This is a genomic window from Streptomyces sp. NPDC032721 (assembly GCF_055579625.1).
On the sequence record NZ_JBVIMX010000011.1, the window covers coordinates 168,393 to 216,652 of the forward strand.

Sequence of the window (48,260 nt, forward strand, 5' to 3'; positions counted from 1 at the left end):
ATCCGCGCCTGCCCCGCCGCCTCCCGCATCGGCCCGTTCCACGCGGCCACCCCGGACATCGCCGCCGCCCTGCTGACGGCCCTGGCCGACAAGGCGCCGACCACCCCGATCTCCCTGGACGTACCGGACATCAACCCCGCCGCGATCCACCTCGCGGAACAACTGGGCCTGACCCCGGGCTTCGAGACGTCCCGCATGTACACGACCCCGACGCCCCCGGACTTCGACCGTACGGGCGTCTACGCGATCACCACACTGGAACTCGGCTGACCACGCCCGCCCGTCACACCTCACGCCTCCCGCACGAGCCCCCGCACATCGGGCCACTCGGCCTCCGGCCCCTCACCACAGGAATGGATCTCCAGCCCGGACAGATATCCGTCCCGGGTGAAGACGAGCACCCCGGCCGCGTCATCGGACTCCGGCCAGAAGGCGGAGGCCACCGGACTGTCGTGCCCGGGAGCCGCCGCCACGGCCTCCCGGTCGACGGCCAGATCCACGCTCACGCACCCACAAGCACACCGCCCGGTCACCCGTACGTACGGAACCTGGGCCCGCAGCGCGGCGAGCACGGGCCCGTCCCCGGCCAGCAGCACACCGAGGACGGCAGCGGCCGGGGGCGCGAGGCCCTCCTCACCCGACGACCGCATCGACCTCCACCTCGACCAGCCACTCGGCCTCGATGAACCGCGACACCTCGACGAAGGTGCAGGCGGGCAGTACGTCGGCGAACCGCTCACCGTGCGCGCGTGCGGCCTCCTCCCAGCGGGTCACGTCGGTGAGCATGACGCGCGTACGCACCACGTCCCCGACCGAGGCCCCCGCCTCCTTCAACGCGGCCTCCGCCACGTCGAGGCACCGCACCGTTTGGGCGTACACGTCCCCCGCGCCCACGGTCGTACCGTCGTCGCCGATCGGCGCGGTACCGGCGACGGCGACGTACGCACCCTGCCGGACCGCCCGCGAGAAACCGATCCGGGGTTCCAGCGGCGACCCGGACCTGAGGACCCGCCGCCCGCTCTCGCCGCTCAAGCCCCCTCACCCACCGCGGCCCAGGCCTCGACCTCCACCCGGAACTCCGGGTGGACAAGACCCGACACCTGCACCAGGGAGCAGGCGGGCGGCCGGGCCGGATCCTGGTGCTCGTCCCGTACGCGGCGGAAGGCGGCCAGATCGCCGAGGTCGGTCAGGAACACGGTCAGCTTGACCACGTCGCGCAACCCGGAGCCCGCCGCTTCGAGGGCGGCCGCCAGATTCGCGTACACCTGCCGGATCTGCGCCTCGGCGTCCCCCTTGCCGACCAACTGCCCGGTGGCGTCCACCGGAACCTGCCCGGAAACGACGACCATGGGCCCGCCGAAGGCCACGGCGTGGCTGTAGCCGTTGACGGGCGGGGTCCCTTCGGGGTGTATGTGGTGCTGCGGCATGGCTGGGACATCTCCTCGTATCGACGCGTACTCGAAACGGTAGGCGATGCCCCCCACCCCCTCCGAAGGGACAACCCCCTCACCGAGGCATGAAGCGCCCCAACTCCCGCGCCCGCCCGACCAACTCCTCCTGCCAGGCCCCACCCTCCGGCGGCACGGACACGCCACCGACCGACGAAACCTGCACGTCCCACACCTCGCCACTGGTCGTCCCGCCCGCGAGCCGCCCCCAGTCCACGACGACCCCCGCCCGCCCGGCGAGAACGAGCACGGTCGCCACGAACCCCTCGGAGAGGGCGAGGATGATGGCGTGGCCGGTGGCGCGGTGCCGTGCCAGCAGGGCGTGGACGAAGGCGCCGAAGACGACGGGATCGACCTGACACTCGTCGTTCTCCATGACTCCGATGCCCGACGGAACCCCCAACACACCCTCGAACACCTCCACTTGGCGGCAGAAGAGCAGGGCGGCGTCGTCGGACGGATTCCACAGGGTCTCGTCCCCCATGTCGAAGTACTGACTCACCGAACCTCCTGGAACCGGCCGCACCGCGGGCGTGACGTAAGGAGTCTCAGGCATCGCTCGAAAACCCTTTGAGCCACGAGGCCCTGGGCCGTTACCTTGCTGCGGCAGTCCGTCGTCCAGGCAGGGAAGTGCCCTTGTACACCAAGTGAGACACCCCAAGCGCTGATTCCCAGTACGCCGCACCTCGTGCGCCGTACGACTTTTCGCTGCGGATTTCTCACTGAAACCGGTGTGCCACTGTGTCTATGACCTGGGTGGTCGTTCCCACCTGCCTGCCTCTCATCGTCCGCCGCTGCCACACGTGCGCCGCCGACCGCTTCCGGGCGATCGGCAAGTTCCGTGTCAACGCGAACCACAAGCTCCTCGACGTATGGCTCCTCGCGAACTGCACCTCGTGCGGGGAGACCGCCAAGTTCACGGTCTTCGACCGGGCGCACGTACGCTCCATCCGCCCCGAGGTTCTGGATCGCCTGCACGCCAACGACCCCGCTCTCGCAGCCGAGTTGCTCCAGGACCCCCGTGTACTCCGCCTCAACCGCATCGCCCTCGACTGGGCCGGCGCCTGGCGCCTCGACGCCGACGTACCGCCTCAGCACGGGGAAGGGTCGGACGAGGCCGTCGACGTCTCGGTGGTCTTCGGGGCGCGGATCCCTGTGCGTCCGGTGCGGCTGATCGCCGAGGTGTTCGGGATGTCGCGGGGCGAGGTGGAGAGACTGATCGACGAAGGCAGAGCCGTCGCGGCGATCCGCCTGACGGGCAAGGTCTCCGGCGACTTCACCTTCACGCTCAAGCCCTGACCCCGCGCCCCACACGCACAGGGGCCCACCCGGCAACATCCGCCGGGCGGGCCCCATGAGACGTTTGGGTACCGTGCTCGCGTGTCAGACGAACCCATATCCATCACCTTCACCCGCGACCAGGCCCTGGTGCTCTCGGACTGGCTCTACCGGGCGATCTACCAATCCGACGCACTGAACGCCCTGTTGGCGTCGGACCGCGCGGTCTGGTCCCCGATCTACACACTCTCCGGAACGCTGGAAACCACACTCACCGAGACCTTCGCACCGGACTACGACGACCGCCTGAAGGCGGCGGGTCAACGCCTGCTGGCCGGGATGTACGGACCGGAGGGCGAGGGGGGCGAAGAAGGCGAAGAAGGCGAGGAAGCGGCGCCGGGGGAGGCGTCTTCCTGATCCGCTTCCGTCAGTTGTCCGCCGGGGTCGGGGCCGGGGCCAGGCCCGTCGGGCAGGAGACGCCCCAGTTGGTTTCGAACGGGGCCTTCAGCGTGACGCCCGTGCCGCCGATGCCGCAGTAGCCGTCCGGGTTCTTGTCCAGGTACTGCTGGTGGTACGGCTCCGCCGGGTAGAAGGGGTTGGCGGCGGCCGGGAGGATTTCGGTGGTGATGGTCTTGAAGCCGGAGCTGGTCAGGACCTCCTGGTACGCCTTGCGGGAGGCCTCCGCGATGGCGGCCTGTTCCGGGGAGTGGGTGTAGATCGCGGAGCGGTACTGGGTGCCCACGTCGTTGCCCTGGCGGAAGCCCTGGGTGGGGTTGTGGGACTCCCAGAAGAGCTTGAGCAGGGTGGCGTACGAGGTGACGGCGGGGTCGAAGACCACCCGGACCACCTCCGTGTGGCCGGTGAGGCCCGAGCAGACCTCTTCGTAGGCGGGGTTCACCGTGCTGCCGCCCTGGTAGCCGGCCAGGGTCGTCCACACGCCCTTGGCCTGCCAGAACTTCCGCTCCGCGCCCCAGAAACAGCCCAGGCCGAAGTCCGCGACCTCCAGGTGGGAGGGGTACGGGCCGGACAGCGGGTTGCCGAGGACCGTGTGCCGGGACGGGACGTCGAATTCCGGGGTCGCGCGGCCCTTCAGGGCCTGCTCGGGGGTCGGGAGCTGCGGCGTACGGCCGAAGAGCATGGTTCCTCCAGGGACAACAGGCGTGTTCGGCCAGTACAACGCGGCGGGGACGGCGGGGATTCCCGCGGCGGGGTTTCCCCGCCCCGCCCCGGCCCCTCGTACCGGGTCAGCCCCGCAGCGTCGCCGGGCTGCCCCCGTTCGCCTCGTACCCCGCCACCGCTAGGTTCCGGTGCAGCGTGTAGTCCGCCGCCGGGTCCGGGTTGTGGGTCCAGGGGAGGGCGCCCACGTAGCCGTCCACCGCCGCGATCTGCTTGACCGCCTCCTGCCAGCGCTCCGAGCGGACCAGGAAGAGCACCAGCATGTGGCGGACGTGCGCCAGCATCGGGTCGTCCGGGCGGGCCGCGTGCACGGCGTAGAGCGCGCCCTCCATCGCCCGGCTCACCACCGCGCTCCGGTAGAAGTCGTTGACCAGGATCACCTCGGGGAGGTGGTCGTAGACCGAGAAGAGGGGCAGGGCGGCGAGCAGCGAGCCCTGCGGGGCGCGCGAGGCCGCGTGGGTCGCGAAGGTGTCCGCCTCGGCGCGCGAGCCGTGCCACTTCTCGGAGAGGTAGTGCAGGGCGACCAGGTGCGCGCCCAGGTGCGTCGGTGCGCGGTCGAGCACCTTCGCCCACAGCTGGTCGAACTCCGGCCGCGGGTAGCCCAGTCCGCGCGCGATGGAGAGCTCGATGATGTACGGGACCGGGTCGCCGGGGGCCAGCAGCCTGGCCTGCTCGCAGAGGCCGCGGGCCTCCTCCAGGATGATGCGGAAGTCGTCCTTGCCCGACGACGAGGACCGCCAGGCCTGCTGGACCAAGAATTCCGCGTGAACTTCCGCGCCCCCCGCGTCCTTCGGGGACTCCGACCGCCAGTCCCGCAGCCACCGGCCGCCCTCGCCCGGCCGCTGGGCCAGTTCCAGCGAGGCCGCGCCCGCGAAGGACTGCACGCGCTGCCAGCGGACCTCGCCCTCCTTGGGCGTTCCGGCCAGCAGCTGGGAGGCCGCCCGCCAGTCCTGGGTGCGCTGTACGACCTCCAGTACGTCAAGGAGGTCCTGGTCCGGGCCCGGCAGCCGGACGTCCAGTTCCTCCTGGAGGGCGAAGCCGTAGTCCGTGGGGTCCGCCGCGTCGGGCGACCCCGGTGCGGCCAGCCGGATGCCGCCCCGCCTGCGCATCAGAATCGGACCGAGGGCGGCGCCCAGCAGGATCGCCGCGATCAGGAACCAGAGAATCTCCATACGGCCATTGTCCCGGACAACGGACGTGGCACGCCGGACGGCGAACTACCCTCGCTCCCATGAGCCACGACAGCGGCGCAGAGCGCGCCTTCGAGACCCTCGCCATCCACGCCGGCAACACCGCCGACCCGCTGACCGGCGCCGTCGTCCCGCCGATCTACCAGGTGTCCACGTACAAGCAGGACGGCGTGGGCGGACTGCGCGGCGGTTACGAGTACAGCCGCAGCGCCAACCCCACCCGTACCGCCCTGGAGGAGAACCTCGCCGCTCTGGAGGGCGGCACCCGCGGCCTCGCCTTCGCCTCCGGGCTGGCCGCCGAGGACTGCCTGCTGCGTACGCTGCTCTCGCCCGGCGACCACGTGGTCATCCCCAACGACGCGTACGGCGGCACCTTCCGGCTGTTCGCGAAGGTGGTGTCGAGGTGGGGCGTCGAATGGTCGGTGGCCGACACCTCCGACCCGGCGGCGGTACGGGCCGCGCTGACGCCCCGTACCAAGGTCATCTGGGTGGAGACGCCCTCCAACCCGCTGCTCGGCATCACCGACATCGCCGCCGTCGCCGGGATCGCGCGCGGCGCCGGGGCCCGCCTCGTCGTCGACAACACCTTCGCCAGCCCCTACCTCCAGCAGCCGCTGGCCCTCGGCGCCGACGTCGTCGTGCACTCGATGACCAAGTACATGGGCGGGCACTCGGACGTGGTCGGCGGCGCGCTCGTCACCAACGACGCCGGCATCGCCGAGGAACTGGCCTTCCACCAGAACGCCATGGGCGCGGTCGCCGGGCCCTTCGACTCCTGGCTGGTGCTGCGCGGCATCAAGACCCTCGCCGTCCGCATGGACCGGCACAGCGAGAACGCGACCCGGATCGTCGACATGCTGACCGTCCACCCCAAGGTCACCCAGGTCCTCTACCCGGGGCTGCCCGAGCACGCGGGCCACGAGGTCGCCGCCAAGCAGATGAAGTCCTTCGGCGGGATGGTGTCCTTCCGCGTCGAGGGCGGCGAGGAGGCCGCCGTGGAGGTGTGCAACCGGGCGCGGCTGTTCACCCTCGGCGAGTCGCTGGGCGGCGTCGAGTCGCTGATCGAGCATCCCGGCCGGATGACGCACGCCTCGGTGGCCGGTTCCGCGCTGGAGGTGCCCGCCGACCTGGTACGGCTCTCCGTCGGCATCGAGTCCGGCGACGACCTGATCGCGGACCTCAAGCAGGCGCTCGGATAGGGGAGTCGGGGGCTTCCTGGAGCACGTTGGAGCCTGCCGGAGCCTGCCGGAGCCCGCTAGAGCCCGCCCACCGGCGGCGTGCTGTCCGCCGGTGGGGCCAGCCACGGTTCCGCGATCGACGCCCACACCAGGAACGCCACCAGCACCACCACCGCCAGGCACCACAGCACCCGGCGCACCGCCCGGCGCCTGCGCCTGCGCCGTACACCGCGCTCCGACGCCCGTGCCAGCAGATCCGCCGGTACGGGCGGGTGCGGGGCCCGCTCCAGGAGCAGCCGGACCTCGTCCTCCTTCTGCTTGCGGGCGGCGGTCACCGGGCGCCCACCGGGCGGGGCTCCGGGGCCGGTCTCTCCTTTCGTACGCGCCCGCTCTCGTGCTCCGCGTACACCTGGGCCACCGCCCGTGCGCAGAGGGCCCGCACCCGCTGTGCGGGCAGGCCCAGCTGGGCGGCGGTCTGCTCCTCGGGGACGCCCTCGTACAGCCGCAGCACCACGATCAGCCGCTCCTGCGGGGTGAGCGACCGCAGCAGTCCGCCGGGACGGTCCCGGTGGCGCAGGGCCCGGTGGTGCCAGCTCCGGTGGTGCCAGGCGCTGCGGGCGAAGCGGGCGGCGAGTTCCTGGCGGGTGCGGTCGTACGGGTCCTCGCCGCGCAGGCCCTCCCAGCGGGAGTACGTGGTGGCCAGGGCGGCGGCGAGGAGCTCCTGGGCGCGCGGGTTGGCGTCCGCAGGCTCGGCCGTCAGCAGGGTCGCGGCATGCAGCAGCCGGCCCGTCGCGCCCGCGACGAAAGCCTCGAACTCCCTTGCGTGGCGCCTCTGTCGGGCCGCCTCGCGCTCGCTCACCCTTGACTCCCCGGCTCCTTCTCCGCCCTGCTGCTCCTCATATGAGGACAGTGGTCAGGTCAGGTCAAGGGGTTGGCGCCGGGAGCCTGCGCGAGGGGGTCAGGAAGCGGGCGGGGCCTCGGCCGTGCTCGCCGACTGGCGGGCGGAGAGCGCCGAGTTGAAGCGGGTCAGCAGCGTGGTGAACGCCGCGCGCTCGTCCTCGCTCCAGCCGTCCGTCACCTGCGCCATCAACTCGCGCCGCGAGGAGCGCACTTCGTCGAGCCTGGCCTGGCCGCGCGGCGACAGCTGGAGCACCACCGCGCGCCCGTCCTCCGGGTGCGAGGTGCGCTTCACGAGGCCGCTGTCGACCAACGGTGCGACCTGCCGGGTCACCGTCGACGAGTCGATGCCCATGCCCGCGGCGAGCGCCTTGACACCCATCGGGCCTTCCTGGTCGAGCCGGTTGAGCAGCAGGTAGGCCGCGCGGTCCATCGAGTTGCGGACCTGGCCGACGCCGCCGAGGCGGGTCTGTTCCGCACGCCGGGCGAAGACGGCCACCTGGTGCTGGAGGGCGTCGAGGAGACCGGCGGCGGGGTCGGTCGTCATGTCCTGGGTGGGGGGCATGGCTCGGGCTCTCTTCGTGCGGTGGTCGGTTGGTGCGCCAAGGGTACGCGGATGGCGCGTGACCCGTACCGGCGCTGCGCAAACCTGTGGATAACTTCGTGACGAAAGGCCCTTGCGCCGGGCCGCCGAACGCTCCCGCCGGGCCGGTGGGGCACGGCCGACGTGCGGCTTCGCGGTTGCGGCGAACCTGCCAGACTGGCCGCCATGAACTACCGCACTCCCGGCATCCCCGCTCCCGCCCTGATCCTGGACGACGTGCGCGGCGCCCAGAAGATGCTCTCCGGGGTCGCCAGGTGTACGCCCATGGAGGGCAGCCGCTTCCTCACCGGCCTGGTCGGCTCGCCGGTCCACCTCAAGTGCGAGAACCTCCAGCGCACCGGCTCCTTCAAGCTGCGCGGCGCGTACATCCGGATCGCGGGGCTCTCCCCGGAGCAGCGGGCCGCCGGAGTGGTCGCCGCGAGCGCGGGCAACCACGCGCAGGGCGTCGCCCTGGCCTCCTCGCTGCTCGGGGTGCGCTCCACGGTGTTCATGCCGGTCGGCGCACCGCTGCCGAAGGTCGCGGCCACCCGGGAGTACGGCGCGGAGGTGAGGCTGCACGGGCAGGTCGTCGACGAGACGCTGGCCGCCGCGCAGAGCTACGCGCGCGAGACCGGGGCGGTCTTCATCCACCCCTTCGACCACGCCGACATCATCGCCGGACAGGGCACGGTCGGCCTGGAGATCCTGGAGCAGTGCCCCGAGGTCCGGACGATCGTCGTCGGGGTCGGCGGCGGCGGGCTCGCGGCGGGCATCGCGGTCGCGGTGAAGGCGCTGCGGCCCGACGTGCGGATCATCGGCGTACAGGCGGAGGGGGCGGCGGCCTACCCGCCCTCGCTGGCCGCGGGCCGGCCCACCTCCCTCGACTCGCTCCACACCATGGCGGACGGCATCAAGGTGGGCCGCCCCGGCGACGTGCCGTTCGGCATCGTGGCCGAACTCCTGGACGAGGTAAGGACGGTGAGCGAGGACGAGCTGTCGTCCGCGCTGCTGCTCTGCCTGGAGCGGGCCAAGCTGGTGGTGGAACCGGCCGGGGCCAGCCCGGTGGCGGCACTGCTCGCCCGGCCGGAGTCCTTCGAGGGCCCGGTGGTGGCGGTCCTGTCGGGCGGGAATGTCGACCCGCTTCTGATGCAGCGCACTTTGCGGCACGGAATGGCGGCCGCCGGTCGTTATCTGTCGCTCAGGTTGCGCTTGACGGACCGTCCGGGATCGCTCGCGAATCTTCTCGGAGTGTTGTCAGTGGCGGACGCTAACGTCGTCGACGTGAGCCACGCACGGACCGACCCGCGCCTTGGACTCACCGAAGTGGAGGTCGAGTTGCAGCTGGAGACGAAGGGGCCCAAGCACTGCACGGAGGTCCGCGAGGCGCTCCGGGACGCGGGATATCTGGTGGTGCCGTAGGGCCGGAGAGGGCACCCTGAGGTGCCTTGCGCGACCTCCGCCGCCACTCCCCGGCAAAGCCCGGCAATCCCCGGACAATGCCCGGCAACCCCTTCTCCAGACGCGATGTATCGCGTTATGGTGTGTCTCGCGCATGAGCTTCGCCGGGCGCCGATCGCCCGGCAAACCTAAAATTCGCGTAGGAACCCACCCACAAACTGGGGGAACCCTTATGCCAGGCGCCATCTACGCCGAGGGTCTGGTCAAGACCTTCGGCAACGTAAAGGCTCTGGACGGCGTCGATCTCGATGTCCCGGAGGGCACCGTCCTCGGCCTGCTCGGGCCGAACGGGGCGGGCAAGACGACCACCGTCCGAGTGCTCACCACTCTGCTCCAGCCCGACAGCGGCCAGGCCGTCGTCGCGGGGATCGACGTACTGAAACATCCCAACGAGGTCCGCCGCTCCATCGGCCTCTCCGGCCAGTTCGCCGCCGTCGACGAGTACCTCACCGGCCGCGAGAACCTCCAGATGGTCGGCAGGCTCTACCAGATGCCTGCCAAGGCGGCCAAGGTCCGCGCGGCCGAACTCCTGGAGCGCTTCAACCTCGCCGACGCCGCCGACCGCCCCGCCAAGACGTACTCCGGTGGCATGCGGCGCCGCCTCGACCTCGCGGCGGCCCTGGTCGTCTCGCCGCCCGTGATGTTCATGGACGAGCCCACCACCGGCCTCGACCCCCGCAACCGGCAGCAACTCTGGGAAGTCATCCAGGACTTGGTCGCGGGCGGCACCACCCTCCTGCTCACCACCCAGTACCTGGAGGAGGCCGACCACCTCGCCCACGACATCTGCGTCATCGACCACGGCAAGGTCATCGAACGAGGCACCTCCGACCAGCTCAAGGCCCGCACCGGCGGCGAGCGCATCGAGGTCGTCGTCCACGAACGCGAACACATCGCACTCGCCGACGAGGTCCTGCGCGGTTTCGGCAAGGGCGACACCAAGGTCGAACAGCACACCCGCAAACTGACCGTCCCGGTCACCGGCGGCGCCAAACTGCTCGCCGAGGTCATCCGCGAACTCGACGCCAGGGGCGTGGAGATCGACGACATCGGCCTGCGCCGCCCCACCCTCGACGACGTGTTCATCTCCCTCACCGGCCACGCGGCGGAGGTCGAGGATTCCGAGTCCGACGGTGCGTCCGAGGACCCGTCGCTGCGAGAGGTGGCGAAGAAGTGAGCATCGTTGCTGACCGCATCCCGGCCCCGGCACCCAAGAGCGCCTTCACGCAGTCGGTCACCGACTCACTGGTGGTCGCCAAGCGCAATCTGATCAGGATGATGCGCATCCCCGAGATGGTCATCTTCGGGCTGATCCAGCCGATCATGTTCGTGGTGCTCTTCACCTACGTCTTCGGCGGCTCGATCGTCATCCCCGGTGCCGACCCGGCCCAGTACCAGCAGCAGTACCGCGAATTCCTGATGGCGGGCATCTTCGCGCAGACCGTCACCTTCGCGACCGCCGGCGCGGGAGCCGGCATCGCCGACGACATGCACAAGGGCCTCATCGACCGCTTCCGGTCCCTGCCCATGGCGCGCGGCGCGGTCCTCACCGGCCGCACCCTCGCCGACCTCGTGCAGACCGCGCTCACCCTGGTCGTACTGGCCCTGGTCGCGCTGCTGATCGGCTGGCGCACCCACGAGGCGATCCCCAAGGTGCTGGCGGGCTTCCTCCTGCTGCTGCTCCTGGGGTACGCGTTCTCCTGGATCGGCGCGCTGATCGGCCTGTCCGTACGCACCCCGGAGGCGGCGACCTCGGGCGGACTGATCTGGCTCTTCCCGCTGACGTTCATCTCGAACGCGTTCGTGCCGGTCAACGGCATGCCGACGTTCCTCCAGCACGTCGCGGAGTGGAACCCCTTCAGCGCGACGGTGCAGGCGGCCCGCGAGCTCTTCGGCAACACCATCGAGGGCAGGCCCGTCTCGGTCACCGGTGCCTGGCCGATGGAGCACGCGATCTGGGCTTCGCTGATCTGGTCGGTCCTGATCATCGTGGTCTTCCGGACGCTCGCCGTCCGCAAGTACCGCTCGGCGACCGTCTGAACCGTAGGTACGCGAGAGCCCCCGGCACACAGTGGATGCCGGGGGCTCTCGTACGTACGACTGGGTACGACTGCGTACGACTACGTACGACGGAGACTCAGCCCTGGTAGGGCGTCGCCGCCAGGATGCGGACCATGGCCTTCTTGCCGTTCGGCAGCTCGTACTCGGCGTCCTCGCCGACCTTCTTGCCGATCACGCCGGTACCCAGCGGGGACTGCGGCGAGTAGGTCTCGATGTCCGCGCTCGGGTACTCGCGGGAGGCGAGCAGGAATGTCATCGTGTCGTCCTCGTCGCCGTCGAAGGCGATCTTCACGACCATGCCCGGAGCCGCTTCACCGCTGGTGGTAGGGGCCTCGCCGACCTTGGCGCGCTCCAGGAGCTGCTTCAGCTGGCGGATGCGGAGCTCCTGCTTGCCCTGCTCCTCCTTGGCCGCGTGGTACCCGCCGTTCTCACGGAGGTCGCCCTCCTCGCGGGCAGCAGCGATCTTCGCAGTGATCTCACCGCGCGCCGGACCCGACAGGTACTCCAGCTCTTCCACGAGCTTGTTGTACGACTCCTGGGTCAGCCAGGTGACGTCGTCGCTGGTCTGGGTCACAGGTGCTCCTCGAAGTTACGGATAACAAAGCATCGCCCTACCCCAGAAGGATGTGCCTCCACGGGCGGGCGAAACCACGAGCCTAACAATTCGATGCCCCGAGGGGGAGGAGTAAAACTGTCAGAGCTGTATCAATGCAGGTCAGCGGCGGATCAAGGGGTGGCGAACCGGGGGCGCCAGGGCTACCGGAGGAGGCGTTCACCGGCATTCACCGGCGTGCGCCGCAGCGTGGCGGCCGTGTGGCTACCGGCGGTCGGCCGTGCAGCTCACCAGCTCCGCGCTGGTCGCCTTCTCCGTCGTACGGATCGGGTAGATCTCGTCGATCCGCGACTCGCCCCGCTGGTCGATCCGGACGTCCTTGCGGCCGACCTCCGCGCCGCTCCGGGCGATCGCACGCACCGTGCAGGTCCCGGTCGTGTCGGAGCCCTTGCGGATCTCCAGATGGACGCGGACCTCGGTGTCCGAGGACTTCAGGTCGAACTTGATCAGCTCGGCGCTGATCTGCTGCTTGGTGATGTAGCCGTACCCGATCCAGCCGACGAGCAGGAGCAGCAGCACTCCCAGCACCCCGCCCAGGATCTTCAGCTTGCGGTCGGCCTGCTGGTCGGCGGTACGGCCGTAGCGCCCCTCGGGCACCCCGCCGGTACCCGTCGCCTCGTCACGTACCGCGTTCATGTGGTGATCCTCCGGCTGTGAGGGCGCTCAGGAGCGAACGCCTCCTTCCGAAGCTAACCAGACCGCCGCCGCGACGGTGGTGCGGGGGTTGAACGGCATGCGGCCCTCAGTGGGCAGTGCGGTCGGGATTCCCGTGCGGTGAGGTTGAGGCGTTGCGGTTGTCGCGCGGTGGTTCGGTGTCCACCCCTGTCGTTCGGAGGGCCATCTCCAGCATGTGAACCAGTTCGGAGTTGAGGGAACGGTGCTCGCTCTTGGCGTGCGCGTTCAGTCGGTCGTGAAGGCCTCGGGGGAGGCGGAGAGTCAGCCGGACTTCATTGGTCATGGTGCTATTCTGACACCATGGCGACACCAAGGGCGGTGAGCGGGGCCGGGCAGGCCCGGTACACCTACAGGCTCCGAGTGTCGTCCACCGCGCTCACGGCGATGCGGGGCGAGTGGGACCGGTGCCGGTGGATCTGGAACGAGTGTTCCGCAGCAGCAGGTGATCAGGGACTTCGGAAAAGCACGCGCGAAGGCACTGAAGGACATGAAGGACCGTGTCCCGGGCGGGCGTCGTGCGGGTCTGCCCAGAAACAAGGAGAAGCGCAAGGCGCTGCCGACGCTGAGCTACACCCGGCGCGGTTTCCGACTGAGGAACGGGCGTCTGCACCTCGCGGGTGGTATCTCCCTGACTGTCGTGTGGTCGAGGGGTCTCCCCGCGGAACCGTCGTCCGTGCGTGTCTTCCAGGACACCCTCGGTCACTGGTACGCCTCGTTCGTGGTGCCCGTCCGAGTCCAGTCGCTCCCCGCCACCGGACGTGTGATCGGCATCGACTGGGGAGTGAGGGAGACCGCCACCACCAGCAGTGATGCCTATGACCTTCCCCATGCCGAGCACGGTAGGAACGCTGCGGCGAAGCTCACGCTCCGGCAGAGGGAGATGGCCCGCAGGAGGCCGCCGAAAGGCAAGCCCGGTTCGAAGGGGTACCGCAGGGCCACGAGGCAGGCGGCAAAGCTCTGCAAGAAGGTTGCGCGGCAGAGGCAGGACACGGCCCGGAAATGGGCGAAGTCCGTCGTCCGGGACCACGACGCGCTGGCGGTGGAGGACTTCAGACCGAAGTTCCTCGCCAAGACCACCATGGCCCGCAAGGCCGCAGACGCCGCCATCGGCGTCACCAAGGCGGCTCTGGTGGAGATGGGCCACAAGCACGGACGTACCGTGCACCTGGTAAACCCCGCGTACACCACGATGGACTGCGCACAGTGCGGAGCGAGAGCCAAGCACGCACTGCCGCTGGGTGAACGTACCTACACCTGCACCGCATGCGGAGCCGTCTCGCCCCGGGACAAGAATTCCGCACGTGTGATGCTCGTCCGGGCAGGTCTGAACCCGGCTGGTACCGATCGCGGAAGACCTGGTGGGACGCAGTCCCGGCAGGCGGCGTGAGCCAGATATTCCCGTCTCAGCCGAGGGGGAAATTTATCCCTGGCAGCTGCGGGAGCAGACAATATAGGAGCCGCACATTCGCGCCGATTCACCGAGGGCGCCCGGATCACCGAGGATCAAGATCTTGTCTGAGCAGCTGCGCTTGATGGCCGTGCACGCCCACCCCGACGACGAGTCGAGCAAGGGTGCCGCCACCATGGCGAAGTACGTGTCCGAGGGGGTGGACGTCCATGTCGTGACCTGCACGGGCGGGGAACGCGGCTCCATCCTCAATCCGAAGCTCCAGGGCGACAAGTACATCGAGGAGCACATCCACGAGGTACGGCAGAAGGAAATGGCCGAGGCCCGCGAGATCCTCGGGGTGAAGCAGGAGTGGCTCGGCTTCGTCGACTCCGGGCTGCCCGAGGGCGACCCGCTGCCGCCGCTGCCCGAGGGCTGCTTCGCGCTGGAGGACGTCAACGAGGCGGCCGGCCGCCTGGTGAGGTCCATCCGCGCGTTCCGCCCGCAGGTCGTCACGACGTACGACGAGAACGGCGGCTACCCGCACCCCGACCACATCATGACCCACAAGATCACGATGGTGGCCTTCGAAGGGGCCGGTGACCCGGCGGCCTTCTCCGAGGAGGAGTTCGGGCCGGTCTGGCAGCCGCTGAAGCTCTACTACAACCAGGGCTTCAACAAGCCGCGCACCGTCGCCCTGCACGAGGCACTGCTCTCGCGCGGCATGGAGTCGCCGTACGGGGAGTGGCTGGAGCGCTGGAAGGAGTTCGAGCGCGAGGAGCGGACGCTGACCACCTTCGTGCCGTGCGCCGACTTCTTCGAGATCCGCGACAAGGCGCTCATCGCGCACGCCACGCAGATCGACCCGGACGGCGGCTGGTTCCGCATCCCCATGGAGATCCAGAAGGAGATCTGGCCGACCGAGGAGTACGAGCTCGCGAAGGCTCTGGTGCCGACTTCCCTCCCCGAGAGCGACCTCTTCGCGGGCATCCGCGACAATGCATAGGTGAACGTTTCCCTGGCAATGACTCAGTTCGTCCAGCTTGCCGCCGACGACACCTTCGACAAGAACAAGGTGACCCCGGGAATTCTCGGGTTCCTCGTGTTCGCGGCGCTGGCGGTGGGTGTGTGGGCGCTGATGAAGTCGATGAACAGGCACATGGGCAAGGTCGCCTTCGAGGAGGCGCCGGACCCGGACGCGGTGATCCCCGCGCAGGAGGGCAAGGCGGAGAAGGTGGTGGCCGGGTCGGCCAAGCCGTCGGCCGCGGGGCCCCCGGCCGCCAAGGCTTCGGCGGCCGAACCCTCGGGCAAGAAGTCCAAGGGCTCGGCCAAGGGCCCGGCCAAGGGCGAATAGCCCGCTGCCGGGGGGCGGTGAATGTGGCTACGGCTGCTTCACCGCCCCCACCGGCACGCCCATCACCTCCCGCGAATGCCGGTTGGGCACCATCCCCAGCCGCCACGCCTGCCACCCCGCCGCCGGGTCGGGCCCCCGCGCCAGCACCGCCCGGTACGCCTGGGCGCAGTCGCTCAGGCGCTCGTCGCGCGTCGGGTGCGGGTCCGCGAGCAGTGCCGCGAGCTCGGCCAGCGCGCGCTCGCTGCCCGTGTCCGGGCCCGCCGGGTCGGCGTACGGCAGCAGGGTGCAGCGCAGGAAGCGGGCCCAGTCGCCGCCGCGCCTGTCCTCGTACGAGGCGAACAGCTCCACGGTCTCGTCGCACAGCGCGAGCGCCTGCCCGGGCCGGCTGTTGCCCGCGTCGATGACGGCGAGCTCCAGGACCGTCCAGGCCTCGCCGTGCGCGACGCCGATGCGGCGGAAGTCCTGGCGGGCGTCGGTCAGCAGCTGCCGGGCGAAGCCGGAGTTGCGCAGGTTTCCGGTCTGTACGGCGCGCTGGTCGCGGGTGACGCGTCCCGAGTGGTGCCGCGCGCAGGCCAGCCCGTACACGTCGCGCATCCGCGAGAACATCGTCCGCGCGCGTTCCAGCTCCCGTACCGCCTGGTCGTGGTCGCCGCGCTCCTCCAGCGCCTGCCCCAGGTAGTACAGGGTCCACGCCTCGCCGCGCGCGTCCTCGTTGTCCCGGTGCCGGGACAGGGCCTGGCGCAGGCCGTCCGCCGCGGGCTCCGGGTCGCCCGCGACCAGCCGGGCGCGGGCGAGCTGGGTGAGGGCCCAGGCCTCGCCCCGGTCGTCGCGGGTACGTCCGTACAGGTCGAGGCCCGCCCTCAGCTCGACCTCGGCGCGCTGCACCTCACCCATCCGCAGGTACACCTGGCCGAGCTGGAAGTGTGCCCACGCCTGCCCGTGCAGCGACTCGCTGTCCAGGTGCAGGGACAGTGCCTCGGTCAGCAGCTCCAGCGCCACCGCCAGGGACGCCCGGTCGCGCTCCACGGCGGCCAGCGCGTGCAGGTTCCACGCGCGGTCGCCCGCGAGCGAGGGCGCCGACTGGAGGTCGAGTGCCTCGCGCAGCTTCGCCGCCGCCTCGGGGAGGTTGCCCTGGTGGTGCAGGGTGATGCCGAGCGAGCCCAGCGCCCTGGCCGCGCCCGCCTCGTGCTGTGCCTCGAAGTAGAGGTCGACGACGGAGCTGAGGGTCGTACGGGCCTTGTCCAGCTCGCCGAGCTGCCGCGCGGCGATGCCGGTCCGCCACTGCACGGAACGTACGAGCAGCCCCTGGTCGACGGCCTGGGTCAGCTCGCTGATCTCGCCGAGCCGGTACAGGTCGCCGCGCAGCAGGCAGTAGTCGCACAGCGCGCCGAGCAGATTGAGCACGAGGCCCTGGTCGACGCCCTCCGCGTGCCGCAGCGCCGCCGTGATGAACGAGGACTCGTCGTCCAGCCAGCGCAGCGCCGCGTCCAGCGAGGTGAAGCCGTAGGGGCCGAAGTGGTCGGCGCGGGTGGAGTTCTTGCCGTCGACGAGGCGGATCACCGAGTCGGCGAGCTCCCCGTAGTTCTGGATGAGACGTTCCTGCGCGGCCGTCCGCTCGGCCGGTTCCTCCTCGTCGACGAGCCGGGAGTACGCGAAGGAGCGCACCAGGTCGTGCAGCCGGTAGCGGCTGCCCCGCACGTGGTCGATGAGGCCCGCCGCCGCCAGCTCCGCGAGCAGCCGCCGCGCCTCCTGCTCGTCGGTGGCCAGGAGGGCCGCCGCCGCTGCGGCGCCGAGACTGGCGCGCCCCGCGAGGGACAGCCGCCGCAGCAGCCGCCGGCTCTGGTCGGACTGGTCGGCGTAGCGCAGGAACAGCGCCCGCTCGACCGGACCGAGCGCGTCGCGCGGCCCGTACGCGGCGAGGTCGTTCGCCAGGGTGCGCGCACTGCGCTCCTGCCCGAGCGAGGAGGCCGCGATCCGCAGCGCGAGGGGCAGCCCGCCGCACAGCTCCCGCACCCGGTCGGCGGCCTCGCCGTCGTACGGCCCGTACCGCCCGTCCGGCTCGACGGCCTCCACCCGCATCAGCTCCTCCGCGCCCGCCTCGTCGAGCGGCTCCACGGCCAGCTGGTGCACCCAGGCCGGGGTGTCGTCGGGGAGGGCGAGCGGGGCGCGCGCGGTGACCAGCACCAGGCTGTCGGACCGCTCGGGGATCAACGTCCGCACCTGCTCGGGATCGCTCGCGTCCTCCAGTACGACGGTGACCGGAAGCCCGGTCAGGTGCTGGTGGTAGAGATCGGTGAGCCGCTTCAACTGCTGTTCCTGGCTGGCCCGTTCGGACCGCTGGTCGCGGAAGAGGAGCTGGTCGCGCGGCGCCCCGAGCCGGTTGAGGAGGTGCAGGAGCGCGTCCCTGGTCGGCCGGGGCGTCTCGGTGCGCCCCGGCGCCCCGCTGCGCAGATCGACCACGCAGGCACCCCGGAACTGGTCCCGCAGCCCGTGCGCGGCCCGCACGGCGAGCGTGGAACGCCCCGATCCGGGCTCCCCGTACAGCACCACCACCGTCGGCCGCGTCTGGGTGCTCGCCCGTGCGGCGTGCACCCACCGCGCGATCTGTGCCATCTCCGTCCGCCGCCCGGCGAAGGTCCCTTCCGACTCCGGCAGGTGCCCGAACGACTGCTCCAGTACGGACCTGCGCCGCGCGGCGGCACTCCGGTTGGTCCCCTTCGGCACCCCCAGCTGCCCCGGCACCGGCTTCTTCGACGCCCCCGGCACCCGGGCGGCCGCCGCCATCATGCGCTGCTGGTCCAGGTACGGCCGTACGCCCCGCACCTCCAGCGCGGTCAGCCACTGGAGCTTCAACTGCTCGGGCCCGCCCGGCTGTCCGAACGCCCCGGCCCGCCGGTGCGCGGCCGGCCAGTGCGAGGCGGTCACCTTGGCGACGGTCGCCCCGGCGCCCGCGACGGCCACCACGGCACCGGCGGCCAGCGCGGTCCCGGTCGCGGTCCCCAGCGCCAGATCGGCCACGGCGGCGGCGACGGCCGCAACTGCCGTCACCAGTACGGGAGTTCCGACACTTGCCCTGCTGAAACGTTCCGACAGGGGCTTCTGCCCGGCGCCCGCCGCGTCCAGCGCCCGTACGTAGGCCGCGTACTCCTCGGCCGCCGGGGCGGCCAGCTCGTCCAGCATTCCCCGGGCCCGCACCAGCAGCGCCCGCCCGTCGGTCCGCCCCCCGGACCGCCGCACCTCTTCCTCGACCGCCCGTACCAACAACCGCTCAGCTTCCACCCGATGGCTTTCCCGCATGATGCGTCCCCCTCAGAAGCGCCTGCCCGGCTGTGTCAAGTGTCCTGCCAGACAGGCGTCCGCGCGAGTGAGCGGGTGAAGGCGGCGGGACAGGGACTGGGCAGGGACAGGAATCCGTGGGCGGCAGTCCGGTGCGGTCGGGGGCGCGTGGCGGCGAGGTGCGCGGGGCGCCCCGTGCGGGATCCCGGCGACGCGTTCGGGGACCTGCCCGGGACCCTGTGAGAGGCTGGTTCCCATGAACCGGCTGGCTGGTGTGACCTCGCCTTATTTGCTTCAGCACGCGGACAATCCGGTCGACTGGTGGCCCTGGTCGCCGGAGGCCTTCGAGGAGGCACGGCGGCGGGACGTCCCCGTGCTGCTGAGCGTGGGATACAGCGCCTGTCACTGGTGCCACGTGATGGCGCACGAGTCCTTCGAGGACGAGGCGACCGCCGCCCTCATGAACGAGAACTTCGTCTCCGTCAAGGTCGACCGCGAGGAGCGCCCGGACGTCGACGCCGTCTACATGGAGGCCGTCCAGGCGGCCACCGGCCAGGGCGGCTGGCCGATGACCGTCTTCCTCACCCCGGACGCCGAACCCTTCTACTTCGGTACGTACTTCCCGCCCGAGCCCAAGCACGGGATGCCGTCGTTCCCGCAGGTCCTGGAGGGTGTGCGGGCCGCCTGGACCGGGCGGCGGGCGGAGGTCGCCGAGGTTGCCGGGAAGATCGTCAAGGACCTGGGGGAGCGGTCGCTGGCGTTCGGGGCCCCGGAGGGTTCCGCGCTGCCGGGGGAGGAGGAGCTCGCGGCGGCGCTGCTCGGGCTGACCCGGGAGTACGACGCGGTGCGCGGCGGATTCGGCGGCGCGCCCAAGTTCCCGCCGTCCATGGCCCTGGAGTTCCTGCTGCGGCACGCGGCGCGCACCGGCTCCGAGGGCGCCCTGCAGATGGCGTCCGACTCGTGCGAGGCGATGGCCCGCGGCGGCATCTACGACCAGCTCGGCGGCGGCTTCGCCCGCTACTCGGTGGACCGCGAGTGGGTGGTCCCGCACTTCGAGAAGATGCTCTACGACAACGCGCTGCTGTGCCGGGTCTACGCGCACCTGTGGCGGGCCACGGGCTCGGACCTGGCGCGGCGGGTGGCGCTGGAGACGGCCGACTTCCTGGTACGTGAACTGCGCACGGGCGAGGGCGGGTTCGCGTCCGCCCTCGACGCCGACAGCGACGACGGTACGGGGCGCCACGTCGAGGGCGCGTACTACGTCTGGACCCCGGAGCAGCTGCGGGAGGTACTGGGCGAGGACGACGCGCGGCTGGCGGCGGAGTACTTCGGCGTGACGGCGGACGGCACCTTCGAGGAAGGCTCCTCGGTCCTCCAACTCCCGCAGACCGACGCCACCTTGGCCGACGCCGACCGCATCGCCTCGATCCGCGAACGGCTGCTCGCCGCACGGTCGGAGCGCCCCGCCCCCGGCCGCGACGACAAGGTGGTCGCCGCCTGGAACGGCCTCGCGATCGCGGCGCTCGCGGAGGTGGGCGCGTACTTCGACCGCCCGGACCTGGTGGAACGCGCCACGGAGGCGGCGGACCTGCTGGTCCGGCTCCACCTGGACGACCACGCCCGGCTGTTCCGCACCTCCAAGGACGGGCGCGTGGGCACGAACGCGGGCGTGCTGGAGGACTACGCCGATGTGGCGGAGGGCTTCCTGGCACTGGCGTCGGTCACGGGGGAGGGGGCGTGGCTGGAGTTCGCGGGATTCCTGCTCGACCACGTACTGATGCGGTTCGTCGGGGAGGGAGGCGTCCTGTACGACACGGCACACGACGCCGAGAAGCTGATCCGGCGCCCGCAGGACCCGACGGACAACGCCACGCCGTCGGGCTGGACGGCGGCAGCGGGCGCGCTGCTCTCGTACGCCGCCCACACGGGCTCCGAAGCGCACCGCCAGGCGGCGGAAGGGGCGCTGGGCGTGGTGAAGGCGCTCGGCCCGAGGGCCCCGCGCTTCATTGGGTGGGGTCTGGCGGTCGCGGAGGCGGCACTGGACGGGCCGCGGGAGGTCGCGGTGGTGGGCGCGGCGTCGGACCCGGCGGCCCGCACCCTGCACCGAACGGCGCTGCTGGGCACGGCGCCGGGAGCGGTGGTGGCGTTCGGCCCCGCGCCCGGAACGGAATTCCCGCTGCTGAAGGACCGCCCGGAGGGGGCGTACGTGTGCCGGCACTTCGTGTGCGCGGCGCCGACTTCGGATGCGGGGGTGCTGGGGGAGCAGGTGGGGGCGACGCGGAGCTGAGGGGTGTTGTGGGTGGGGGGGCAGGTGGCGGGCCCGGCCACGGCCGGTGGTCAAGGTGCGGGTTCGATGTGGCTGGCCGCGCAGTTCCCCGCGCCCCTGAGTACTCAGGGGCGCGGGGCTGTGTCGATTTGCGGCTCCGCCGCGCGGGCGCGAGCAACCACCCACCGGCCCGCGCGTAAGGAACCCCCGGCCCCGCGGCCAGCGGTTCAGGGAAGGGGCGGGGAGGGGCACTCGCCCGCCGCAGGCGCGACCCGCTCGAACCGCGCGGGAGGCAACCCCCGCCCCACCCCCCTCCCGTACAGCCACCCGTCCACCACCAGAAACCGCCCCGCGAACACGATCGCCATGCTCAGCGCCGTCGCCGCGACCGGCGACAAGGACGCCCACGTCACCAGGAGCGCGGTCAGCGGGATCCGCGCCAGCAGGTCCAGGTTGCCGACCGCCGCGAAGGTCAGGAGGCGGGCGGGCCACGGCCGGTCACCGCGCTGCGTGCGGTAGAGGAGCGCGTCGACCAGGACGAAGTTCCAGAGCAGGCCCGCCTGGTTGGCGATGATTTCGGCGGGGGCGTAGTGCATGTCCCCGGGCGAGGTCAGCAACCAGAGCAGAGCCAGGTTCGGCAGGAAGCCGGAGAGGCCGATCAGCCCGAAGACGGCGAGCCTGGCCCGCGCGTCCGACGTCCGCAGCGTCACCAGGTGGCGCAGGAAGCGGAACCCCTCGCGGAGCGTCGACTTGGACTCACCGGCATGGCGTTCGCCGAATTCGTACGGGACTTCGGCGATGCCGTGCGGCCGGCACCGTACCGCCAGCTCCAGCAGGATCTTGTAGCCGAGCGGCTGGAGGGCCGAAGAGCCACCGTCACCACCACCCCCCGCCCGCTCCACCGCGCGCCGCCGGATCGCGAAGAACCCGCTCATCGGATCGCTCAGCCCCCGCAGCGCACGCGGGAAGAGCGCCTTGGTGAGGAGCGTGGAGGCGCCTGACACCGCCGTCCGGTACCCGCCCGCGAGCCCGGCCCTGCTGCCGCCCGCCGCGTACCGGCTCGCCACCACCAGTTCCGCCGCCGTCTCCTCGCCACGGCGGATCAACTCCGGTACCAGTTCCGGCGGATGCTGGAGGTCCGCGTCGATGACCACGATCCACGGGGCGCGGGCCAGGGCGATGCCCTCGACCACCGCGCCGCCGAGACCGGCGACCGGAGCCGCACGGTGGTGCAGTACGACTGTCAACAGGCAGGCCACGGCGGCCCGTTCGATCACCTCGCAGGTGTCGTCCGTGGAGTCGTCCGCGAAGATCACCTCTGCGGTGAGCGGCGAGTACGCCAGCGCCGAGGTCAGCCGACGGAGCAACTCCTCGACGTTTCCCGCCTCGTTGAAGGTCGGTACGACGACGGAGACGTCGACGGGACACAAGCCCCCGCCCCCGCCCCCGCCCCCGTCCCGCTCCCCGGGAGCATCGTGCGGATCCGGCGTCGTCATCGGACCTCCCCGGACCGTCCGCCACTCCCCGCGCGCACCACCGGCGCCGCCTCCAAGTGTGCGCCCACGTGCGACGTCAGCTCCCAGTCGCGCCGCCCCGTGTACTCCCGCCACACCGCCCGCAGCGCCGCCGCCGCGAGGACCACCGCGTACAGCGGGCCGCCGATCAGCAGCTTCACGTAGTTCCAGAAGCCGATCCGGAATCCGTACTCGCGGCCGAAGTCGTGCAGCGCGACCCCCTCGAAGACCATCATCGCGGCCATCGGCACCATCGGCAGCCAGGCCACCAGCGCGATGGGAAGCGATACGCCGCCCACCCAGGCCAGCAGCAGCCCGAGCGGGATCATGATCCCGGTGGCCGCCTGGAGGAAGGGCGTGGAGAGGGTGTAGCGGGCGAGCACCCGCTGCTTCCAGCCCGGCAGGCGCCGCCATTCGCCCTTGCGCAGCACCTGGAGGAACCCCTGGTTCCAGCGGGTGCGCTGTTTGTAGAGGGCGTAGAGGGAGTCCGGTGTCTCCTCCCTCGTCACGAGTGCCGCGTGGTACGCCACGACCACCTTGGCGCCCCCGCTGGACAGCCGTACGCCCAGGTCACAGTCCTCGGCGAGGCAGTCCCCGTCCCAGCCGCCGGTCTCCCGCAGCAGTTGCGCGCGGACGAAGACGGTGTTGCCGCCCAGCGGGATGAACCCCTTGCGGGCGTGCAGGTGCAGCCGGCTGCGGAACCAGAAGAAGTACTCCAGGCAGTTGCGCAGGCTGTACCAACTGCTGTGGAAGTTCACCAGTTGTACGCCGCCCTGGACGACGTCCGCCCGGTCCCTGCGGAACGCGAAGTCGACATGGCTGAGCAGCTCCGGGTGGACGATGTCCTCCGCGTCGAACACCCCGATCACCTCGCCGCGCGCGTACGGCAGCGCCGTGTTGAGGGCGCGTGGCTTGTTCTTGACCTCGTGCGTGTCGACGATCGTCTGGACCATCTGCGGGTGTTCGGCGGCCAGTTGGTGCGCGATGGCGGCCGTGCCGGGGTCGTCGTGGCCGACGATCAGCACGATCTCGTACCCCGGGTGCTCGATCTTCAGCAGCTGTTCGACGGTGTGCCGCAGCACGGCCTCCTCGTGCCGGGCGGGGACCAGGAGTGAGAACGTCACTCCGTGCTGTCCGTCCGGCTCGGCGAATGCCGTCGATTCCAGCGTTTCCGGCGTACGCCAGGCATGGACCATCCACCACAGCGTGACGGCGGCGGTCGCCATCAGAACGAGCGAGTCCACTAAAAGGACAGCGGAAACCACGAATTTCCCCCTCTTTCCCCCTCGGGCCGATCCCCACGGCCCGTCCCCGTCCGGGAAGTTAGCAGGTCGCTTAAACGTGCGGCAATGAGGTGACTATGTGGTGGCTAGGGGGGTGGCTGTGCGCCGCCGGCAAGCGGAATGCGCATTCGATCTTCATCACTTCCGGAATGGAAGATTCTTCTTATGCCCTGTGGGCCGGTGTGTCATGCTGCTGCCGTATGTCCAGGCCGGGGGGTCGGTGCTGGGCTCCGAGGACCAGGGGGGTACTCGGGCAAGCGGGGGGGGGGGTTCTCATGAGCAATGCCGTGCTGCGCCCAGGTGCTCAACCCGATAGGACGGGCCGGGATTTACGTACTGGGCACTCGGCATCCACATCCGTGTCGGTGGAGACAATTCCGGATTCCTTGAGCGGCATACCGGGAATTGTCACTCGCAGCACAAATTCCGCACCGGCCATCAGCCCCATTCGGCGGCTGTTCCAGCGGGATTTCATGTGGGTCACCCCGCTTCTGCTCGTCGTCGTCGCCGTCCGCGCGTGGAACATCGGCAATTACCCGTTCCCCAATGACGACGAGGGCACCTATCTCGCCCAGGCCTGGGCCGTCCAGAACGGTGAACTCGCCCACTACACCTACTGGTACGACCACCCGCCCTTCGGCTGGATCCAGCTCGCCGGCCTCTCCTGGCTGCCCGCCTGGCTCCTCCCCGACCTGCCGACCTTCGTGCAGGGCCGGATCGCGATGCTGCCCGTGGTTGCCGCCGGGGCCGTCCTGGTCTTCGTCGTCGGGCGCCGGATCGGCCTGAACCGGCCCGCCTCCGCCGTCGCGATGCTCGCATACGCACTGTCGCCGCTCGCGGTGACCCTGCACCGGCAGATCTACCTCGACAACTTCGCCGTCGTCTGGGCCCTGGCCGCCTTCGCCCTCGCCCTCTCGCCCCGCCGCCACCTCTGGCACCACGTCGCCGCGGGCTCCGCCTTCGCCCTCGCGATCCTCTCCAAGGAGACGATCGCCGTCCTGCTGCCGGTGCTCCTGGTGGCCCTGTGGCAGGGGAGCCATCCGCGTACCCGCACCTTCTCCTTCGCGGGCTTCGGCTCGGGACTGGTCCTGACCGGACTGTTCTATCCGCTGTACGCGACCCTCAAGGGCGAGCTGCTGCCCGGCGCCGGACATGTCTCGCTGCTGGGCACGCTCAAGTTCCAGCTGGGCGGCCGCGAGGGCAGCGGCTCCGCCTTCGAGGCCGGCACGGACGCCCACCGGCTCATCCTCGACTGGTTCGCCAGGGACCCGTACCTGCTGGTCGGCGGGTGTGCGGCGGCCGTACTCGCGCTCGCGGTGCGCAGGTTGCGGCCGGTCGCGCTCGCCGTCGTCGTACTGGCCCTGGTCGGGATCAGGCCCGGCGGCTACCTGCCGCAGATGTACGTCGCCCAGCTGCTGCCCTTCCTCGCGCTGGCGGTCACCGGACTCGGCCACGCCCTGCTCGTCCGGCTGCCCGCCCGGCACCGCAGGGCCACCCGCTTCCGTCTCGTCCGGCCACTGGTGGGTATCGCCGCGCTGGCGGCGGTGGCGGTCGCGATCACCCCGCACTGGTACGCCAAGAACCGGGCCACCGTCACGGGTGACGACAACGCCGTCTACTACGCCGCCTCGAACTGGCTGCGCAACGCCCCCGTCGCCGACCGCGCCCGTACCCGCGTCGTCACCGACGGCGTCCTGTGGCTGGACGCGGTCGACGCCGGATACCGGCCCGGCACCGGGGCCATCTGGCACTACAAGCTGGACCAGGACCCGGCCGTCACCGCGAAGATCCCGCGCGGCTGGCGGGACATCGACTACCTGGTGTCCACCCCCGCGCTGCGCGGCGAGCGGCAGAACCTGCCCACGCTGCGCGACCTGTTCGCGCACAGCGACCCGGTCGCCAGCTTCGGCGAGGGCGACGGCCGCATCGACATCCTCAAGGTCAGGAAATAGCGCCAACGGCAACAGCTAACGACAACAGCAACAGCAAGCAGGGGGGAATCAGTGAGAGGCAGCACCCGGCTCATACGTACAAGACCTGTACGTACAAGACCTGTACGCGGCAGACCAACAGCCACCAAATTCCGCTCAACTCGTTTAATCGTCACGGCACTCGCCCTCCTGGCCGCCGCCTTCGGACTCACCCCGCTCACCGCGACACCGGCGGACGCCGCCCCGAATCTCGTCACCAATCCCGGCCTGGAAACCCTCGATACGGGCACCCAGTTCCCGCAGTGCTACGAGAAGTCCGGCTGGGGCAACAACGACTTCAGCTACGCCGTCACCGCCGACGCCCACTCCGGCAGCCGCGCCGTCCGCATCGACCTGACCCGCCGCACCGACGGCGACCGCAAGACGATGATGCTGGAGAACGCCTGCGCGCCGAAGGTCACCGAGGGCCACCAGTACGACCTCTCGCTCTGGTACCGGTCGACCTCGCCGGACGTCGCCCTCACCCTCTTCCGGCACGACAGGACGGCCGGCTGGGTGTTCTGGACCGACCTCAAGACCCTGCCGAAGGCGGCCGCGTACACCCGCGAGGAAGTCCGCACCCCCCAAGTACCGGCCAACACCGACCAGATCACCTGGGGCGCCGCCCTCTACGGCGTCGGCTCCCTCACCACCGACGACTACGCGATGACGGACGCCACCGTCCCCGAACCGCCCGACCCCTGCGAGACGGGCGGCACGGGCGGCACCGGCCCCGAGTGCAAGGGAAAGTGGACGGTCCAGACGGCCCCCTCACCGGTGCGCGCCATCCACTCCGTACTCCTGCACACCGGGAAGGTCCTGCTCATCGCGGGCTCCGGCAACGACCGGGACGCCTTCAAGGCGGGCACCTTCAAGACCACCGTCTTCGACCCGGTCGCGGGCACGTACACCGACATCCCGACCCCCGAGGACTTCTTCTGCGCCGGGCACGTTCAACTCCCGGACGGGCGCGTGCTGGTGGTCGGCGGCAACAAGGACTACGCGTCGGCCGACGGCACCGTCGGCTACAAGGGCCTGAAGACCAGCTACCTCTTCGACCCCGCCCAGAACAAGTACGTCAAGACCAACGACCTGCTCTCCGGCCACTGGTACCCCTCCGCCACCGCGATGGGCAACGGTGACGTGCTCGCGCTCGGCGGCCTCGGCGAGGACTCGTCGGGCACCGTCGTCAACGAGCACTTCTCCTTCGCGCAGAACAAGTGGCTGCCGATGGGCGAGGCCAAGCAGTCCTGGGCGTTCTGGGGGCTCTACCCGGCGATGATCCTGCTCCAGGACGGCCGCCTCTTCTACAGCGGCAGCCACACCTTCGGCCCCGGGCTGCCCGGCACCGGAGCGTCCGTCTACGACTACGACAAGAACACCATCACCGACGTCCCCGGCCTGCGGAAGAAGGACGAACGCGACCAGTCCGCGTCCCTGCTGCTGCCGCCCGCCCAGGACCAGAAGGTGCTCACCGCGGGCGGCGGCAACCACACCGTCTCGCCGGACGCGCACCGGCTCGTCGACCTGATCGACCTCAAGGCGGCCTCGCCCGAGTACCGGCCGGGCCCCGACCTTCCGCAGGGCACCTACCAGGACGGCACCCCGCAGAAGGGCGACGAGGGCAAGGTCTACCTCTCGACCGTGATCCTCCCGGACGGCAAGGTCCTGGAGACCGGCGGCGCCCTGCACACGTACCGCGAGGACCCCGTCTTCGAGGCCTCGATGTACGACCCGGCCACCAACACCTTCGCGCCGGGCCTGGCCACCGACCCGGTCCCGCGCACCTACCACTCGTCCTCGACGCTGCTGCCCGACGGGCGCGTGCTGAGCGTCGGCGACAACCCGGGCGACGGCTCCTTCGACCAGCGGGTGTCGATCTACCAGCCGCCGTACCTCTTCAAGGGCGCCCGCCCGCAGATCACCTCTCTCGCCTCACCGAACTGGGCGTACGGTTCCAGCCAGCGGATCACCGTCGACACCCCGGTGGTCAAGGCCAGCCTGATCCGCCCGGCCGCCGTCACCCACTCCTCCGACCCCAACCAGCGCTATGTCGACCTCCCGATGACCGTCGACGGCAACACCATCGACCTCTCCCTCACCAGCAACCCCAACCTGGCCCCGCCCGGCTGGTACATGCTGTCCGTCGTCGACACGAAGGGCGTCCCGTCGGTCTCCAAGTGGGTGCGGATCGGCCCGCAGGGGCAGATCGCCGCCCAGCGGGTGCAGAGTTACGCCGATGAACTGAACGCCGCCCCCAACCCGCCCCAGCACCACGGCGGCGCCAAAACCGGCAAGGTCGGCAAGGACGGCAAGGCCAAGTCCCCGCAGGGCATCAGGATCGGCGAGGGCTACGACGGCTGCGACCACGCCTACGGCAAGGTCAGCACCTGCGTGCCGTGGAACTTCCCCGAGCTGGAGTCGGCCGTCGACAAGTGCGAGTGGCTCAAGTCCAAGGGGTACGGGCCGCTGGACGCGCGGCGCGACCGGCACGGGCTCGACCGGAACGGGGACGGCAAGGCGTGCGGGAAGGGCGACTTCCCGGCAGCCGGTAAGAAGCCCAACCCAAAACCGCACCACTGAGCACGGCACCACTGAGCACCGCACCACCGGGGGCCTCATCCGTCGACAAGGGTGAGGCCCCCCTCGAACGTCCGCAGCATCCGGTCGATCAGCTCCACCAGATCGTCCCGCTGCCCGCGCTCGGCCCAGTACAGCGTGGTCTCCAGCACGGCCGCCAGCAGACTCGTGGCGAAGATCCGTACCTCCAGCTCGCCCGCCTCCCGGCCGGTCCGCTCGGCGATCACCCGGCCGAGCATCCGGCTGGTGGCGCTCACGCTCTCCACCATCCGGGCCCGTACGGCGGGCACCTCCAGCATCAGCCGGGTGCGCAGCAGCACCTCGTCCGGCTGCTCGTCGAGGGACCTGCGCAGGGCCGCCGTCACCACGGCGCGTACCGATTCGAGGAGCGGCTCGCCGGTGGGCCGTGACCGCAGGGCGTTCTCCATGGCCGGGTCGTGGTCGTCGGTGAGGACGATGTCCTCCTTCACCGGGAAGTACCGCAGCACGGTGCTCGGCGACACCTCCGCCTCCGCCGCGATCTGCTCGACGGTGGTGGCGTCCCAGCCCTGCGCGGAGACCAGCCGGAAGGTGGCCCGGCGGATCTCCAGACGAGTCTTGATCTTCTTGCGTTCCCGCAGGCCGGGACGGGTGTCCGGGGCGGCGGCAGGGGTACGGGGGGCGGCCATGGCGCCATTGTCGGCCATCACTGACACGCCCTAGTAGGCCACCAGCGCGATGGCCACGTAGTGCGCGGCGAAGGCGGCGAGGGTGAGGGAGTGGAACACCTCGTGGAAGCCGAAGTAGCGCGGTGAGGGGTTGGGGCGCTTGATGCCGTAGATCACGCCGCCCGCGCTGTAGAGCAGTCCGCCGACGACGACCAGGACCAGCACCGCGACGCCGCCCTCCCGCATGAAGTCCGGCAGGAAGAAGACGGCCGCCCAGCCCATCGCGATGTAGCAGGGGGTGTAGAGCCAGCGCGGGGCGCCGACCCAGAAGACCCGGAAGGCGATGCCCGCCCCGGCCGCCAGCCAGATCGCCCACATCATGGTCGCGCTGGTCTTCTCGGGCAGCAGCAGCATCATGAGCGGCGTATAGGTGCCCGCGATGATCAGGAAGATGTTCGCGTGGTCCAGCCGGCGCAGCACGGCCTCGCCGCGCGGGCCCCAGGTGCCCCGGTGGTAGACGCCGCTGACGCCGAAGAGCATGCACGCGGTCAGGACGAAGACGGTGCAGGCGAGCCGGGCTCTGGTGGTGTCGGCGAGCGCGATGAGCACGATCCCCGCGATCACGACCGCCGGGAACATTCCGGCGTGCAGCCAGCCGCGCATCCGCGGCTTGATCGGATCGAGGAGGGAGTCGGTCTCGGCGACCCGAGTGGCGGGCACGGCATGCGGCGTCATGCCCTGAATGCTACCTACGGCTCCGTAAGTACAGGCTGTGAGTGGTGATGCTCACGTAAGGGGCATGTGTGGGGGAGTGGCGATGCTCACGTGGGCGGCCCTCTGGACATATGGGCGGAACACCCGGATGATCAAATGAGTGCGGTCGGCACCGGATGAGCGCCAGGGAATACGCAGTGAAGCATCCGGGTCGCAGCCCCCACGGGGCAGAAACCAACAATTCCCTCGTTTAGGAGCAATCGTGGCGCGCGACATCGCGGCTCCCACCACCGTCCCCACCAACCACCGGGAGCTGGTCTCCTGGGTCGACGAGATCGCAGCCCTCACCGAGCCCGACCGTGTCGTGTGGTGCGACGGGTCCGAGGCCGAGTACGAGCGGCTCTGCGAAGAGCTCGTCGCCAAGGGCACGTTCAAGAAGCTCGACGAGATCAAGCGCCCGAACTCCTACTACGCCGCCTCCGACCCGACCGACGTCGCACGCGTCGAGGACCGGACCTTCATCTGCTCCGAGAAGGAGGAGGACGCGGGCCCGACCAACCACTGGAAGGCCCCCGCCGAGATGCGGGAGATCTTCCAGGGCAAGGACGGCCAGGAGGGCCTCTTCCGCGGCTCGATGCGCGGCCGCACGATGTACGTCGTCCCGTTCTGCATGGGCCCGGTCGGCTCGCCGCTGTCCGCGATCGGCGTGGAGATCACCGACTCGGCGTACGTCGCCGTCTCGATGCGCACCATGACCCGGATGGGCCAGCACGTCCTGGACGAGCTCGGCACCGACGGCTTCTTCGTGAAGGCCGTCCACACCCTCGGCGCCCCCCTCGCGGAGGGCGAGGCCGACGTCCCGTGGCCGTGCAACTCCACCAAGTACATCTCGCACTTCCCCGAGGACCGCGAGATCTGGTCGTACGGCTCGGGCTACGGCGGCAACGCCCTGCTCGGCAAGAAGTGCTACGCCCTGCGCATCGCGTCCGTCATGGCCCGCGACGAGGGCTGGCTGGCCGAGCACATGCTCATCCTCAAGCTCACGCCCCCGCAGGGTGAGTCCAAGTACGTCGCCGCCGCCTTCCCGTCCGCCTGCGGCAAGACCAACCTCGCCATGCTGGAGCCCACGATCTCCGGCTGGAACGTGGAGACCATCGGCGACGACATCGCCTGGATGCGCTTCGGCGAGGACGGCCGCCTCTACGCGATCAACCCGGAGGCCGGTTTCTTCGGCGTCGCGCCCGGCACCGGCGAGCACACCAACGCCAACGCCATGAAGACCATGTGGGGCAACTCCGTCTTCACCAACGTCGCGCTCACCGACGACAACGACGTCTGGTGGGAGGGCATGACCGAGGAGCCGCCGGCCCACCTCACGGACTGGAAGGGCAACGACTGGACCCCCGAGTCCGGCACGCCCGCCGCCCACCCCAACGCCCGCTTCACCGTCCCGGCCGGACAGTGCCCGATCATCGCGCCCGAGTGGGAGGACCCCAAGGGCGTGCCGATCTCGGCGATCCTCTTCGGCGGCCGCCGCGCCACCGCCGTCCCGCTGGTCACCGAGTCCTTCGACTGGCAGCACGGCGTCTTCCTCGGAGCCAACGTCGCCTCCGAGAAGACCGCCGCCGCCGAGGGCAAGGTCGGCGAGCTGCGCCGCGACCCGTTCGCCATGCTGCCGTTCTGCGGCTACAACATGGGCGACTACATGAACCACTGGGTCAAGGTCGGCGCCGACAAGCCCGACCAGTCCAAGCTCCCGAAGATCTACTACGTGAACTGGTTCCGCAAGAACGACGCGGGCAAGTTCGTCTGGCCCGGCTTCGGCGAGAACAGCCGCGTACTGAAGTGGATCGTCGAGCGCCTGGACGGCAAGGCCGACGGCGTCGAGACCCCCATCGGCATCCTGCCGACCAAGGAGTCCCTCGACACGGACGGGCTCGACCTCCCCGAGGCCGACCTCGACTTCCTCCTCACCGTCGACAAGGAGGCCTGGCGCGAAGAGGCCGCCCTGGTCCCCGAGCACCTCAACACCTTCGGCGACCACGCTCCCAAGGAGCTGTGGGACGAGTACCGCGCGCTGGTCAAGCGCCTGGGCTGAGCCGAGGCCCCTCCAACTGTGGTGGATCCGGCCCGCACAACGGCGTGCGCGGCTGGGCACACCGCCGGTGAGCCGGTAACGGCTCCCGCTGTACGTGTCGGCACCGGGCCTGTCCCCCGGTGCCGGCCAACCCTCTCCCCTTCCGGGTGCACGAACACCCGGAAGGGGGTACGAGGGCCGCGACTCGAATCGATATGAATCCGCCCTGACCTGTGGGATCAACCCGGAACGAGCAGCGGCAAGGCCCCCGAAGCCCCCTCACGGCATCGGGGGCCGCCTCCTTTCCTCCAGGTAGTGGGCGTGGGACTCGCGTTCCTGGTCCACCGCGTCGCGCAGTGTTGCCGCCACTCCCACCAACTCCTCTTGCAACAGTTGCAGTTGGTGTTCCAGCAGGCGTTCCGGGGGTTCATTGCCGGGGCTGAAGCGGGTCCACCAGCGGGCGCGCAGGTACGTGTCCACCGCTTCCGGTACGTCCTCGCGGACCGCGCGGCGCAGTATGTGGAACGAGTCAGGGTCGCTCGCCCACTCCCCGTGGCCGACCAGGGCTGCCAGCAGCGCGTCCAGTTCGGTGAGCCTGCCCGAGGCGGCCGGTGGCAGTTCCACCGACGCCACGTACTCCCGCAGCCGCCCGAAGTCGCCCCGCAGTACGTCCAGTTGCTCGGCCGCGTCCGGGAAGTGCGGTACGGCGACGCGCTCGGGCGGGGCGAGCAGGGCGCCCGCCCCGTACAGCCCGGCGACGACCAGCGGCCAGTACGCGCCGGCCACCCCGGTGAAGGTGAGCGCGAGCCCGGCGAGGCCGCCCGCGCAACCGGCGAGGTTCTTTCCGGATTCCAGGAACCCCCACACCCGCCCCCTACTGGTAGCCACGGATCTCCTCGAAGGCCCGGTCCAGCGAGCCCGTCGTCGCGTCGAAGAGCTGTCCGCCGGTCAGTTCGGCGATGTGCTCCAGCTCGCTGCGGTCGGAGTCGCCGAAGAGGACGGGGAAGACCGGGGTGCGGCGCTGCTCGGCGGGCAGGGCCGCGTAGAAGTCGTCGAAGTCCGACGCGGAGTCGCCCGCTGTGTTCTGGCCGTCGGTCATCAGCACGATGCTGGTGAAGGTGGCGCCGCGCGGGCCCAGTTGCTCGTACGCCGCGCGCAGGCTGCTGTAGACGGCGGTGCTGCCCGCTGCCTCCAGCGACCCGGCCGACCGGCGGATCGCGTCGAGTGCGGCGGCGGGTCGCGCCGGGTCCACGCTGTGCGTGGTCACGTCCTTGATGTTCGATCCGAACGGCATCAGCGTCACCGTCTCCCGGTCCCGGAACCGCCGCCCGACGGGCGAATCGGTGGTGCCGGTGAGCCGCCCCAGCGCCGCCTTCAGGCCGGTGAGCCGGTCACCCGCCATCGAGGCGGAGGTGTCGAGCACGTACACGGTCCGCGAGGGGCGCCGCAGTTCGTTCTCGTAACTGGCGAGCAGCCCGTCCGCGACCGACCGCGACCCCGGGAACGGCAGCTCCCGGCGCGCGCCGCCCGGCACGGCGGCCGTTCCGCCGGTCACCGGCCGCCGGAAGGTCCTGGTGGAGATCTCCCGCTGGGCCGCCGCCGACCGCAGATAGCCGGTCAGCTTCGTCCCGTCCTCCTTCGCCCGCGCGGACGCCGAAGTCAGCAGCGAGAAGGGGTAGTCGGCGGTCACCACCCCGTCCCTGGGGCGGATCACCGTCAGCCCGGCACTCTCGTCGCGGTTCATGGTCAGCAGCACCGACTCGTAGTTGATCAGTGCGTCGACCTCGCCGCGCCGGGCGTAGGCGCGCGCCAGCCAGCCGGACGACCCGGAGGTCAGTTCCTGCCCGGCGAAGAACTTCTTCAGCTTCGGTGTGGCCGCCGCGACGTCCTTGTCGCTGAGCGCGCCCTGCGCCCGTGACAGTGCGGAGGCGACCGAGACGAGCGCCGAGAACCCGGAGTGCGACCGCACCGGATCGGTCATCCCATACGTCAACTTCCCTGCGGCGACCACCTGTTGTACGTCGCCCCAGGTCACCTCGCCCCCCGACCAGCCCAGCCGCTTCGCCGCCGCGTCCCGTACCCCGATCGCGACGGGCGAGGTCATCACCGGTGTCTCGGAGGTCACCTTCCCGGCCGCCTCGGGGCGCAGCCGCAGATAGTCGTTGGACGACAGCCACACCGCGTCGTACGACTTGTCGGCCTTGCCGGACGCGATCTGCTCGATGGCGTCGAGCGTCCCGGTCCAGGTGGGCCGCACCTCAACACCCGTACTCTTCCTGGCCTGTTCGAGAACCGGCACCATGTCCGCGAGCTCGCTCGACGCGAGGACCCGCAGGGTGCCCGCCCGGGGCGCACCGTCGTCGGGAGGCTTCGCCGTACCCGTGGAGGAACAGCCGCTCAGCGCCCCGATCAGCACGGCCGCGCACAGCCCCGCCACCGCCCGGACTCTCACCGCAGACCCCCCTCGGTGCCGTCCGTGGCCCGCGAACGCTCCAAGTAGCCACTGGCCACGGCGAGTTCGCCGGACAGCGACTCCACGGTCGCGGCCATCGCCTCGGTCGCCCGGGCCTTGTACGTGTCGATGGCGTCCAGCGTCGAGAAGATCTCCCGGAACGCCACCCGCAGCGTCTCCGCGCCCACCGCCGGTTCGGCCGCGATCCGCTGGATCTCGCCGCTCTGCGAGGAGAGCATCGCCGCGTTGTCCCGGATCAGCCCCTCCGTCGTGCCGCGCAGCGCGTTGACCTGGTCGACGACCTGCTTCTGCTTCTCCAGTGCGGCGGCCAGCATGACCGCGATGCGCAGGGCCGTCACGGTCGTGGTCGCGGCCCGGTCGACACCCTTGATGAGCTCGTCGTTGTTGCGCCGTACGACATCCATCGCCAGGTACCCCTGGGCGCAGACCGCGAGCTGGGTCAGCAGGTCCTGGTGCTTCTGCCGTACGGGGAACAGCACGTCGACGCGCAGCGCGTCCGCCTGTACGGGGTCGGTGGCCTCCGCCTCGCCCACCCGCTGCTCGACCGCCGCGTCCAGCGCCTCGGTCAGCACCACGTACTCCTGGAGCTTGCCCATGGTGTCCCAGAGGCGGCCCCGCTCGGTGTGCAGGGCGGCGTTGTCGCGCCGCAGTTCGTCCTGCCCGCCCTTGAGCGAGCTGACGATCCGGTTCAACGTGCCCTGCGCGGAGGCGTACTTGGCGACGTGGTCGCGCAGCCGGTTGCCGCCGGGCAGCTTGGCGAGGAGGCGGCGGGCCCCGCGTGCGGGGGTGTCGCGGGGGTCCAGGTCCTCGACGGTCCTGCGCAGTTCGACCAGCGAACCGCCGACCCGCGACTGCGCGTCCTCGCCGTCGCCGGACAGTGAGCGCAGGGTCCGGTCCAGCATCCGGTTCGACTGCTGGGAGGCGCCCCGGATCTCCCCGCCGCCGAGTGCGGCGATCTCGTTGATCCGGGTGGCGAACTCCGGTGACCTGGCGTCGAGTCCGGCCAGCGAGCCGACGTACTCGGCGGCCCGGCGCGCCATTTCCTCCCGTACCGCGTCCGTCACCGGTACGAGCCCGGCGGCCTGCTCGACGCGGACCGGTGCCACCGGCTCCGGCGGTGTCAGCACCAGCGGTGTCTCTGCTGTGGTCATCACGATCCCCCCTGTGCGCGCCGCGCCAGCTCGTGCAGCACCTCGGAGGTGGGCACGGGAGCCTGGCGGACGCCGGTCAGTGTCCGGTTGAGATACGAGGCGTACGGAGCGGTCGCCGTCACGAACTCGCCCGGCGCGCCCTGCGGCCGGAACCCGTGCCGCACGGCCAGCGCCCGCAGCTTCGGATCCGACACCAGCAACTCCCCGACCTCGCGCCCGGGTTGGGTGATCGGCACCACGGTGTGATCGCTGCTCACGGTCGTGTCCGGGTAGAGCACGACCAGATCCCCGGCCGCGTCCTTGCGCAGCAGCAGCGAAGCCACCTGCGACTCGTAGACGAGCACCAGCGGATTGCCGACACCGCTCACGAAGTCCCGGAACGGCGCGTCGCTGCTGGTCTGCTGTGCCCCCTGTACGGAGACCAGCTTCCGCAGCAGCGGAGCCGTCCGGGCCACGGCCGCGGGACCGTCGGCGACCCGCCCGCCGTCGGCCACGTAGGAGGCGGCGGCCAGATAGAGCGCCCCGGAACTGGAGGCCCCGGGATCGGTCGTCGATACGAAGACCGAACCCCCCAACTCCCCGTACTTCTCGGCCCCCTTGAGCTGCTGCCAGGTTCGCCCCCGCTCGGCGGCGTCCAGGAACTTCTCCATCCGGAGCGTTCCCGAGCTCTTCCCCCGCAGCGTCACGAGACCGGCGTCGGCCAGTACCCGCGCCGCGCTGCCGTGCGCGACGACGACCAACGGCGAATAGAAGGGCCGCAGCGGCCCGCCTCCGAGCCCCGTCTTCTTCCGCAGCTCATCGGCCGGCGCCTTGCTCGCCGGGAAGACGAAGTCATAACCCTTGAGCGGGAGTTGCTCCATGGCCCAAGAGCCTGAAGTCTCCGCCCGTACGGTGTAGCCCTTGGCAGCGAGGGCCTGCACCACGTCGGGATCGGCGAAGAACTCCGCCTTCTCCGATCCGATCACTCCACGCACGGTCTTCGTTGCCGTGCCCGGGCCTGTGCCCGTGTCCTTTCCATCGCGGCCTGCCACGACGGCTACTGCCACACCGCCGACCAGCAGCACCGCCAGGACGATTCCCAGGATGCGTCTCACACGGGCACAGTGCCCCCGGAAACCCACGTTCCGGACGGAGTTGGGTGAACGCGGGGTGTACGTCCGATCCCAGAACGCAACCGGAACGGGTGGCACCTGAAGCAGGCGGCACCTGGAACGGTGGCACCCGGAATGGTGGCACCCGGTCCACGGGCCTCCGCGGCCGTGGACCGGGGCCGATCAGGGGCTGACCGGGTCAGCGGTGGAGGCGGCCGCCAGGTGCACGTCCATGCGCTGGGCGGCGAGGATCGCGGCGGCGGTGTCGGCCCGCGAGGCCGCGACCACCAGGGCGCGGCCCGCGAGGGCGTGCGCGCGGCGGTGCAGGGCGGCGGGGGTCTCGCGGCGGTGCCCGGCGTGCCGGGCGGGCGGGGCGCCGCGCAGTCGCGCCACCTGGACGGCGATGCGGTCGGCGGCGGTGCCGAGGCCGAGCTCGTCGGTCACCGCGAGCAGGGCGGAGAGGTGCCCGGCGAGCTGGATGTCGAGCTCCTCCTCGCGGGTGCGGTGCGGGAAGCGGGAGGAGTCCTCGGTCATCGAGTGGACCGACTTGGTGCGGATCGGCTCGTACATGGGATGACCTCCGGCATCGTCGAACGGGCGGCAGTCGACGGAACTCAACGACTGCCAGGAGGTCATCCTAGCTTAGATCCAGTCTAAAGTTGACCACTCTCACTACTACTGTTGCGGCTGCTGCCGCTTCAGTGCTGTCCGTACCCGTCCAGGAAGTTCCCGATACGGGTCACGGCGTCCGCGAGGTCCTTGGCGTTGGGCAGCGTCACGATGCGGAAGTGATCGGGCTCCGGCCAGTTGAACCCGGTCCCGTGCACGACCATGATCTTCTCGGCCCGCAGCAGGTCGAGGACCATCTGCCGGTCGTCCTTGATCTTGTAGACGTTCGGGTCGAGCTTCGGGAAGAGGTACAGCGCCCCCTTCGGCTTCACACACGTCACGCCGGGAATCTGCGTGAGCAGGTCGTACGCGGTGTTGCGCTGCTCCAGGATCCGCCCGCCCGGCAGCACCAGGTCGTCGATCGACTGCCGCCCGCCGAGCGCGGTGGCCACCGCGTGCTGCGAGGGCATGTTCGCGCACAGCCGCATGTTGGCGAGGATGGTGAGCCCCTCGATGTACGAGGAGGCGTGCGCCTTCGGCCCGCAGACCGCCATCCAGCCGCTGCGGTAGCCCGCGACGCGGTAGTTCTTGGAGAGCCCGTTGAAGGTGAGGACCATCAGGTCGGGGGCGAGGGCGGCGGTCGGGGTGTGGGTGGCGCCGTCGTACAGGATCCGGTCGTAGATCTCGTCGGAGCAGACGATGAGGTTGTGCCGCCGGGCGATCTCGGTGAGCCCGCGCAGCATCTCGTCGTCGTACACCGCACCCGTGGGGTTGTTCGGGTTGATGATGACGAGAGCCTTGGTGCGGTCGGTGATCTTCCGCTCGATGTCCGCGAGGTCGGGCATCCAGTCGGCCTGCTCGTCGCAGCGGTAGTGCACGGCGGTGCCGCCGGCGAGGGAGACGGAGGCGGTCCACAGCGGATAGTCGGGCGCGGGGACGAGTACCTCGTCGCCGTCGTCGAGCAGGGCCTGCATCGACATCTGGATCAGCTCGGAGACACCGTTGCCAAGGTAAATGTCCTCGACGTCGAGGTCGATGCCCTTGGTCTGGTAGTGCTGCATCACCGCACGGCGCGCGGACAGCAGGCCCTTCGCGTCCCCGTAGCCGTGCGCGCTGCCGAGATTGCGGAGGATGTCCTCCAGGATCTCGGGCGGGCACTCGAACCCGAAGGCCGCGGGGTTGCCCGTGTTGAGCTTGAGAATGCGGTGTCCGGCCGCCTCCAGCCGCATCGCCTCCTCAAGCACCGGTCCCCGGATTTCGTAACAGACGTTGGCGAGCTTCGTTGACTGGATCACCTGCATGCGGCGAGCTTACGGGGGTGGGGCGGGTGGTGCCGGGGATTAGGCGCTCGGTCCCCCGGCCGGTGGGGGAACCGCTCCGGAAGCGTCTTCCATCGCAAAGCACGAGGGTGCCCTGGCTGGCGGAAACGTAAGTGCGGCCCGGCGGGCGGCTGGGAAACCTTCCGGTGGGGGGAGGGGGCGTGGCATACATCACGCGGGGGTCCCGCTGCGCGGGGCCATTCCCCTCCCCGCCCCTTCCCGGCTGTGACATTTGCGGCTGCCGCCGCGTGGGGGGCGGTGGTGGGGGTGGGGGTCCGCTGCGCGGGGCGTTTCCCCTCCCCGCCCCTTCCCGAAACTGGGGCGCTGCCCCAGACCCCGGCCCGGGCGGTCCGGGCGGGGGTGGGTGGGCTGCCGGCCCCCGGGGTGGGGCAGAGGTGGCGGGCCCGGCCACGGCCGGTGGTCAAAGTGCAGGTGGGTTCGTGGCTGGCCGCGCAGTTCCCCGCGCCCCTAGGTGCCTAGGGGCGCGGGGAACTGCGCGAGCAACCCACCACCGGCCCGCAGGTCCGAACCCCTGGCCCCGCGGAGCGGTTTAGGTGAAGGGGCGGGGTTGGGGCATCGCCCGCCGCAGGCGCGACACCGCACAACGCTTCCGGCGGCGCGCGGCGGCAGTCGCAAATTCAGCGCAGTGGGGAGTGGCATCGCCCGCCGCAGGCGCTTCCTCAGGCCCTGCGGATGGCTCGTCCCGCCAGCACGTCCGTCCGCCGCCCGCCCTCAACCACGAAACGCCCGTCGATCAGCACATGCGGAATCCCGACCGGCAGCGTCCTCGGCGCCTCGAAGGACGAGCCCGCCGCGACCGTCTCCGGGTCGAAGAGCACCAGGTCCGCCCGGTACCCCTCGCGCACCAGCCCCCGGTCCGCAAGCCGCAGCCGCGCGGCCGGGCGCGAGGTCAGGTGGGCGACCGTTTCCTCCAGCGAGAGGACGCCCAACTCCCTCGCGTACCGCCCCAGATACTGCGGGAAGGTGCCGTACGCGCGCGGGTGTGGCTTGTAGCCCTGGAGGATGCCGTCGCTGCCGCCGGTGTGCACCCGGTGGCGCATGATGGCCCGCACGTTCTCCTCGTGGCCGACGTGCTGGAGGATCGTCGAACCGAGCCGGTCGTTGATCAGCAGCCGCCGCGCGGTCGTCCACGGCGCCTCCCCGCGCGAGGCGGCGGCCGCCGCGACGGTCTTGCCGACGCAGCCCGCCAGACCGGGGTCGGCGACCCCCGAGATCTCGATGGTGTCCCACTCGATCGGCACCCCGTGACAGCCGTCCGACCCGATCTCCTCCATGTGGTGGCGGATCTTCTCGGCCGTCCCGTCGTCCCGCAGCCGCGCCAGGATCGACTCGGGGCCGCCCTCGCTGGCCCAGCTCGGGAGCATCGCGGCCAGCGTCGTACAGCCGGGGGTGTAGGGGTACGTGTCGAGGCTGATGTCCGCCCCGCCGGCCAGCGCGTCGTCGAGGAGGGCGAGCAGGTCGGGGGCCCTGCCCTTGTTCACGCCGAAGTTCATGGTGGCGTGCGCGAGGTGCAGCGCGCAGCCCGCCGAACGCGTGAGCTCGACCATCTCCCCGTACGCCTCCAGGGCCCCGGCCCCGTACGAGCGGTGGTGCGGGCAGTAGTAGCCGTCGTACGAGGCGACCACCCGGCACAGCTCGGTGAGCTCGGCGTCGTCGGCGTACATGCCGGGCGTGTACGTCAGCCCGGACGACATGCCGACCGCGCCCTGCTCCATGCCCTCGGCCACCAACTGCCGCATGCGGTCGAGCTGTTGGGGGGTGGCGGGCCGGTCGTCCCAGCCGACGGCGTGCATCCGTACCGTCCCCTGCGGAATCAGGTACGCCGCGTTGACCGCGATGCCCTGCCCGCCGAAGTTCCGGTCGAGCCGGTCCAGGTACTCGCCGACCGTGCGCCAGTCGAAGTCGATGTCCGAGCCGTCACCGTTCCAGCCGGTTATCGCCGTACGGACCTCGGCGAGGGTGCGGTCGTCGACCGGCGCGTACGAGAGGCCGTCCTGCCCGAGGACTTCGAGCGTCACCCCCTGGGCGGCCTTCGCGCTGTGGTCCGGGTCGCGGAGCAGCGCGAGGTCGGAGTGGGCGTGCATGTCGATGAAGCCGGGGGAGAGGACGAGCCCGTCGGCGTCCAGCACCCGCCGCGCGGTCAGCCGTTCACCGCGCCCGGAACCGGTGCGGCTGATGGTGACGATGCGGCCGTCCGTGATGCCGACGTCGGCGAGGTAGGAGTCCCCGCCCGAGCCGTCGACGACCCGTGCACCGCGTATCGCGAGATCCATGAGGAAACGGTCCTTTCTCGTCGGCTCAGAAGAACGTACGGATGAACTCGACGACCGTGCCGTCCGCGTCGACGACCGGGATCAGCTGCCACTTGTCGAAGATCGTGCACGGGTGGGAGAGCCCGAGGCCGACCCAGTCGCCGACCTCCAGGTCCGCGCCCTCGTCCGTGGACACCCAACCGTGCTGGTCGGAAAGGCCGGTGACGGTGATGCCGGTCGCCGGGCGGACCTTGCCGTCACGGGCGGACCGCACCACCTGCGCCTCGGGCAGATGCAGGTCGTACGCCGCGTCGCGCTTGCCCGCGTTGACGAACGCCTGCCGCGGGGTCGGCCGCGACACCACCTGCGCCCACAGCCGGAACGCGGGCTGGAGCTCGCCCTCCTCCGGTACGCGGTTGAAGGGGGTGAGCTCCTTGTAGTGGCCGTCGTCGTGCGAGACGTACGCACCCGAGCGCAGCAGCTTGAGCACCGGCCGCGACAGCTCCGGGATCTCGGCGAAGACGTCGGCGACGGCGTCGAACCAGGCGCTGCCGCCCGCGCTCACCACGATCTCGTCGAGGTCGAGGCCGGGGTCGGCGGAGAACCGGCCCGCGCGGTCGAACTCCACCGCGAGGGTGACGAGTTCGCGCAGCCAGGACCGGACGCGTTCGCCGTCCGCCTTGGGCACCTCGCCCTCGTAACCGGCCACGCCGACCAGCCGCAGCGTGCCCGTCGCGGCCACCGCGTCGGCGACCCGCGCGCAGTCCGCCGGGGTCCGCGCCCCGGTACGGGCACCCTCGCCCGCGCCCAGCTCCACCACCACGTCCACCGGACGCGAGGCGCCCGCCGCGCGCAGGGCCTCGTCCATCAGCTCGACGCCGCGCACCGAGTCGACGTAACAGACGAACCGGAAGTCCGGGTCCGCGTCCAGCTCGCCCGCGAGCCAGCGCAGGGCGGCGGCGTCGACGACCTCGTTGGCGAGGAAGATGCGGCTGATGCCGAACGCGCGGTAGACACGGGCCTGGTGCGGGACGGCGGCGGTGATTCCCCAGGCGCCGCGCGCCAGTTGACGCTCGAAGAGCTGCGGGGACATGGTCGTCTTGCCGTGCGGGGCGAACGCCAGGCCGTGCCGTTCGGAGTACGTCTCCAGCAGGGCGAGGTTGTGGTCGAGGGACTCGGCGGAGAGGGCGAGCAGGGGAGTGGTGAAGCCGCCGTCGAAGATGCCGCGGCGCTCGGCGGCGAGCTCGCCGACCGTGAGCCCGGCCGCCTCGGCATCCGCCGGGAGCGCCTTGAACCGATGGGTCACGAGCTCCTGTGCGAGCTCCGCTGCTGTCTGCTGCACTCCCATGACGGGGTCCCTCCATCCACCGCCGTTGCAAATAATGCAACGGCCATTGCGTATATCGCTCACCGATGTCTAACATCCGAGCCGTGTCCGCACAACAGTCAGGTACAGGTACAGGTACGAGGCCAGGTCCCGTGACCACCGACGTCGTCTGTCTCGGCGAGTCCATGGTCACCTTCCTCCCCTCACGCCCGGGACGTCTCGCCGACGTGCCGTCCTTCGTCCGCACCATCGGTGGCGCCGAGTCCAACGTGGCCTGCGCGCTCGCCCTGACCGGGCACGCGACGAAATGGGTCAGCCGGGTGGGCACGGACGGCTTCGGCACGCACCTCCTCGACGCCATCGGCGCCTACGGGGTCGACGTCGGCTCCGTCGTCCGCGACCCGGCCCGCCCCACCGGCGTCTACTTCCGCACGGCGGACGACCGCGAGCACGCGGACCACGAGGTCATCTACTACCGGACCGGCTCCGCCGCCTCCGCCATGTCCCCGGACACGGTCCCGCGCGAGGCCCTGCACGCCACCCGGGTGCTCCACCTCTCCGGCATCACCGCCGCCCTGTCGGCCGACTGCCTGACCCTGATGCGCACCCTGTGCGCCCCGGCGGCCGGCCGCCCCCTGCTCTCCTTCGACGTGAACTACCGCCCCGGCCTCTGGAGCGCCGCCGGCGCCGGAGCCCCGGTCCTGCTCGACCTGGCCCGCCACTCGGACCTCGTCTTCGTCGGCGAGGACGAGGCCGCGGCCGCCTGGGGCGTACGGGGCGGACCGCACGCGGTCCGCGAGGCGCTGCCGGAACCGGCCGTACTGGTGGTCAAGCAGGGCGCGGCGGGCGCGACCGTGTTCGACCGGGACAGCGGCGAAAGCCACCACGTCCCCGCCCCCGTCGTGGACGTCGTCGCCCCGGTCGGCGCCGGTGACGCCTTCGCCGCCGGATTCCTCTCCGCCACCCTGCGCGGCCTGGGCCTGCCCGCCCGGCTGCGGCACGGCCACCTGATGGCGGCCGCGGCGCTCACCGTGCCCGGCGACGTCGCCGTACCCCCCGAACGCGCCCACGCCGACGCACTGGCCGCACTGGCCCCCGACGCCTGGGAGACACTTCGTCTCGGCCCCGGCTGGACCGGGCGGCAGCAGCACCAGGAGGTACGTACGGCATGAGTCAGACCGTAGACAGGGCGCTCAGCATCCTGCCCCTGCTCGCACAGGGACCGGCCGACCTCGGCCAGGTCGCCGACCGGCTCGGCGTGCACAAGTCCACGGCGCTGCGCCTCCTGCGCACCCTGCACGAGCACGGACTCGTGCACCGGCAGCAGGACCAGCGCTACCGCCTGGGTGCGAAGCTCTTCGCCCTCGCCCAGGAAGCGGTCGAGAACCTCGACGTACGGGACATCGCACACCCCTACCTCCAGGAGCTCAACGCCGGCTGCGGACACACCGTCCACCTCGCCGTCCGCGAGGAGGGCGAGGTGCTCTACATCGACAAGGTGGAGAGCCGCTACCCGGTACGGATGTACTCGCGGATCGGCAAGCCCGTCGCGATCACCGTCGCCGCGGTCGCCAAACTCCTCCTCGCCGACCTCCCCGAACAGGAGCGCCGGACCATCGCGGAGAAACTGGAGTACCCGCCCTACACCCCCCGCTCCACCCCCAACTCCGCAGCGTTCCTCAAGGAGTTGACCCTGGTACGGGAACAGGGCTGGGCCACCGACCTGGGCGGCCACGAGGAGTCGATCAACTGCATCGGCGCCCCCATCAGGGGTGCGGACGGCCGCGTGGTGGCCGCGATGTCGGTGTCGGCGCCCAACGTCGTCGTCACGGCCGAGGAACTCCTCACCCTCCTCCCTCTCGTGCGTCGTACGGCTGACGCCATCAGCCGCGAGTACTCGGGCACCGGGGAATCCCCCTCCGGTGCCAACACCCCACAGAAAAAGGCAAGTTCATGAGCAAGCTGGACAAGGTAGCGATCACCCCCTCCACCCACACCGCCCCGCCCGCGAAGTTCTCGCACGGCGTGCGCAAGGGGAACATCCTCCAGGTGGCCGGTCAGGTCGGCTTCCTCCCGGCCGTCGAGGGCCAGGCCCCGACCCCGGCGGGCCCGACCCTGCGCGAGCAGACCCTCCAGACCTTCGCCAACGTCAAGGCGATCCTCGAAGAGGGCGGCGCCACCTGGGACGACGTCATGATGATGCGCGTCTACCTCACCGACACCGCCCACTTCGCCGAGCTGAACGCGCTCTACAACGAGTACTTCGCCGACCTCAAGGAAGCCCCCTCGGCCCGCACAACGGTCTACGTAGGCCTCCCCGCCGGCCTCCTCATCGAAATCGACGCCCTCGCAGTCCTGGGCTAACGCCGCCGAGCCCCCTTGAGCGGCGCGGCATACCGCCGCTCCCTTGGGCGGCGGGGCCGCCCCCCGGGGGCGGAACGGGCGGGCAAGGGGGCGGCCCCCGGCGGAGCCGCACCCCTCACCCCCGCCCCACCTCCGCCACGGCCCCCACCCCCACCCCCGCCCCACCTCCGCCGCCCTCCCCCCCGCTCGCCTCTGCCGAGCCGGAGCCTCAGCTCCACCCCCCAAGCCCCACCCCCCCACGCTGAACCGCATGCACCGGCCAAGCCCCCGCCCCTCCGGCAGGAGCCCCGCCGCACTCCCCCCTGCCCCAAAGGCCCCCGGAAGCCCCGGAGTTGACCGCACATGCACCTCACAGCCACAGCCACAGCCGCAGCCGCACCCGCATCCCCCCTGCTCCACCTGCCCCTGGCAGCCGCCGACCCCCCGAAAACCCCCCACACCGGCGGCCTCCTCGCCCTGATCCCCGGCACCCCCGGCCTCCTCACCGTCGCCGCCCTGGGCATCGCCCTCCTCCTGATCCTGATCATCAAGGTCAGAATCCAGCCCTTCGTGGCCCTCCTGGCCGTCTCCATAGCCGTCGGCCTGGCCGCCGGCCTCTCCGTCACGGAGCTCTTCGGCACCGTCCAGAAGTCCACCGTCACCTCGGTCATCGAATCGGGAATGGGCGGCATCCTCGGCCACGTGGCGATCATCATCGGCCTCGGCACGATGCTCGGCGCGATCCTCGAAGTCAGCGGCGGCGCCCAGGTACTGGCCTCCCGCCTGCTCGCCCTCTTCGGCGAGAAGCGAGCCCCCCTCGCGATGGGCATGACCGGCCTGGTCTTCGGCATCCCGGTCTTCTTCGACGTCGGCATCTTCGTCCTCGCCCCGATCGTCTACGCGGCGGCCAAGCGCTCCGGAAAATCGGTCCTCCTCTACGCGATGCCACTGCTCGCGGGCCTCTCGATGACCCACGCGTTCCTGCCCCCGCACCCCGGCCCGGTGGCCGCCGCCGGACTCTTCAAGGTCTCCCTCGGCTGGGTCATCCTGATGGGCATCGTCGTCGGCATCCCGGCGGTCCTGGCGGCCTGGGCGTACGCGTCCTGGATCGGCAAGCGGATCTTCGTACCCGTACCGCAGGACATGCTGGAAGCGGCGGAGGAAGCGAAGGCCGCCGTCGCCGCCGAACAGCTCGCGGCCGGGGTCAAGCCGAACGAGAAGCCGGTACCGCTCGGCACCGTCCTCGCGATCATCGGCACCCCGCTGGTCCTGATCCTCGGCGCGACCTTCTCCTCCATCGCCATGGACGAGTCCACCCTGCGCTCGGTCATCGAGTTCTTCGGCAACCCGTTCGTCGCGCTGACGATCGCGCTGCTCCTCTCGTACTACCTGCTGGGCATCCGCCGGGGCTGGTCCCGCAAGTCCCTGGAGCAGGTCTCCACCTCCTCCCTCAAGCCGGTCGGCAACATCCTCCTGGTGGTCGGCGCGGGCGGCGTCTTCGGCGCGGTCCTCAAGGGCAGCGGCATCGCGGCCGCACTCGCCGAGACCTTCGACAACGTCGGCCTGCCGATCATCGTGCTGGCCTGGCTGATCTCGGTGGTGCTGCGCGTGGCCCAGGGCTCGGCGACGGTCGCGATCGTCACCACGGCGGGCATCGTGGTCCCCATGGTCGACGGCCAGGACCTCTCCCAGGCCCACCTGGCCCTGATCATCATGGCGATCTCGGCGGGCTCGATCTTCGCCTCGCACGTCAACGACGGCGGCTTCTGGATGGTCGCGAAGTACTTCGGCATCTCGGAACGCGACACCCTGAAGTCCTGGACGGTCCTCGAAACCGTCCTCTCGGTCGCGGGCTTCGCGGTGGCCGCTCTGCTGAGCCTGGTCATCTAGCGGTACGCGTGCGGGGGCGCGGGGGAGTGAGGGCCCGCCCCACGCCCCCCACCCGTACCGGACCACCCCTGCCCGTCATACTGACCCCCATGTCACAGCCCCCGGACGGCTTCGGCCCGCCCCCCGCGTACAACCCCTACGGCGGGCCCCCGGCCAACCCCTACTACTCCCCGCCGCCGCCCGCCCCCGGGCCCGCACCCCTCCCGGCACCCACCCCCGCACCCATCCCGGCACCCCTCCCTCCCGGCCCCGACTTCCTCGCCGCCGACAAGACCTCCGCCGTAGTCATCGACCCCGCCGGCGTCTCGTTCGAGACCAACGGCCAGACCCTCGACTTCGGCTGGCCGCACGTCCGGACCGTCCAGTTCCGGCCCAGCCCCGTCGGGCACCGCCTCATGGTCGCCGTCGTCGTCCCCGACGGGCGCTTCTTCGAGTGCGTCGTGAACGCCCGCAAGGCCCCCGTCCTCCAGCAGTGGCTGGCGGAGATCGCGTACGTCACGAACGTCTACCTCGCGGGACGTAACCCCCAAGCCTGACCTGCCCGTACTTCGATACGGAGACGAATTCCGCAGGGCCCTTGCGCCCGCCCCGCCTCGCCCGCTTTGGTGATCCAGATCACTCAGGGGGACGAGCGGGAGGTAGGACGCCATGGCGGACGGATTGCAGGACAGCGGCAGCGGCGGAAGCCGTGCAGGAAGCACCGGGGGCGCGGGGGACGCCGGAGGCGCGACAGCGGCCCCGGGTGCGGGCGCCGATACCGGCCCCCGCAAGTCGAGTTGGAAGTACATCGGGCCGGGCATCGTCGTCGCCGCCACCGGTGTCGGCGCCGGTGACCTCGTCGCCACCCTCATCGCGGGCAGCAAGTTCGGCTACACGCTCATGTGGGCCGCCGTCATCGGCTGCGTCGTCAAGATCGCCCTCGCCGAAGCCACCGGCCGCTGGCACCTGGCCACCGGCCGCACCCTCTTCGAGGGCTGGCGCACCCTCGGGCAGTGGACCACCGTCTACTTCGCGGTGTACGTGGTCATCTGGGGATTCATCTACGGGGCGACGGCCATGTCGTCGTCCGCCCTGCCCATCGTCGCGCTGTTCCCGGACGGGCCGAGCCTCAAGTTCTGGGCGATCGTCTGCGGGTTGGTCGGCCTGGCCTTCGTCTGGTTCAACCGGTACGCCGTCTTCGAGAAGGTCATGACGGTGCTGGTCGGTGTCATGTTCGTGGTCGTGGTGTACGTCGCGATCCGCGTCGGCCCGTCGGTCGGCAAGTCCTTCGCGGGCCTCGCGCCCGTCCTGCCGGACGGGTCGCTGCTCTACACCCTCGGCCTCATCGGTGGCGTCGGTGGAACCATCACCATGGCCGCGTACGGCTACTGGGTGAATGCCAAGGGCTGGACCAACTCCTCCTGGATGAAGGTGATGCGCCTCGACAACCGCGTCGCGTACATCACCACCGGCATCTTCGTCGTCGCCATGCTGATCGTCGGCGCCGAGCTGCTGCACTCCTCCCACCTGGCGCTCACCAAGGGCGACAAGGGGCTGATCGACCTCGGCAGGATCCTTGAGGACCGCTTCGGGGCGACCACGGCCAAGCTCTTCCTGGTGGGCTTCTTCGCCACCTCGTTCTCGTCCCTGATCGGGGTGTGGCACGGGGTGAGCCTGATGTTCGCCGACTTCGTGGAACGGTTCCGCAAGGACCGCGTGGGCGCGCCGGTCGAGCTGGGGACGGCCCAGGAGGTCGCGGAGGGCAAGCGCGAGAAGTCCGTCCCGTTCCGGGCGTACGCGCTCTGGCTCACCTTCCCGCCGATGGCGCTGCTCTGGCTGGACCAGCCGTTCGGGCTGGTCGTGGTGTACGGGGTGCTCGGCGCGTTCTTCATGCCGTTCCTCGCGCTCACCCTGCTGTGGCTGCTCAACTCCTCGCGCACACCGGCCGAGTGGCGCAACGGAATCCTCAGCAACGTACTGCTCGCGGCGGCCGGGCTGCTGTTCGTGGTGCTGTGCGTGCAGCAGATCATCGACCTCTTCAACAAGTGACGCACCAGCAGCGGGGGGGGGGGGGGGGGGGGGGGGGGGGGGGGGGGGTGTTCCCCCCCGGGGGTTCTTCTCCCCTGTTCCCCCCCCCCCCCCCCCCCCCCCTCTTCCTCCTCCTCCCCCCCCCCTTCCCC

At 70.8% G+C, this 48,260-nt stretch carries 44 protein-coding genes and 1 pseudogene (1 of these 45 only partly in view); 20 read left to right on the plus strand and 25 right to left on the minus strand.

Annotated elements, in window-relative coordinates:
* Positions 1-270, plus strand: partial view of a GNAT family N-acetyltransferase gene (locus tag ACZ5PB_RS23810; RefSeq protein ID WP_468693888.1) — the 3' end only. The gene continues 540 nt to the left of window position 1, outside the view; only the last 270 of its 810 coding nucleotides appear in the window; the start codon falls outside the window, past its left edge; the stop codon is at positions 268-270.
* A gap of 20 nt (positions 271-290) precedes the next feature.
* Here ACZ5PB_RS23810 and ACZ5PB_RS23815 read toward each other — a convergent pair whose 3' ends face one another.
* The 4 genes from ACZ5PB_RS23815 to ACZ5PB_RS23830 all read right to left on the minus strand — a co-directional run bounded on the left by ACZ5PB_RS23815 (position 291) and on the right by ACZ5PB_RS23830 (position 1,950).
* Entirely contained in the window at positions 291-650 is a 360-nt protein-coding gene (locus ACZ5PB_RS23815; RefSeq protein ID WP_468693738.1) for a hypothetical protein, read from the minus strand.
* Positions 634-1,032: a RidA family protein gene (locus tag ACZ5PB_RS23820; RefSeq protein ID WP_468693739.1), complete on the minus strand. Its 399-nt coding sequence runs from the start codon at positions 1,030-1,032 to the stop codon at positions 634-636. The genes ACZ5PB_RS23815 and ACZ5PB_RS23820 overlap by 17 nt, the downstream gene beginning before the upstream one ends.
* A complete protein-coding gene (locus tag ACZ5PB_RS23825; protein WP_468693740.1) occupies positions 1,029-1,427 on the minus strand; it encodes a RidA family protein in 399 nt (132 codons plus the stop codon). The genes ACZ5PB_RS23820 and ACZ5PB_RS23825 overlap by 4 nt, the downstream gene beginning before the upstream one ends.
* A gap of 79 nt (positions 1,428-1,506) precedes the next feature.
* Positions 1,507-1,950: a DUF6086 family protein gene (locus ACZ5PB_RS23830; RefSeq protein WP_468693741.1), complete on the minus strand. Its 444-nt coding sequence runs from the start codon at positions 1,948-1,950 to the stop codon at positions 1,507-1,509.
* A gap of 245 nt (positions 1,951-2,195) precedes the next feature.
* On the opposite strand from ACZ5PB_RS23830, the gene ACZ5PB_RS23835 reads away from it, so the two are divergent.
* Together ACZ5PB_RS23835 and ACZ5PB_RS23840 are read left to right on the plus strand one after the other, a co-directional pair.
* Positions 2,196-2,747, plus strand: coding sequence for a DUF1062 domain-containing protein (locus ACZ5PB_RS23835; RefSeq protein WP_468693742.1), 552 nt, complete (start codon positions 2,196-2,198; stop codon positions 2,745-2,747).
* Between the two features lie 81 nt (positions 2,748-2,828).
* Positions 2,829-3,143, plus strand: coding sequence for a hypothetical protein (locus tag ACZ5PB_RS23840; protein ID WP_468693743.1), 315 nt, complete (start codon positions 2,829-2,831; stop codon positions 3,141-3,143).
* A gap of 10 nt (positions 3,144-3,153) precedes the next feature.
* On the opposite strand, the gene msrA is transcribed toward ACZ5PB_RS23840, so the two are convergent.
* Positions 3,154-3,864 carry a peptide-methionine (S)-S-oxide reductase MsrA gene (gene msrA, locus ACZ5PB_RS23845; protein ID WP_468693744.1) on the minus strand — a complete coding sequence of 237 codons (711 nt, stop codon included), beginning with the start codon at positions 3,862-3,864 and terminating at the stop codon, positions 3,154-3,156.
* Between the two features lie 106 nt (positions 3,865-3,970).
* Complete coding sequence (locus ACZ5PB_RS23850) at positions 3,971-5,074, minus strand: tetratricopeptide repeat protein (protein ID WP_468693745.1); 1,104 nt, start codon at positions 5,072-5,074, stop codon at positions 3,971-3,973.
* Between the two features lie 59 nt (positions 5,075-5,133).
* On the opposite strand from ACZ5PB_RS23850, the gene ACZ5PB_RS23855 reads away from it, so the two are divergent.
* On the plus strand, positions 5,134-6,291 hold the full coding sequence (locus ACZ5PB_RS23855) for a cystathionine gamma-synthase (RefSeq protein ID WP_468693746.1): 1,158 nt from the start codon (positions 5,134-5,136) through the stop codon (positions 6,289-6,291).
* Between the two features lie 56 nt (positions 6,292-6,347).
* Here ACZ5PB_RS23855 and ACZ5PB_RS23860 read toward each other — a convergent pair whose 3' ends face one another.
* The 3 genes from ACZ5PB_RS23860 to ACZ5PB_RS23870 all read right to left on the minus strand — a co-directional run bounded on the left by ACZ5PB_RS23860 (position 6,348) and on the right by ACZ5PB_RS23870 (position 7,732).
* Entirely contained in the window at positions 6,348-6,605 is a 258-nt protein-coding gene (locus tag ACZ5PB_RS23860) for a hypothetical protein (protein ID WP_468693747.1), read from the minus strand.
* Positions 6,602-7,129, minus strand: coding sequence for a sigma factor-like helix-turn-helix DNA-binding protein (locus ACZ5PB_RS23865; protein WP_468693748.1), 528 nt, complete (start codon positions 7,127-7,129; stop codon positions 6,602-6,604). Before ACZ5PB_RS23865 ends, ACZ5PB_RS23860 begins: the two co-directional genes overlap by 4 nt.
* 99 nt (positions 7,130-7,228) lie before the next feature.
* A complete protein-coding gene (locus ACZ5PB_RS23870) occupies positions 7,229-7,732 on the minus strand; it encodes a MarR family winged helix-turn-helix transcriptional regulator (RefSeq protein ID WP_468693749.1) in 504 nt (167 codons plus the stop codon).
* 204 nt (positions 7,733-7,936) lie between these two features.
* Here ACZ5PB_RS23870 and ilvA point away from each other — a divergent pair, with 204 nt between their 5' ends.
* The 3 genes from ilvA to ACZ5PB_RS23885 all read left to right on the plus strand — a co-directional run bounded on the left by ilvA (position 7,937) and on the right by ACZ5PB_RS23885 (position 11,248).
* Positions 7,937-9,169 (plus strand): threonine ammonia-lyase, encoded by a 1,233-nt coding sequence (gene ilvA / locus ACZ5PB_RS23875; RefSeq protein WP_468693750.1) that lies wholly within the window; start codon positions 7,937-7,939, stop codon positions 9,167-9,169.
* A 211-nt stretch (positions 9,170-9,380) separates the two neighbouring features.
* Positions 9,381-10,385 (plus strand): ATP-binding cassette domain-containing protein, encoded by a 1,005-nt coding sequence (locus ACZ5PB_RS23880; RefSeq protein ID WP_468693751.1) that lies wholly within the window; start codon positions 9,381-9,383, stop codon positions 10,383-10,385.
* Positions 10,382-11,248 carry an ABC transporter permease gene (locus ACZ5PB_RS23885; RefSeq protein WP_468693752.1) on the plus strand — a complete coding sequence of 289 codons (867 nt, stop codon included), beginning with the start codon at positions 10,382-10,384 and terminating at the stop codon, positions 11,246-11,248. The genes ACZ5PB_RS23880 and ACZ5PB_RS23885 overlap by 4 nt, the downstream gene beginning before the upstream one ends.
* A gap of 97 nt (positions 11,249-11,345) precedes the next feature.
* On the opposite strand, the gene greA is transcribed toward ACZ5PB_RS23885, so the two are convergent.
* From greA to ACZ5PB_RS23900, 3 genes are all read right to left on the minus strand, one after another.
* Positions 11,346-11,843, minus strand: coding sequence for a transcription elongation factor GreA (gene greA / locus ACZ5PB_RS23890; protein ID WP_389243680.1), 498 nt, complete (start codon positions 11,841-11,843; stop codon positions 11,346-11,348).
* A gap of 243 nt (positions 11,844-12,086) precedes the next feature.
* Positions 12,087-12,518 carry a DUF4307 domain-containing protein gene (locus ACZ5PB_RS23895; RefSeq protein ID WP_468693753.1) on the minus strand — a complete coding sequence of 144 codons (432 nt, stop codon included), beginning with the start codon at positions 12,516-12,518 and terminating at the stop codon, positions 12,087-12,089.
* Between the two features lie 106 nt (positions 12,519-12,624).
* Positions 12,625-12,840 (minus strand): Arc family DNA-binding protein, encoded by a 216-nt coding sequence (locus ACZ5PB_RS23900; RefSeq protein ID WP_468693754.1) that lies wholly within the window; start codon positions 12,838-12,840, stop codon positions 12,625-12,627.
* A 17-nt stretch (positions 12,841-12,857) separates the two neighbouring features.
* Between ACZ5PB_RS23900 and ACZ5PB_RS23905 the strand changes: the two are divergent.
* From ACZ5PB_RS23905 to ACZ5PB_RS23915, 3 genes and pseudogenes are all read left to right on the plus strand, one after another.
* Positions 12,858-13,944, plus strand: a pseudogene (locus tag ACZ5PB_RS23905) (RNA-guided endonuclease InsQ/TnpB family protein).
* Positions 13,945-14,068: 124 nt separating this feature from the next.
* Complete coding sequence (gene mca / locus ACZ5PB_RS23910; protein WP_468693755.1) at positions 14,069-14,950, plus strand: mycothiol conjugate amidase Mca; 882 nt, start codon at positions 14,069-14,071, stop codon at positions 14,948-14,950.
* Positions 14,951-15,298 (plus strand): hypothetical protein, encoded by a 348-nt coding sequence (locus ACZ5PB_RS23915; protein ID WP_468693756.1) that lies wholly within the window; start codon positions 14,951-14,953, stop codon positions 15,296-15,298. It begins immediately after the preceding gene.
* A gap of 27 nt (positions 15,299-15,325) precedes the next feature.
* Here ACZ5PB_RS23915 and ACZ5PB_RS23920 read toward each other — a convergent pair whose 3' ends face one another.
* Positions 15,326-18,595, minus strand: coding sequence for a tetratricopeptide repeat protein (locus ACZ5PB_RS23920; protein ID WP_468693757.1), 3,270 nt, complete (start codon positions 18,593-18,595; stop codon positions 15,326-15,328).
* A 235-nt stretch (positions 18,596-18,830) separates the two neighbouring features.
* On the opposite strand from ACZ5PB_RS23920, the gene ACZ5PB_RS23925 reads away from it, so the two are divergent.
* On the plus strand, positions 18,831-20,861 hold the full coding sequence (locus ACZ5PB_RS23925) for a thioredoxin domain-containing protein (RefSeq protein WP_468693758.1): 2,031 nt from the start codon (positions 18,831-18,833) through the stop codon (positions 20,859-20,861).
* Positions 20,862-21,067: 206 nt separating this feature from the next.
* Here ACZ5PB_RS23925 and ACZ5PB_RS23930 read toward each other — a convergent pair whose 3' ends face one another.
* Together ACZ5PB_RS23930 and ACZ5PB_RS23935 are read right to left on the minus strand one after the other, a co-directional pair.
* Positions 21,068-22,270 carry a glycosyltransferase gene (locus tag ACZ5PB_RS23930; protein WP_468693759.1) on the minus strand — a complete coding sequence of 401 codons (1,203 nt, stop codon included), beginning with the start codon at positions 22,268-22,270 and terminating at the stop codon, positions 21,068-21,070.
* A 62-nt stretch (positions 22,271-22,332) separates the two neighbouring features.
* Positions 22,333-23,580, minus strand: a complete 1,248-nt coding sequence (locus tag ACZ5PB_RS23935; RefSeq protein ID WP_468693889.1) for a glycosyltransferase — start codon at positions 23,578-23,580, stop codon at positions 22,333-22,335.
* A 530-nt stretch (positions 23,581-24,110) separates the two neighbouring features.
* Here ACZ5PB_RS23935 and ACZ5PB_RS23940 point away from each other — a divergent pair.
* Together ACZ5PB_RS23940 and ACZ5PB_RS23945 are read left to right on the plus strand one after the other, a co-directional pair.
* A complete protein-coding gene (locus ACZ5PB_RS23940; protein ID WP_468693760.1) occupies positions 24,111-25,589 on the plus strand; it encodes an ArnT family glycosyltransferase in 1,479 nt (492 codons plus the stop codon).
* Between the two features lie 168 nt (positions 25,590-25,757).
* Entirely contained in the window at positions 25,758-28,190 is a 2,433-nt protein-coding gene (locus ACZ5PB_RS23945; protein ID WP_468693890.1) for a galactose oxidase-like domain-containing protein, read from the plus strand.
* Positions 28,191-28,225: 35 nt separating this feature from the next.
* Here the strand turns inward: ACZ5PB_RS23945 and ACZ5PB_RS23950 are convergent, their stop codons facing one another.
* Together ACZ5PB_RS23950 and trhA are read right to left on the minus strand one after the other, a co-directional pair.
* Positions 28,226-28,855 carry an acyl-CoA-like ligand-binding transcription factor gene (locus ACZ5PB_RS23950; RefSeq protein WP_468693761.1) on the minus strand — a complete coding sequence of 210 codons (630 nt, stop codon included), beginning with the start codon at positions 28,853-28,855 and terminating at the stop codon, positions 28,226-28,228.
* A gap of 30 nt (positions 28,856-28,885) precedes the next feature.
* A complete protein-coding gene (trhA, locus tag ACZ5PB_RS23955) occupies positions 28,886-29,569 on the minus strand; it encodes a PAQR family membrane homeostasis protein TrhA (protein WP_468693762.1) in 684 nt (227 codons plus the stop codon).
* 241 nt (positions 29,570-29,810) lie between these two features.
* Between trhA and ACZ5PB_RS23960 the strand changes: the two genes are divergently transcribed.
* Entirely contained in the window at positions 29,811-31,646 is a 1,836-nt protein-coding gene (locus tag ACZ5PB_RS23960; RefSeq protein ID WP_468693763.1) for a phosphoenolpyruvate carboxykinase (GTP), read from the plus strand.
* A gap of 258 nt (positions 31,647-31,904) precedes the next feature.
* Here ACZ5PB_RS23960 and ACZ5PB_RS23965 read toward each other — a convergent pair whose 3' ends face one another.
* From ACZ5PB_RS23965 to ACZ5PB_RS24000, 8 genes are all read right to left on the minus strand, one after another.
* Positions 31,905-32,513 carry a hypothetical protein gene (locus ACZ5PB_RS23965; RefSeq protein WP_468693764.1) on the minus strand — a complete coding sequence of 203 codons (609 nt, stop codon included), beginning with the start codon at positions 32,511-32,513 and terminating at the stop codon, positions 31,905-31,907.
* The gene (locus ACZ5PB_RS23970; protein ID WP_468693765.1) at positions 32,500-34,077 is read right to left on the minus strand and encodes a substrate-binding and vWA domain-containing protein; all 1,578 of its coding nucleotides are present in this window, start codon (positions 34,075-34,077) and stop codon (positions 32,500-32,502) included. Before ACZ5PB_RS23970 ends, ACZ5PB_RS23965 begins: the two co-directional genes overlap by 14 nt.
* Positions 34,074-35,249 carry a toxic anion resistance protein gene (locus ACZ5PB_RS23975; protein ID WP_468693766.1) on the minus strand — a complete coding sequence of 392 codons (1,176 nt, stop codon included), beginning with the start codon at positions 35,247-35,249 and terminating at the stop codon, positions 34,074-34,076. Before ACZ5PB_RS23975 ends, ACZ5PB_RS23970 begins: the two co-directional genes overlap by 4 nt.
* Positions 35,249-36,370 carry a hypothetical protein gene (locus ACZ5PB_RS23980; protein ID WP_468693767.1) on the minus strand — a complete coding sequence of 374 codons (1,122 nt, stop codon included), beginning with the start codon at positions 36,368-36,370 and terminating at the stop codon, positions 35,249-35,251. The genes ACZ5PB_RS23975 and ACZ5PB_RS23980 overlap by 1 nt, the downstream gene beginning before the upstream one ends.
* A 153-nt stretch (positions 36,371-36,523) precedes the next feature.
* A complete protein-coding gene (locus tag ACZ5PB_RS23985) occupies positions 36,524-36,910 on the minus strand; it encodes an SCO4983 family protein (protein WP_468693891.1) in 387 nt (128 codons plus the stop codon).
* 128 nt (positions 36,911-37,038) lie between these two features.
* Positions 37,039-38,250, minus strand: a complete 1,212-nt coding sequence (locus ACZ5PB_RS23990) for a pyridoxal phosphate-dependent aminotransferase (protein WP_468693768.1) — start codon at positions 38,248-38,250, stop codon at positions 37,039-37,041.
* 698 nt (positions 38,251-38,948) lie between these two features.
* Positions 38,949-40,562, minus strand: a complete 1,614-nt coding sequence (locus ACZ5PB_RS23995) for an N-acyl-D-amino-acid deacylase family protein (RefSeq protein WP_468693769.1) — start codon at positions 40,560-40,562, stop codon at positions 38,949-38,951.
* A gap of 25 nt (positions 40,563-40,587) precedes the next feature.
* A complete protein-coding gene (locus ACZ5PB_RS24000) occupies positions 40,588-41,889 on the minus strand; it encodes an amino acid deaminase (RefSeq protein WP_468693770.1) in 1,302 nt (433 codons plus the stop codon).
* A 65-nt stretch (positions 41,890-41,954) separates the two neighbouring features.
* On the opposite strand from ACZ5PB_RS24000, the gene ACZ5PB_RS24005 reads away from it, so the two are divergent.
* The 6 genes from ACZ5PB_RS24005 to ACZ5PB_RS24030 all read left to right on the plus strand — a co-directional run bounded on the left by ACZ5PB_RS24005 (position 41,955) and on the right by ACZ5PB_RS24030 (position 48,129).
* Positions 41,955-43,040, plus strand: coding sequence for a sugar kinase (locus ACZ5PB_RS24005; RefSeq protein ID WP_468693771.1), 1,086 nt, complete (start codon positions 41,955-41,957; stop codon positions 43,038-43,040).
* Entirely contained in the window at positions 43,037-43,825 is a 789-nt protein-coding gene (locus tag ACZ5PB_RS24010; RefSeq protein ID WP_468693772.1) for an IclR family transcriptional regulator, read from the plus strand. Before ACZ5PB_RS24005 ends, ACZ5PB_RS24010 begins: the two co-directional genes overlap by 4 nt.
* Positions 43,822-44,232: a RidA family protein gene (locus ACZ5PB_RS24015; protein ID WP_468693773.1), complete on the plus strand. Its 411-nt coding sequence runs from the start codon at positions 43,822-43,824 to the stop codon at positions 44,230-44,232. The genes ACZ5PB_RS24010 and ACZ5PB_RS24015 overlap by 4 nt, the downstream gene beginning before the upstream one ends.
* Before the next feature lie 399 nt (positions 44,233-44,631).
* Entirely contained in the window at positions 44,632-46,101 is a 1,470-nt protein-coding gene (locus ACZ5PB_RS24020; RefSeq protein ID WP_468693892.1) for a GntP family permease, read from the plus strand.
* A gap of 89 nt (positions 46,102-46,190) precedes the next feature.
* Complete coding sequence (locus ACZ5PB_RS24025) at positions 46,191-46,637, plus strand: hypothetical protein (RefSeq protein ID WP_468693774.1); 447 nt, start codon at positions 46,191-46,193, stop codon at positions 46,635-46,637.
* A 112-nt stretch (positions 46,638-46,749) separates the two neighbouring features.
* Positions 46,750-48,129 carry an Nramp family divalent metal transporter gene (locus tag ACZ5PB_RS24030; protein WP_468693775.1) on the plus strand — a complete coding sequence of 460 codons (1,380 nt, stop codon included), beginning with the start codon at positions 46,750-46,752 and terminating at the stop codon, positions 48,127-48,129.
* Positions 48,130-48,260: the final 131 nt, after the last annotated feature.

Bases quoted from the DNA above. Each gene is read 5' to 3' on its own strand.
- ACZ5PB_RS23870 (WP_468693749.1), bottom strand. From the start codon at position 7,732: ATGCCCCCCACCCAGGACATGACGACCGACCCCGCCGCCGGTCTCCTC.
- ACZ5PB_RS24005 (WP_468693771.1), top strand. From the start codon at position 41,955: ATGTCTAACATCCGAGCCGTGTCCGCACAACAGTCAGGTACAGGTACA.
- ACZ5PB_RS23985 (WP_468693891.1), bottom strand. From the start codon at position 36,910: ATGTACGAGCCGATCCGCACCAAGTCGGTCCACTCGATGACCGAGGAC.
- ilvA (WP_468693750.1), top strand. From the start codon at position 7,937: ATGAACTACCGCACTCCCGGCATCCCCGCTCCCGCCCTGATCCTGGAC.
- ACZ5PB_RS24025 (WP_468693774.1), top strand. From the start codon at position 46,191: ATGTCACAGCCCCCGGACGGCTTCGGCCCGCCCCCCGCGTACAACCCC.
- ACZ5PB_RS23990 (WP_468693768.1), bottom strand. From the start codon at position 38,250: ATGCAGGTGATCCAGTCAACGAAGCTCGCCAACGTCTGTTACGAAATC.
- trhA (WP_468693762.1), bottom strand. From the start codon at position 29,569: ATGACGCCGCATGCCGTGCCCGCCACTCGGGTCGCCGAGACCGACTCC.
- ACZ5PB_RS23825 (WP_468693740.1), bottom strand. From the start codon at position 1,427: ATGCCGCAGCACCACATACACCCCGAAGGGACCCCGCCCGTCAACGGC.
- ACZ5PB_RS23940 (WP_468693760.1), top strand. From the start codon at position 24,111: ATGTGGGTCACCCCGCTTCTGCTCGTCGTCGTCGCCGTCCGCGCGTGG.
- ACZ5PB_RS23850 (WP_468693745.1), bottom strand. From the start codon at position 5,074: ATGGAGATTCTCTGGTTCCTGATCGCGGCGATCCTGCTGGGCGCCGCC.
- ACZ5PB_RS23835 (WP_468693742.1), top strand. From the start codon at position 2,196: ATGACCTGGGTGGTCGTTCCCACCTGCCTGCCTCTCATCGTCCGCCGC.
- ACZ5PB_RS23995 (WP_468693769.1), bottom strand. From the start codon at position 40,562: ATGGATCTCGCGATACGCGGTGCACGGGTCGTCGACGGCTCGGGCGGG.
- ACZ5PB_RS23925 (WP_468693758.1), top strand. From the start codon at position 18,831: ATGAACCGGCTGGCTGGTGTGACCTCGCCTTATTTGCTTCAGCACGCG.
- ACZ5PB_RS23935 (WP_468693889.1), bottom strand. From the start codon at position 23,580: ATGGCGACCGCCGCCGTCACGCTGTGGTGGATGGTCCATGCCTGGCGT.
- msrA (WP_468693744.1), bottom strand. From the start codon at position 3,864: ATGCTCTTCGGCCGTACGCCGCAGCTCCCGACCCCCGAGCAGGCCCTG.
- ACZ5PB_RS23815 (WP_468693738.1), bottom strand. From the start codon at position 650: ATGCGGTCGTCGGGTGAGGAGGGCCTCGCGCCCCCGGCCGCTGCCGTC.
- ACZ5PB_RS24000 (WP_468693770.1), bottom strand. From the start codon at position 41,889: ATGGGAGTGCAGCAGACAGCAGCGGAGCTCGCACAGGAGCTCGTGACC.
- ACZ5PB_RS23975 (WP_468693766.1), bottom strand. From the start codon at position 35,249: ATGACCACAGCAGAGACACCGCTGGTGCTGACACCGCCGGAGCCGGTG.
- ACZ5PB_RS24010 (WP_468693772.1), top strand. From the start codon at position 43,037: ATGAGTCAGACCGTAGACAGGGCGCTCAGCATCCTGCCCCTGCTCGCA.
- ACZ5PB_RS23900 (WP_468693754.1), bottom strand. From the start codon at position 12,840: ATGACCAATGAAGTCCGGCTGACTCTCCGCCTCCCCCGAGGCCTTCAC.
- ACZ5PB_RS23950 (WP_468693761.1), bottom strand. From the start codon at position 28,855: ATGGCCGCCCCCCGTACCCCTGCCGCCGCCCCGGACACCCGTCCCGGC.
- ACZ5PB_RS23855 (WP_468693746.1), top strand. From the start codon at position 5,134: ATGAGCCACGACAGCGGCGCAGAGCGCGCCTTCGAGACCCTCGCCATC.
- ACZ5PB_RS24030 (WP_468693775.1), top strand. From the start codon at position 46,750: ATGGCGGACGGATTGCAGGACAGCGGCAGCGGCGGAAGCCGTGCAGGA.
- ACZ5PB_RS24015 (WP_468693773.1), top strand. From the start codon at position 43,822: ATGAGCAAGCTGGACAAGGTAGCGATCACCCCCTCCACCCACACCGCC.
- ACZ5PB_RS23895 (WP_468693753.1), bottom strand. From the start codon at position 12,518: ATGAACGCGGTACGTGACGAGGCGACGGGTACCGGCGGGGTGCCCGAG.
- ACZ5PB_RS23880 (WP_468693751.1), top strand. From the start codon at position 9,381: ATGCCAGGCGCCATCTACGCCGAGGGTCTGGTCAAGACCTTCGGCAAC.
- ACZ5PB_RS23920 (WP_468693757.1), bottom strand. From the start codon at position 18,595: ATGCGGGAAAGCCATCGGGTGGAAGCTGAGCGGTTGTTGGTACGGGCG.